Source organism: Exiguobacterium sp. NPDC077395 (genome assembly GCF_050269125.1).
GTDB lineage: Bacteria > Bacillota > Bacilli > Exiguobacteriales > Exiguobacteriaceae > Exiguobacterium > Exiguobacterium aestuarii_A.
The window spans coordinates 1,085,292-1,142,962 of the sequence record NZ_JBNNHU010000001.1 but is presented as its reverse complement, the minus strand read 5'-3'; the positions used below and the strand labels follow the sequence as shown (position 1 = coordinate 1,142,962).

At 47.3% G+C, this 57,671-nt stretch carries 58 protein-coding genes (1 of these 58 only partly in view); 11 read left to right on the top strand and 47 right to left on the bottom strand.

What is annotated here, in order from left to right; translation table 11 throughout:
- From ACQKD4_RS05855 to ACQKD4_RS05830, 6 genes are all read right to left on the bottom strand, one after another.
- A protein-coding gene (locus ACQKD4_RS05855) for an AAA family ATPase (RefSeq protein WP_427372724.1) crosses the window boundary here: on the bottom strand, positions 1-1,201 show its 5' portion. 1,058 nt of this gene lie to the left of the window's left edge; 1,201 of the gene's 2,259 nt are visible here — the first part of the coding sequence; it begins with the start codon at positions 1,199-1,201; its stop codon lies off the left edge, out of view.
- Positions 1,202-1,257: 56 nt separating this feature from the next.
- A complete protein-coding gene (locus ACQKD4_RS05850) occupies positions 1,258-1,935 on the bottom strand; it encodes a hypothetical protein (protein WP_427372723.1) in 678 nt (225 codons plus the stop codon).
- Positions 1,936-2,037: 102 nt separating this feature from the next.
- Positions 2,038-3,603 (bottom strand): BCCT family transporter, encoded by a 1,566-nt coding sequence (locus ACQKD4_RS05845; RefSeq protein WP_427372722.1) that lies wholly within the window; start codon positions 3,601-3,603, stop codon positions 2,038-2,040.
- 124 nt (positions 3,604-3,727) lie between these two features.
- The gene (locus tag ACQKD4_RS05840; RefSeq protein WP_427372721.1) at positions 3,728-4,222 is read right to left on the bottom strand and encodes a DUF3939 domain-containing protein; all 495 of its coding nucleotides are present in this window, start codon (positions 4,220-4,222) and stop codon (positions 3,728-3,730) included.
- Positions 4,223-4,337: 115 nt separating this feature from the next.
- Positions 4,338-7,052 (bottom strand): aconitate hydratase AcnA, encoded by a 2,715-nt coding sequence (gene acnA / locus ACQKD4_RS05835; protein ID WP_427372720.1) that lies wholly within the window; start codon positions 7,050-7,052, stop codon positions 4,338-4,340.
- A gap of 194 nt (positions 7,053-7,246) precedes the next feature.
- Positions 7,247-8,845, bottom strand: coding sequence for a peptide chain release factor 3 (locus ACQKD4_RS05830; protein ID WP_427372719.1), 1,599 nt, complete (start codon positions 8,843-8,845; stop codon positions 7,247-7,249).
- Between the two features lie 178 nt (positions 8,846-9,023).
- On the opposite strand from ACQKD4_RS05830, the gene ACQKD4_RS05825 reads away from it, so the two are divergent.
- The 3 genes from ACQKD4_RS05825 (at position 9,024) to ACQKD4_RS05815 (ending at position 11,597) form a co-directional block, all read left to right on the top strand.
- On the top strand, positions 9,024-9,455 hold the full coding sequence (locus tag ACQKD4_RS05825) for a DUF2621 domain-containing protein (protein ID WP_074033193.1): 432 nt from the start codon (positions 9,024-9,026) through the stop codon (positions 9,453-9,455).
- 256 nt (positions 9,456-9,711) lie between these two features.
- Positions 9,712-10,041, top strand: a complete 330-nt coding sequence (locus ACQKD4_RS05820; protein ID WP_339962699.1) for a DUF485 domain-containing protein — start codon at positions 9,712-9,714, stop codon at positions 10,039-10,041.
- Entirely contained in the window at positions 10,038-11,597 is a 1,560-nt protein-coding gene (locus ACQKD4_RS05815) for a solute symporter family protein (RefSeq protein ID WP_271304696.1), read from the top strand. The genes ACQKD4_RS05820 and ACQKD4_RS05815 overlap by 4 nt, the downstream gene beginning before the upstream one ends.
- Positions 11,598-11,631: 34 nt before the next feature.
- Here the strand turns inward: ACQKD4_RS05815 and ACQKD4_RS05810 are convergent, their stop codons facing one another.
- Positions 11,632-12,084, bottom strand: a complete 453-nt coding sequence (locus ACQKD4_RS05810) for a CcdC family protein (protein WP_074033875.1) — start codon at positions 12,082-12,084, stop codon at positions 11,632-11,634.
- A gap of 19 nt (positions 12,085-12,103) precedes the next feature.
- A complete protein-coding gene (locus ACQKD4_RS05805) occupies positions 12,104-12,802 on the bottom strand; it encodes a cytochrome c biogenesis CcdA family protein (RefSeq protein WP_012726450.1) in 699 nt (232 codons plus the stop codon).
- A 188-nt stretch (positions 12,803-12,990) separates the two neighbouring features.
- Between ACQKD4_RS05805 and ACQKD4_RS05800 the strand changes: the two genes are divergently transcribed.
- Complete coding sequence (locus ACQKD4_RS05800; protein WP_074033196.1) at positions 12,991-13,173, top strand: aspartyl-phosphate phosphatase Spo0E family protein; 183 nt, start codon at positions 12,991-12,993, stop codon at positions 13,171-13,173.
- 77 nt (positions 13,174-13,250) lie between these two features.
- Here ACQKD4_RS05800 and ACQKD4_RS05795 read toward each other — a convergent pair whose 3' ends face one another.
- From ACQKD4_RS05795 to ACQKD4_RS05765, 7 genes are all read right to left on the bottom strand, one after another.
- Positions 13,251-15,014 (bottom strand): ABC transporter ATP-binding protein, encoded by a 1,764-nt coding sequence (locus ACQKD4_RS05795; RefSeq protein ID WP_427372718.1) that lies wholly within the window; start codon positions 15,012-15,014, stop codon positions 13,251-13,253.
- Complete coding sequence (locus tag ACQKD4_RS05790) at positions 15,004-16,758, bottom strand: ABC transporter transmembrane domain-containing protein (protein WP_427373278.1); 1,755 nt, start codon at positions 16,756-16,758, stop codon at positions 15,004-15,006. The genes ACQKD4_RS05795 and ACQKD4_RS05790 overlap by 11 nt, the downstream gene beginning before the upstream one ends.
- A gap of 124 nt (positions 16,759-16,882) precedes the next feature.
- A complete protein-coding gene (locus ACQKD4_RS05785) occupies positions 16,883-17,116 on the bottom strand; it encodes a YneF family protein (RefSeq protein WP_012726454.1) in 234 nt (77 codons plus the stop codon).
- A gap of 125 nt (positions 17,117-17,241) precedes the next feature.
- On the bottom strand, positions 17,242-19,233 hold the full coding sequence (gene tkt / locus ACQKD4_RS05780) for a transketolase (protein ID WP_214692706.1): 1,992 nt from the start codon (positions 19,231-19,233) through the stop codon (positions 17,242-17,244).
- A gap of 199 nt (positions 19,234-19,432) precedes the next feature.
- On the bottom strand, positions 19,433-19,666 hold the full coding sequence (locus ACQKD4_RS05775; protein ID WP_074033199.1) for a DUF896 domain-containing protein: 234 nt from the start codon (positions 19,664-19,666) through the stop codon (positions 19,433-19,435).
- Positions 19,667-19,726: 60 nt separating this feature from the next.
- Positions 19,727-20,371, bottom strand: a complete 645-nt coding sequence (locus ACQKD4_RS05770) for a YneB family resolvase-like protein (protein WP_427373276.1) — start codon at positions 20,369-20,371, stop codon at positions 19,727-19,729.
- A gap of 71 nt (positions 20,372-20,442) precedes the next feature.
- Entirely contained in the window at positions 20,443-20,682 is a 240-nt protein-coding gene (locus ACQKD4_RS05765; RefSeq protein WP_074033200.1) for a hypothetical protein, read from the bottom strand.
- Between the two features lie 203 nt (positions 20,683-20,885).
- Here ACQKD4_RS05765 and lexA point away from each other — a divergent pair, with 203 nt between their 5' ends.
- The gene (lexA, locus tag ACQKD4_RS05760; protein WP_074033201.1) at positions 20,886-21,506 is read left to right on the top strand and encodes a transcriptional repressor LexA; all 621 of its coding nucleotides are present in this window, start codon (positions 20,886-20,888) and stop codon (positions 21,504-21,506) included.
- A complete protein-coding gene (locus tag ACQKD4_RS05755) occupies positions 21,506-21,946 on the top strand; it encodes a metal-binding protein (protein ID WP_214820090.1) in 441 nt (146 codons plus the stop codon). Before lexA ends, ACQKD4_RS05755 begins: the two co-directional genes overlap by 1 nt.
- A gap of 131 nt (positions 21,947-22,077) precedes the next feature.
- On the opposite strand, the gene glnA is transcribed toward ACQKD4_RS05755, so the two are convergent.
- The 4 genes from glnA to hflX form a co-directional block, all read right to left on the bottom strand.
- Complete coding sequence (gene glnA / locus ACQKD4_RS05750; RefSeq protein WP_214692727.1) at positions 22,078-23,418, bottom strand: type I glutamate--ammonia ligase; 1,341 nt, start codon at positions 23,416-23,418, stop codon at positions 22,078-22,080.
- A 47-nt stretch (positions 23,419-23,465) separates the two neighbouring features.
- Positions 23,466-23,870, bottom strand: a complete 405-nt coding sequence (locus ACQKD4_RS05745) for a MerR family transcriptional regulator (RefSeq protein WP_427372717.1) — start codon at positions 23,868-23,870, stop codon at positions 23,466-23,468.
- 92 nt (positions 23,871-23,962) lie between these two features.
- Positions 23,963-25,261 carry an aminotransferase class I/II-fold pyridoxal phosphate-dependent enzyme gene (locus ACQKD4_RS05740; protein ID WP_214692731.1) on the bottom strand — a complete coding sequence of 433 codons (1,299 nt, stop codon included), beginning with the start codon at positions 25,259-25,261 and terminating at the stop codon, positions 23,963-23,965.
- A 2-nt stretch (positions 25,262-25,263) separates the two neighbouring features.
- The gene (gene hflX, locus ACQKD4_RS05735) at positions 25,264-26,511 is read right to left on the bottom strand and encodes a GTPase HflX (protein ID WP_214692745.1); all 1,248 of its coding nucleotides are present in this window, start codon (positions 26,509-26,511) and stop codon (positions 25,264-25,266) included.
- A gap of 101 nt (positions 26,512-26,612) precedes the next feature.
- Between hflX and ACQKD4_RS05730 the strand changes: the two genes are divergently transcribed.
- Positions 26,613-27,617: a tyrosine-type recombinase/integrase gene (locus ACQKD4_RS05730; RefSeq protein WP_214820091.1), complete on the top strand. Its 1,005-nt coding sequence runs from the start codon at positions 26,613-26,615 to the stop codon at positions 27,615-27,617.
- A gap of 39 nt (positions 27,618-27,656) precedes the next feature.
- Here the strand turns inward: ACQKD4_RS05730 and ACQKD4_RS05725 are convergent, their stop codons facing one another.
- The gene (locus ACQKD4_RS05725; RefSeq protein WP_427372716.1) at positions 27,657-28,715 is read right to left on the bottom strand and encodes an enoyl-CoA hydratase/isomerase family protein; all 1,059 of its coding nucleotides are present in this window, start codon (positions 28,713-28,715) and stop codon (positions 27,657-27,659) included.
- Between the two features lie 88 nt (positions 28,716-28,803).
- Entirely contained in the window at positions 28,804-29,601 is a 798-nt protein-coding gene (locus ACQKD4_RS05720; RefSeq protein WP_427372715.1) for an enoyl-CoA hydratase, read from the bottom strand.
- Positions 29,602-29,760: 159 nt separating this feature from the next.
- Here ACQKD4_RS05720 and ACQKD4_RS05715 point away from each other — a divergent pair, with 159 nt between their 5' ends.
- On the top strand, positions 29,761-30,180 hold the full coding sequence (locus tag ACQKD4_RS05715) for a MarR family winged helix-turn-helix transcriptional regulator (protein WP_427372714.1): 420 nt from the start codon (positions 29,761-29,763) through the stop codon (positions 30,178-30,180).
- 48 nt (positions 30,181-30,228) lie between these two features.
- On the opposite strand, the gene ACQKD4_RS05710 is transcribed toward ACQKD4_RS05715, so the two are convergent.
- Positions 30,229-30,777, bottom strand: a complete 549-nt coding sequence (locus tag ACQKD4_RS05710; RefSeq protein ID WP_427372713.1) for a GNAT family N-acetyltransferase — start codon at positions 30,775-30,777, stop codon at positions 30,229-30,231.
- Complete coding sequence (locus ACQKD4_RS05705) at positions 30,759-31,160, bottom strand: hypothetical protein (protein ID WP_427372712.1); 402 nt, start codon at positions 31,158-31,160, stop codon at positions 30,759-30,761. Before ACQKD4_RS05705 ends, ACQKD4_RS05710 begins: the two co-directional genes overlap by 19 nt.
- Before the next feature lie 158 nt (positions 31,161-31,318).
- On the opposite strand from ACQKD4_RS05705, the gene ACQKD4_RS05700 reads away from it, so the two are divergent.
- Positions 31,319-32,476, top strand: a complete 1,158-nt coding sequence (locus ACQKD4_RS05700; protein WP_427372711.1) for an MFS transporter — start codon at positions 31,319-31,321, stop codon at positions 32,474-32,476.
- Positions 32,477-32,580: 104 nt separating this feature from the next.
- Here the strand turns inward: ACQKD4_RS05700 and ACQKD4_RS05695 are convergent, their stop codons facing one another.
- Positions 32,581-33,339 carry a hypothetical protein gene (locus ACQKD4_RS05695; RefSeq protein WP_427372710.1) on the bottom strand — a complete coding sequence of 253 codons (759 nt, stop codon included), beginning with the start codon at positions 33,337-33,339 and terminating at the stop codon, positions 32,581-32,583.
- 124 nt (positions 33,340-33,463) lie between these two features.
- Between ACQKD4_RS05695 and ACQKD4_RS05690 the strand changes: the two genes are divergently transcribed.
- Positions 33,464-34,012: a DUF4256 domain-containing protein gene (locus ACQKD4_RS05690; protein WP_427372709.1), complete on the top strand. Its 549-nt coding sequence runs from the start codon at positions 33,464-33,466 to the stop codon at positions 34,010-34,012.
- Positions 34,013-34,700: 688 nt separating this feature from the next.
- Here the strand turns inward: ACQKD4_RS05690 and ACQKD4_RS05685 are convergent.
- The 22 genes from ACQKD4_RS05685 to ACQKD4_RS05580 form a co-directional block, all read right to left on the bottom strand.
- Positions 34,701-35,882, bottom strand: a complete 1,182-nt coding sequence (locus ACQKD4_RS05685; RefSeq protein ID WP_074033211.1) for a glycine C-acetyltransferase — start codon at positions 35,880-35,882, stop codon at positions 34,701-34,703.
- Between the two features lie 13 nt (positions 35,883-35,895).
- Positions 35,896-36,972 carry an L-threonine 3-dehydrogenase gene (gene tdh, locus ACQKD4_RS05680; protein WP_427372707.1) on the bottom strand — a complete coding sequence of 359 codons (1,077 nt, stop codon included), beginning with the start codon at positions 36,970-36,972 and terminating at the stop codon, positions 35,896-35,898.
- Between the two features lie 167 nt (positions 36,973-37,139).
- Positions 37,140-37,400, bottom strand: coding sequence for a stage V sporulation protein S (locus ACQKD4_RS05675; protein WP_012726477.1), 261 nt, complete (start codon positions 37,398-37,400; stop codon positions 37,140-37,142).
- A 26-nt stretch (positions 37,401-37,426) separates the two neighbouring features.
- Positions 37,427-38,221: a TIGR00282 family metallophosphoesterase gene (locus ACQKD4_RS05670; protein ID WP_214692776.1), complete on the bottom strand. Its 795-nt coding sequence runs from the start codon at positions 38,219-38,221 to the stop codon at positions 37,427-37,429.
- A 48-nt stretch (positions 38,222-38,269) separates the two neighbouring features.
- Entirely contained in the window at positions 38,270-39,832 is a 1,563-nt protein-coding gene (gene rny / locus ACQKD4_RS05665) for a ribonuclease Y (protein WP_427372706.1), read from the bottom strand.
- Between the two features lie 187 nt (positions 39,833-40,019).
- Entirely contained in the window at positions 40,020-41,069 is a 1,050-nt protein-coding gene (gene recA / locus ACQKD4_RS05660; protein ID WP_074033216.1) for a recombinase RecA, read from the bottom strand.
- A 76-nt stretch (positions 41,070-41,145) separates the two neighbouring features.
- Positions 41,146-42,372 carry a competence/damage-inducible protein A gene (locus ACQKD4_RS05655; protein ID WP_427372705.1) on the bottom strand — a complete coding sequence of 409 codons (1,227 nt, stop codon included), beginning with the start codon at positions 42,370-42,372 and terminating at the stop codon, positions 41,146-41,148.
- A gap of 62 nt (positions 42,373-42,434) precedes the next feature.
- A complete protein-coding gene (gene pgsA, locus ACQKD4_RS05650; protein WP_214692781.1) occupies positions 42,435-43,013 on the bottom strand; it encodes a CDP-diacylglycerol--glycerol-3-phosphate 3-phosphatidyltransferase in 579 nt (192 codons plus the stop codon).
- A gap of 32 nt (positions 43,014-43,045) precedes the next feature.
- Positions 43,046-43,918: a helix-turn-helix domain-containing protein gene (locus tag ACQKD4_RS05645; RefSeq protein WP_074033219.1), complete on the bottom strand. Its 873-nt coding sequence runs from the start codon at positions 43,916-43,918 to the stop codon at positions 43,046-43,048.
- Between the two features lie 27 nt (positions 43,919-43,945).
- Entirely contained in the window at positions 43,946-44,722 is a 777-nt protein-coding gene (locus ACQKD4_RS05640) for a YmfK family protein (RefSeq protein WP_012726484.1), read from the bottom strand.
- Between the two features lie 93 nt (positions 44,723-44,815).
- Positions 44,816-45,529, bottom strand: coding sequence for an elongation factor P 5-aminopentanone reductase (gene ymfI / locus ACQKD4_RS05635; RefSeq protein ID WP_353047680.1), 714 nt, complete (start codon positions 45,527-45,529; stop codon positions 44,816-44,818).
- On the bottom strand, positions 45,508-46,767 hold the full coding sequence (gene yfmH / locus ACQKD4_RS05630; protein WP_427372704.1) for an EF-P 5-aminopentanol modification-associated protein YfmH: 1,260 nt from the start codon (positions 46,765-46,767) through the stop codon (positions 45,508-45,510). The genes ymfI and yfmH overlap by 22 nt, the downstream gene beginning before the upstream one ends.
- Complete coding sequence (gene yfmF, locus ACQKD4_RS05625) at positions 46,764-48,002, bottom strand: EF-P 5-aminopentanol modification-associated protein YfmF (protein WP_427372703.1); 1,239 nt, start codon at positions 48,000-48,002, stop codon at positions 46,764-46,766. Before yfmF ends, yfmH begins: the two co-directional genes overlap by 4 nt.
- A 7-nt stretch (positions 48,003-48,009) precedes the next feature.
- The gene (locus ACQKD4_RS05620; RefSeq protein ID WP_427372702.1) at positions 48,010-48,561 is read right to left on the bottom strand and encodes a cob(I)yrinic acid a,c-diamide adenosyltransferase; all 552 of its coding nucleotides are present in this window, start codon (positions 48,559-48,561) and stop codon (positions 48,010-48,012) included.
- A 49-nt stretch (positions 48,562-48,610) separates the two neighbouring features.
- Entirely contained in the window at positions 48,611-50,320 is a 1,710-nt protein-coding gene (locus ACQKD4_RS05615; protein ID WP_427372701.1) for an ATP-binding protein, read from the bottom strand.
- On the bottom strand, positions 50,317-51,033 hold the full coding sequence (locus ACQKD4_RS05610; RefSeq protein ID WP_026825821.1) for a response regulator transcription factor: 717 nt from the start codon (positions 51,031-51,033) through the stop codon (positions 50,317-50,319). The genes ACQKD4_RS05615 and ACQKD4_RS05610 overlap by 4 nt, the downstream gene beginning before the upstream one ends.
- Before the next feature lie 160 nt (positions 51,034-51,193).
- Complete coding sequence (ccsB, locus tag ACQKD4_RS05605; RefSeq protein WP_214692798.1) at positions 51,194-52,378, bottom strand: c-type cytochrome biogenesis protein CcsB; 1,185 nt, start codon at positions 52,376-52,378, stop codon at positions 51,194-51,196.
- Positions 52,378-53,922 (bottom strand): cytochrome c biogenesis protein ResB, encoded by a 1,545-nt coding sequence (gene resB / locus ACQKD4_RS05600; protein WP_427372700.1) that lies wholly within the window; start codon positions 53,920-53,922, stop codon positions 52,378-52,380. The genes ccsB and resB overlap by 1 nt, the downstream gene beginning before the upstream one ends.
- A 19-nt stretch (positions 53,923-53,941) precedes the next feature.
- Positions 53,942-54,523, bottom strand: coding sequence for a redoxin domain-containing protein (locus ACQKD4_RS05595; protein ID WP_074033227.1), 582 nt, complete (start codon positions 54,521-54,523; stop codon positions 53,942-53,944).
- A 136-nt stretch (positions 54,524-54,659) separates the two neighbouring features.
- Entirely contained in the window at positions 54,660-55,418 is a 759-nt protein-coding gene (locus ACQKD4_RS05590) for a pseudouridine synthase (RefSeq protein ID WP_074033228.1), read from the bottom strand.
- A 4-nt stretch (positions 55,419-55,422) separates the two neighbouring features.
- Complete coding sequence (scpB, locus tag ACQKD4_RS05585) at positions 55,423-56,016, bottom strand: SMC-Scp complex subunit ScpB (protein ID WP_074033229.1); 594 nt, start codon at positions 56,014-56,016, stop codon at positions 55,423-55,425.
- The gene (locus ACQKD4_RS05580) at positions 55,994-56,761 is read right to left on the bottom strand and encodes a segregation/condensation protein A (RefSeq protein ID WP_427372699.1); all 768 of its coding nucleotides are present in this window, start codon (positions 56,759-56,761) and stop codon (positions 55,994-55,996) included. The genes scpB and ACQKD4_RS05580 overlap by 23 nt, the downstream gene beginning before the upstream one ends.
- Positions 56,762-56,844: 83 nt before the next feature.
- Here ACQKD4_RS05580 and ACQKD4_RS05575 point away from each other — a divergent pair, with 83 nt between their 5' ends.
- Positions 56,845-57,312 (top strand): DUF309 domain-containing protein, encoded by a 468-nt coding sequence (locus ACQKD4_RS05575; RefSeq protein ID WP_427372698.1) that lies wholly within the window; start codon positions 56,845-56,847, stop codon positions 57,310-57,312.
- 31 nt (positions 57,313-57,343) lie between these two features.
- Here ACQKD4_RS05575 and ACQKD4_RS05570 read toward each other — a convergent pair whose 3' ends face one another.
- A complete protein-coding gene (locus ACQKD4_RS05570) occupies positions 57,344-57,622 on the bottom strand; it encodes a hypothetical protein (RefSeq protein WP_427372697.1) in 279 nt (92 codons plus the stop codon).
- Between the last annotated feature and the right edge of the window lie 49 nt (positions 57,623-57,671).

Below are 57,671 nucleotides of genomic sequence, written 5' to 3'. Positions count from 1 at the left end.
ATTCTGGGAATCGTGAGCGTAAACCAGGGTTCGCAAGTAGGAAATGACGCATCTCTTCTGGATAACCAGCCAGGATGACGACAAACTTCCCGGCATATTCGCCGCTCGTCATCGCTGCGACGAGCGTGTCGATTGCAGCTTGCCCATAGTCACTTCCGCTTGCATCTTGACGTTTTAGTGCATATGCCTCATCGATGAACAGGACGCCACCTTCTGCTTCTTTGACTTTATTCATCACTTGTTCTTCCGTTTGTCCGACATATGCGCCGACTAGGCTTGAGCGATCCGCTTCGACGAGGTCCGGTCGACTGAGCAGGCCGAGTTCAAAATAAATCTCTGCCATGAGTCGAGCAAGCGTCGTTTTCCCGGTACCTGGATTACCCGTAAACACAAGATGAAGAGAGGGTTGATGCTTCGATGAAAACCCTGCTTTCTCTCGTTCTTTCTGGAAGAGCAGGAAGCGATACCATGCTTTCACACGGTCTTTGATGTCATCTAGACCAATCATTTCCTCAAGTGATTCGATGGCGCTTGAGCGTGTCTCCGTTTTACGTTCCGGTAACAGCTGACAGATTGCATCGAGTCGCTCTTTGACGAGCACAACGCGTTCACCGAAGCGACGAAACGCTTCTCGACTGAAGTAGTTCCCTTGCATCGATGCGAGTAAAGATGCCGTATCATCCTCTAACGATGCGACTTCCTGCATCGCCTCGATGATTGCCTCGAAAATCTTCTCGAGTTGCCCCCGCCATTCTGAGTCCCGCAAATCAGATTTGGCCGCCTCCACTTCATCGTGAAGTCGGTCGAGTTGGTCAAGTAGTGCAGATGTTTTTGACTCATATTCAGTCAAAATTTGTACCTTCATCGATGCGTAATCCGCTTCGCGAAGTGTCGGCCAATCAATTTGAAGCGCTTGCTTTGAACGACGCAACTGCTCGTTCAATTGAAACAGACGTAATTCAGGCGGTAACGCATTCATCGACTCTAATTCTTTCACCCAACGGTTCAATAAAGGGTCCATCGACTCCTTCTGCTCGAGTCGATGTGTAGCGAGCAATGTCAATGAACGAATCAATTCTTCTTCATGCCCAGTCGCACGTGACCAGTGCGCATAAGATAAAAGCGCCGCCTCATTAATCTTTTCTCCAGCTTCCCAGTTCGTCAAATCCGTTTGAACTTGTTCAACTTGAATTTGTTTCATTCTGTTCTCCCTTTCAGACGACAAGGGAGCCGACATGTTGTCTGCTCCCCATCGGATTATCTTGATTCAAAAGATGTCATTCGAATCGAATGGAACAACTTTCCGTTATTCCGCGATTCTGCCGCAAGCAAAATCCGTTCATTCGCATCGACATAATATGTGACTGTCTCTTTATTATCTTCTTCACTAAAAATAGATGGATAGTTTTGAACCCATTCTTCAGGAACCGTTTCAGCCGCTTCAGACTTCACATAAGCTTGCGCTGTTCGACCGACTAAATCTGTCTCGCCCTCACTTGACCCGAGTGTGCCATCGTCTAGCCATTTACGAATCTGTTCATTCGTGGCGCGGGATAGGAATGGATGCGGTGCGACTGCTCCGGAATTGGTCTCTTGTCGAAGAACCTCTTCTCCGTCCGGATTAAACTCCAAATACGTTTCTCCGTCCCACTCTGCTTTTGCACCCACGTTTGGTCCCATGACGACTTCTGAGACAAAATGTCCGTCTTCATCATACGTGACAAGGTACTCTCGTTCTTCGAGTGTTTCCCCTTCTTTCGGAAGTTTACGCTCTTGATACCCAATCACGACATTTGAGTAGAACGGTTCAACCTGTTCTCCCTCTTCACCATTTAGATTCATGAGTAAGTAAAAATTATAAGCGAGTAATGCCCCGACAATGAGGATGCCGGCCAAAATGACCCAGCTCAACCGTTTTTTTATCTGTTGTTTCATAGCCTATCCTCCTCGTTTCTTCACTTACTATCCTACACTAGCTAAGAGGACAAGCAAAATATTTTTAACTGAAAAAAGGGCCTCGAACGAGACCCTTTCAGATTATCCTAGTTTATCGTCATCTTTCATCTGTGATTCAAGCCATTTATCTCGTTCATCCGGCTCATCAGCCAAGTCTCTGAACAAGGCGATGATCATAAAGACAAGAACGAAGATGAATGGGAAAGCTGCGAGAATCGCAACAGCTTGCAGGGCATCCAAACCACCAGCATATAGAAGCACGGCAGCGATAGATGATTGGATCACACCCCATGTCATTTTAATACCCATCGGCGGGACAAGCTTACCGTTCGAAGTGAGCATACCGAGTACATATGTCGCTGAGTCGGCAGACGTGATAAAGAATGTCGAGATGAGGAAGATTGCGACAATACTGAGTACTGTCCCAAAACCACCAAACGTCTCGAATAACGCGAACAGCCCGACTTCTGTACCGATTTCGTTCACTTGTCCAATCAAGTCGTATCCACCGAACAAGTCAGCCCAGATAGCTGAGCCACCGAAGACGGAGAACCATAAGAGTCCGAACGATGTAGGGACAAGTAAAATCCCGATAATAAATTCACGAATCGTGCGGCCTTTAGATACGCGTGCGATGAACGTTCCGACGAATGGTGACCACGAGATCCACCATGCCCAATAGAAAATCGTCCAGCCGTTGATCCACTCACGTTCAACCGGCTCGAATGCGGCCGTACGGAAACTCATACCAGGAAGTTGTTGCAAGTACGTCCCTACCGTTTGTGTGAACAAGTCGAAGATGAATGCAGTCGGTCCGGCGAACATGGTCGCAACGAGTAAGACGATTGCTAAGAAGATATTCGTGTTACTCAAAATACGAATCCCTTTTTCAAGACCCGTTGAAGCACTGATCATGTAAAGTACCGTTACGACGGCGATGATGATCAACTGTGTCACGAAGGCGTTCGGTACCCCAGGGATGAGATAATGAAGGCCACCGGCAATCTGTTGAGCACCAAAACCGAGTGAAGTCGCTACCCCGAACGCCGTCGCAATGACCGCGAGAATATCGACCGTTTGTTTCACAGGTTGTTCGTAGCGGTTGTGGACGAGCGAACCGATTGTCTCCCCAATCGTCGCAGGGCGCCCTTTTCTAAACGTTGAGTATGCGATTGCGAGTGCGATCATGGCATAAATCGCCCATGGGTGGAAGCCCCAGTGGAAGAACGCATAACGCATCGCAGTACGCGCGTCCCCTTCAGGTGTCAAAGAAGAGAATGGCGGTGAATGGAAATGAAGCAGCGGCTCTGCCGCTCCCCAGAAGATGAGTCCAATCCCCATTCCGGCACTGAACAACATGGCGAACCATGACAAGTAACTGAATTCAGGTCGGTCCGTATCTTTCCCGAGACGAATCGATCCATAGCGAGAAAAGATTAAAAAGATAGCGACAAGTAAGAAGCCGGTCGCACTTAACAGGTAAAACCAGCCCATCCCGTTTGAGAGCCAGCCTTGTAACGTGCTGGTTACATTTAATAGACTAGCATTTCCTAAAATGCTTTCGGGAAATAATCCCCAAATTGTGAATAAGCCAGTTATGATTACAGAAATGACGAACACAGGCGTCACACGGCTTTTCCGTTCCATAAAATCACTCCTATTTAATTTTCTATTTTCATATACGTTTTCCACCCTAACATACTTTTTAAACAAGTCTCAACCCCAACTGTCCAGAAATGTGTCATTTACTGAAAAATAGATAGGTGTCTTGTCAAGAAGACGTTTCCTTCGGTTCAAGCGAGACAATCAACGTCTCATCCACCACGTAGTAAGGTCTTTTGGGCAGTGTCTTTAAGTAACCTCCCTCTCGAAGACGTGTCAAATCTAGTTGTAGTGCATTCTCAAATTTTCGCAGTGGCAATTTTTTCTCTTGATCCATATACAAGTCTAGGGCACGCTGTACTTGGTCCATCTCATAGATAACATCACGCTCTTCTTCCGAAACGATATGAAACGTCTCTTTCGACATATAGAAACGCTGTTTTGGGATTCCGGACAAATGATGCTTCAATCGTTTTGTGTCAATCTCTTGTGTGTCATCTAGTAGGACGGTACGATTTACGCCTTTTGGCAACGTCTGTTCATACTCGTGAATCGCATGTCGCAATTCAGGTAACGTGATATCGATTTCTCGATCAGGCTCCACCTCTTTTTGCTGTGTCAGCCGCTTCCACCAACTCTTACTCTTCTTCGCTTCTTGCTCCATAAGCACACCCCTCCCTGTCTTCCTGTTCCCGATTCTTTTAAAACTTTCACCATAAAATCGCATATTCATGAAAAAAACCTTCCTTTTTTCAAAGGAAGGTTCAATAAGCCGTGGATTATTTAAGTTTGTTACGGAGAACCATTTGTAAGATTCCACCGTGACGGTAGTAATCAATTTCAACTTCAGAGTCGAAACGTGCGATGACTTTGAATTCTGTCACCGTTCCGTTTTCATGTGTCGCTTTTGCGTTCAAGATATCGCGTGGACGTACAGACTCATCGACTTGGATATCGATTGCCTCCTCACCAGTCAATCCGAGTGACTCTGCTGATTCACCCTCTAAGAATTGAAGTGGAAGTACACCCATCATAACAAGGTTTGAACGGTGAATCCGCTCGAAACTTTGTGCGATGACCGCACGAATGCCAAGGAGGTTTGTCCCTTTCGCAGCCCAGTCACGAGACGACCCCATTCCGTAGTCGTTTCCAGCAAGGACGACAAGTCCAGTACCTTGTTCTTTATACTTCATTGCAGCATCATACATCGGCATGATCTCACCTGTTGGCCAGTAAGTCGTGAATCCACCTTCTGTACCTGGTGCGACTTGGTTGCGGATACGAATGTTGGCGAACGTACCACGCATCATGACTTCATGGTTACCACGGCGGGAACCGTAAGAGTTGAAGTCAATTGGCTCCACCCCTTTAGAAAGGAGGTATTGACCAGCTGGTGTCGTCTTCGAGAATGATCCCGCTGGCGAGATGTGGTCAGTCGTGACCGAATCCGCGAACTTCCCGATGACGCGTAAGCCATTCAATGCATGAACTTCGCCCGCCTCTGGTTCGAGTTGTTCGAAGAACGGTGGGTTTTGGATGTATGTCGACTCATCTGAGAAGTCATACAAGTTACCTTCTGGAACGTCTAGCGCGTTCCAACGCTCGTTACCAGTGAAGACCGTTTCGTATTCTTTACGGAACGCTTCTGGTGACACGACTTCTTGTACGACCATCTTGATTTCATCGTTTGATGGCCAAATGTCTTTGAAGTACACTTCATTTCCATCTTTGTCCGTACCGAACGAATCGTTCATGATGTCGAAGTTGACTGATCCTGCGAGTGCGTAAGCGACGACGAGTGGTGGTGACGCCAAGAAGTTCGCCTTCACGAGCGGGTGAACGCGTCCTTCAAAGTTACGGTTCCCAGAAAGGACAGAAGATACGAGCAAGTCGTTCTCCGTGATTGTTTCTTCGACTTCACGGTCAAGTGGACCCGAGTTTCCGATACATGTCGTACAGCCGTAACCTACTGTGTTGAAGCCGAGTTCATCCAAGTAAGAAGTCAAGCCAGCTTTGTCAAGATAGTCCGTTACGACTTTCGAACCTGGCGCGAGTGATGTCTTCACGTATTTTGGAACAGTCAAGCCGCGTTCTACCGCTTTCTTCGCAACGAGTCCAGCACCGACCATAACGTAAGGGTTTGATGTGTTCGTACAGCTTGTGATGGCAGCAATCGCGACATCTCCTGTGCTCATGTCGACGGCACCGTCTTCATAGTTGACAGTCGCCTTCTTCTCAAGTTCAGAACGGTCAAGTCCAAAGCCGCTGTTCCCTGCTGGAGCGCTCAAGCTATCGATGAACGATGTTTGAACGTCTGAGAGGTTGATTCGGTCTTGTGGACGTTTTGGACCTGCAAGTGAAGGTTCAACTTTTGACAGGTCGAGCGTCAATACTTTCGTGAACGTTGGATCAGCTTGGTCTGGCGTGTAGAAGAGATCGTTCGCTTTTGAGTATTCTTCAACGAGTGAGATCAACTCTTCAGAGCGACCAGTGGTACGCATGTAGTTCAATGTTTCCGTATCGACTGGGAAGAATCCACATGTCGCGCCATATTCTGGCGCCATGTTTGCGATTGTTGCACGGTCTGAAAGTGGCATCGTGTGAAGCGACGGTCCGAAGAATTCAACGAATTTCCCGACTACTTTTTCATGACGGAGCATCTCTGTTACGACGAGTGCCACGTCTGTCGCTGTTACACCTGGGTTCACTTCACCGATGATTTTTACACCGACGACTTCTGGCACTGGGAAGTACGATGGTTGACCGAGCATACTTGCTTCCGCTTCGATTCCTCCAACGCCCCATCCAAGAACACCGAGTCCGTTGATCATCGTTGTGTGCGAATCCGTTCCGACGAGTGAATCTGGATAAGCCACAGTACCTGATGCATCGTTTTTCTCGAGGACGACAGAAGCCAAGTACTCTAAGTTTACTTGGTGAACAATCCCCGTTGCAGGTGGTACGGCACGATAGTTGTCAAACGCCGTCTGAGCCCAACGTAAGAACTTATAACGCTCTTCGTTACGTTCGAATTCAATGTCCATGTTTTTCATCAATGCGCCAGCGAAACCGTACGCATCTACTTGAACAGAGTGGTCAACGACGAGGTCCACAGGGATTTCTGGGTTGATTTTGTTCGGGTCTCCACCGAGGTCCGCCATCGCTTTACGAAGTGAAGCAAGGTCTACGACCGTCGGTACACCCGTGAAGTCTTGAAGTACAACGCGTGCCGGCTTGAACGGTACGTCAATGTCTTTCGAGACGTCGGCAGTACCCCATTTTGCCAAGTTCTCGACATGTTCTTTTGTAATCGCGCGACCGTCTTGTTGACGGAGTACCGATTCGAGAAGTACGCGAATCGAATAAGGTAAACGGCTGATGTTCGTTAACCCTTCTTCTTCTAACTTTTTCAATCGATAAAAATCATACGATTGCCCGTTCGCCTCGAACGATGTCCGAGATGCGAACGCGTCTAAAACATTCGTCTGTTCCATTGCAATTTCCCCCTTTTTGAAAGCGCCGACCACACGACAATGCGTAATCGCTTACTTTTCACATATTTATCATAATACAAGTATAGCGTGACGTAAAATACATTCCGTCACAAATTAGTCATAAGTAAAACTTATCAATTCACTGAAAAAGGGATAAACGACAAAAAACACCTCAAAACTGAGGTGTTTGCACATTATTCTTCTGTTCCAATCTCTTCGTTGACATCTAAAGCCTCAACGAGAGTCAAATCGTCCGCATGACGTTCAGCGAACCGCTCATACGTGAACTCGTTCGCGAACAGGAAGACCGGACGTTCCCAGCGGTCAGTGACAAGCATGTTCCGTGAGTCTTGGAAAGGTTTCAACGCTTTCAATTCTTTATCTTTTACCCAACGTGCAACGCTGTATGATACAGGTTCCATCCGGATGTCTACGCCATACTCATTGTTCAAACGATATTCAAACACTTCAAACTGGAGTTGACCGACCGCACCGAGATAAATCTCATTGTATTCGTTGCGATAAACTTGAATCGCCCCTTCTTGCGCGAGTTGCTCTACACCTTTGTGGAAGTGTTTTGACTTGAGCGAGTTGACTGGTGATACTCGCATAAACAACTCAGGTGGGAAAGTCGGCAATGCTTCAAAGGCAATCTTTTGCTTCGATGTCGTAATTGTATCCCCGATTTGATACGTACCTGAATCATAAATCCCGATGACATCTCCTGCGAACGCTTGGTCAACCGTCTCACGATCGTTGGCCATGAGCTGCGTAGACTGGCTCAATTTGATTTTCTTGCCGGTCCGGGTGAGTGTGACGTCCATTCCACGCTCGAACACACCTGAACAGATTCGAACGAATGCGATGCGGTCACGGTGCGCCGGGTTCATGTTCGCTTGAATCTTAAAGACGAACCCACTGAAATCTTCTGATGTCGGATTGATTGGACCGACGTTCGATTTACGCGCCTCTGGAGCTGGCGACATCTCCAAATAATGATTCAAGAACGCAGTCACACCAAAGTCAACGAGCGCCGTTCCGAAGAATACGGGCGTCAATTTACCGCTTTGGATTGCTTCCACATCAATCTCATTTCCTGCTCCGTCGAGTAAATCGATCTCATCGCGAAGATTCGTCAAGTTCTCTTCAGAAAGATGGTCAGCGAGTATCGGGTCGTTTACCCCGTCCTCACTTAGTTGAAGGGTCGACTTGTCTCCGCGGAACAAATGAACTTCATTTTTCATCCGGTCATAAACACCTTCGAACTGCATCCCACTGCCGATCGGCCATGTGATGGCAACTGAAGGCATGCCGAGCACTTCCTCAAGTTCTTCCATCAATTCAAGCGGATCTTTGGCCTGACGGTCCAATTTGTTCATGAACGTAAAGATTGGAATACCGCGCATACGACAAACTTGGAATAGTTTCTTCGTCTGCGTCTCGATCCCTTTCGCGGCATCGATGACCATGACCGCACTGTCGACAGATGTCAATACGCGATACGTATCCTCACCGAAATCGTTGTGCCCAGGTGTATCCATGATCGACACGACTTTGTCTTGATAGATGAATTGCATGACAGACGATGTAACCGAGATTCCACGTTGTTTCTCAATTTCCATCCAGTCTGATTTTGCGTGTTTTGAATTTTTACGCGCTTTGACGGTACCCGCTTCACGAATTGCACCACCGTGCAAAAGTAACTTCTCTGTTAATGTCGTCTTACCCGCATCCGGGTGAGAGATGATCCCGAATATTCGGCGTCTCTCGACTTCTTGTTTCAATTGGTTCATATACGATAGACCTTTCCTTTCTCGACTCACTTCATGCTTATTCTCGTAGCAACGCTATCTATTCTAACGAAATCGATTGAGTTCGTCTATCCTAACGAGACGTACGCCTTTTGCAAATGGATTCTTTTTTGTATACTAACGATGACAGTAAGTGAATGTATAGAACGGGGGAAAAACGATGCCAGAAAACTTGATGATGTATTTCATTGTATTCTGGGGATTCGTCATGATCGGACTCATGACGATTGGCGGGTACTTCATGTTTCGTAAGTTTTTAAAACGAATGCCGAAAGAAGACGGGCGTTCCCTTTTAGACATTGAGGATGATTATATAGAGAGAACGCGTCACTTATGGACGCCGGAAACGCGAACCCTGTTAGACCGACTCGTTTCACCGGTTCCAGAACTATTTCGGGACGTCGCCATCCGAAAAATTGCAGGCAAGATCGGTCAGTTTGCCCTCGAATCTCGTGCTAAGAAGATGACGACCGAACTCGTTGTAAAAGGATATATTGCCGCAACGCCGAAGCGAGACCACAAATTCCTTAAAAAAGCGCTAGCCGAAGAACAAATCGACTGGACACCTTACGAACACTATTTTCAGCAGTAAACTCTTTCCATCCAGGTTAGAGTTTTTTTATTTTGTCGAATTGTGCATTTTGCCTATTGGGTCGAAAGTACCTTTTCTTCCGTTTTTAATTATATAGACATAATGTTCAATATTTAGTCAATATTGAAAACGCTTACAATAAATTGGTATGACCAATATTACAATAATGTTAGTGAATTCGACATGAAAAAAAGGCATGACTCCTCTCATTTTCCCATCGCATAATGGATTTATCTTACAGCTTAGGAGGGGTTTTATGCATGACGTGACACAAGTTACCCAAACGACCAGTAGTCATTCCGCTCAGTCAATCACAGAACACGAGACGTTCCATCAACTGATGCGTGAAAAAAATCGTTTTATCGTTCCCGCTATCATCTTCTCACTTATTTTCTATTTCACGCTTCCTGTTTTGACAAGTTACACAACGATCTTGAATACACAAATTGTTGGTGACATCACTTGGGCTTGGGCGTTCGCCTTCTCCCAGTTTATTATGACGTGGACACTGTGCGTGCTCTATAGTCGTCGTGCCCGGCGCTTTGATGCACTCGTGAGACAACTGAAGGAAGAGGTGAAATCATGAACTGGACAGCAATTGCCCTCTTTACCGCCATTGTCGGTCTCACCCTTGTCATTACATATTTCGCCGCTAGAAAAACGAAAACCGCCAGTGATTTCTACACGGCGGATGGTGGATTGACTGGTTTCCAAAACGGTCTCGCAATTGCAGGGGACTATATGTCTGCCGCTTCTTTCTTAGGGATTGCAGGCATGATCGCACTCGCTGGATTTGATGGCTTTTTCTATTCCATCGGCTTCCTCGTTGCCTATCTCGTTGTCCTCTATCTCGTCGCGGAGCCACTCCGCAATCTTGGGAAGTATACGATGGCCGACATGATTGCCGCTCGCTTCAATAAGCCACGCGTGCGTGGTGTCGCTGCGATGAATGCCATCGTCATCTCTATTTTTTATATGATTGCCCAGCTTGTTGGGGCCGGTGCATTGATTGAACTATTGCTCGGCATCCCGTATACGACAAGTGTCGTTGTCGTCGGGATATTGATGACGGTTTACGTCGTATTCGGTGGGATGACGGCGACTTCATGGGTACAGATCACAAAAGCCGTCTTATTGATGATTGGGACAGCCATCATCTCATTTCTCGTCTTTGCACGATTCGACTTCTCAATCATGACGATGTTCAATGAAGTGAGCAAAGCCACACCGCTCGGTAGTGACTTCTTGAACCCAGGCAACAAGTTCAAGCTCCCGCTCGATACGATTTCGTTAAATATGGCACTCGTACTCGGTACAGCTGGTCTTCCACACATCTTGATTCGATTCTTTACCGTCAAAGATGCACCGACGGCAAGACAGTCGGTCGTATATGCGACGTGGATCATTGGAGCGTTCTACATTTTGACAATCTTCTTAGGTTTCGGGGCAGCAGCTTTTGTCGGACGAGACGCCATTCTCGCCGCGAACCCTGCAGGTAACATGGCGGCTCCTCTCCTTGCGCAAGTACTCGGTGGCGACCTTTTGTTCGCCTTCGTGGCAGCCATCGCATTCGCGACCATTCTAGCGGTCGTCGCCGGTCTCGTCTTGTCAGCCGCTTCTGCTTTCGCTCACGACTTCTATGGTCACATTATCCGGAAAGGGGAAGCGACAGAGAAAGAACAAGTAAAAGCCGCCCGGATCGCTTCTGTGGCAGTCGCCCTCGTCTCGATGGGACTTGCCTTCTTTGCTCAATCGATGAACGTGGCGTTTCTCGTGTCACTCGCCTTTGCTGTTGCGGCAAGTGCGAACTTACCAGTCATTCTCTTCACGATTTTCTGGAGACGTTTTAACACAGGTGGTGCAATCTGGGGGATGGTCGTCGGTTTGTTCTCTTCTTTAATCCTGGTCGCACTCAGTCCAAACCTATGGGCACCGGACGGCTCAGCCATTTTCATTGGAGAAGCGCTCTTCCCACTCTCGAACCCAGGCATCGTCTCGATTCCACTCGGTTTCCTTGCAGCTATCATTGGTACGCTCGTCACGAAGTCCGACGAAGCCGCCGGAAACTACGAACGGATTCTCGTCAAAGCAAACACGGGAATCGATTCGGAGACGGAAGTGGCTGTCACAAAAGAATCGTAAACAAAAATGGAGCGGCCATGAGCCACTCCATTTTTTACGTGATCGCAATTCGTTTATACTTTTGATACATTGCGATTCGCCATGGGACGATCATCCCCCAGGCAATCAAGTAGAACAATCCACCTGTCGAGAAGATATCGACTTCATGCCCGACCCAAACTTTCATCGCCGTACGAATCGCAAGTAGCGCGAACACGACGATAAAAAATGCTTTTGAGCGTGACAAGTACACTTCTCCGTCCCGTTTTTCGAAGTTTGACGTTTTGATGAGGAACAGACTAAAAATTAGCCCGACCGCTAACGCCTCAAGTACTTCGACCCACGATAAACGAAATGCGGGAATCAAGAACTGAATCATCCCAGTCGTCATCGCAAGTGGTGGAATTAAGATTTTTTTTGCATTCGTCGGTTTCGCTGATGCTTTCACACGCACGAAACTCGCCACGATACCCATCAATAACGCAACGAGAGTCGACCCCCATAACATTGACATCTCGGTCAACCCCTTAAAATCCGGTGAATCCGACAAGTTCGCTCATCCAAGCAGCGAAGCGGTTCATCCCGTCAAAATATAATAATACACCGAATGCCATCATCAGATAGCCGCCGACTTTTGCAACTTTTGCACTGTTACGTGCTAAGTACTTGATCTTGCCTACAAACGCGACCATCACTAAGAATGGAATCGCGAAACCGATGACATACGCCAACATGTAACCGAGACCTTGGCTCGGATTGGTTGCCGCAAGTGCAATCACACCTGCTAAAATCGGACCCGTACACGGCGTCCATCCCGCAGCAAAACCAATTCCGATTAATACGGTTCCAAAATAGCCGCTCTTTCGCTCGCCAATGTCCATCTTCTTTTCGCGCATCATAAATTGCGGTTGCCATAGACCGGCCAAAAAGACGCCGAACACGAAAATTAAAATGGCGCCGAACATCCGCAAACTATCTTTATACTGGATGAAGACGTCTGCAATTAACGAAGTCGATAATCCAAGCACAAGAAAGACAATCGAAAAGCCGAACAAGAACGAAAACGTGTGGAACCAAGCTGTACGCTGTTTCAGTCCTTCATTTTTTAATTCAGATACGGAAACCCCTGTAATATACGAGAGAAACACTGGATATAACGGGAGCGTACATGGTGACAAAAACGATAAGACGCCCGCCCCAAATGCGAGCCATAATGTGACTTCCATGACGATTTCCACCTTTCACGACCATTATAGCGAAAACCTATTTAAATTGCTCGAATCTTTTCTTTCAGAACGAAACATCATTTTGTAATTTTTGAAATGGAAATGAAACTTGTCATCTGTAAACGTAGGTGCTAAGATTTGGATATTCTAGTTCGCAAAATTCTAATTTACATGATGGGGGAACGAACGTGGCAGTCACCGCAGCAGATACACTACACCAGGCCATTGAACAGAAACGTGATGAACTGTATAAAATCGCGTCAAAGCACACTTGGACCTCACCAGAAGTCATTCTGGTCAGTCAAGAACTTGACTCTCTCATTACTCGTCATGTCCTCTCAAAGCATAAAAAAGATCAGCATTCGAATTGACCTTGATGGCTCGTCACTCTCCGTGGCGAGCTTTTTTTCCATGGAAAAAGGACACCCCAAGAGGTATCCCTTCCAATTCAAGACATCAGACGTTGTCCAGACTGTAATTCATACATTTTTTTGTACAGACCGTTTTGCTTCAATAACTGCTGATGATTCCCACGCTCGACGATTTCTCCTCGATGCAGGACTAAAATCAAGTCAGCATCTTGAATCGTTGAAAGACGGTGAGCGATGGCAATCGTTGTACGACCACGGCGCATACGGTCGAGCGCCGTCTGTACGCGTTCCTCTGTCTCCGTATCAATCGAACTCGTCGCCTCGTCGAGGATGAGTACTTTCGGATTACGGGCGACCGTTCGCGCAAATGCGAGCAATTGTCGCTCACCGCTCGAAAATGTCGCGCCACGCTCTCCGACAACATGTCCGTACCCGGCATCTAACTTCTCGATGAACGTGTGCGCCTGAACAAACTCAGCGGCTTCACGGGCACGTTCCGAATCGATATCTGGATTGAATAGCTTTAAATTATCTTCAATCGTCCCAGTGAATAGAAACGGATCTTGTAGCACCAATCCGACTTGTTGACGAAGCTCTTGCTCTTCAAATTGTTCGAGAGGCTGCCCGTCAATGGTGATGCGACCCGAACCATATGGATAGAAGCGGGTCAATAAGTTGATAATCGAACTCTTCCCGCTACCTGTATGACCCACGAGCGCGACCGTCTCACCAGGTTTTGCAACGAATGAGATTTGCTTCAATACATCGACTTCCCCGTCGTAGCTGAACGTCACGTTCTCAAACCGCACTTCACCTTCTGTAATCTGTGCCTCGCCTGGAATTTGCTTTCCTGGTGCCGGCTCATCTGTATCCAAGATTTTAAAGACACGGTCTGCTGATACGACAGCTTGTTGGAATTCACTCAATCGCTGCATAATATCGAGAACTGGTCGGAAGATCCGTTCGATATAGCTGATGAATGCGTAGACGACCCCGACCTGTACTTGTTCACTCATCGAGAGCACCCCGTAATATCCGAGGAGACCGATAATTGAGAAAGCAAGAAGGAGTTCGATGATTGGGCGTAGCAACATACTGTCTAGCTTTAAGTTCCGATATCGTGCCTCTTGGTGCGCCTCATTCGTCTCTTCGAATTGACGGATGAGTCGCTCCTCTTGACGAAACTGTTGGATGATCCCCATGCCGTTGATCGACTCGTTCAGTTGGGCGTTGAGTTGTGACAAGAGGTCCCTCACTTGTGCGAAATATTTCGTTGAGAAACGACGATATGCCCAAATGATGAGCCAGAAGAGCGGCAACAAGACGAGTCCCATCGTCGCAAGCGGAGGTTCTAATATGTATAGGAAAATATACGTCCCAATCAATTGAACAGCAGACTGGACGAACGTGCTCATCACACCGACGTACAATTCTTTGACCGCTTCCGTATCATTCGTAATCCGTGAAACGAGGACGCCCGCTGGTGTTCTGTCGAAATAGGCGAGCCGCATCCCCATGACGTGGCGGAAAATATCCATACGTATGTTCTGAACAATCTTCAACGCAATCTTTTGAAACGAAATCGACTGCAGATAATCAAACACGATTGCGGATACATGAAGAACCATATAGACCGCGAAGAGTGCGATGACCCAGTTCGTCGGGTAGACACCAGGCGTGACGAATTCATCGATGAACACTTTGATTAAAAACGGACCGGCCAATTTGGCACCTGTCGCAATCAGTAGGAAGACGAAAGCGATACTGAGCGACTTCCCGTATCGTGTTGCATAACTGAGTAGCCGTTTGATGACTTGCCATTCTTGAACATCATGCTTCATCATGTCCACCCCCTTCTACAATCGCCTCAAGTTGTTGACGATCATACGTCTCTCGGTACCAGCCGGCTTCCTGAAGCAATGCATCATGACGCCCACGTTGGACGATTTTGCCGTCTTCAATCACGAGAATCTCGTCTGCATGTTCAACAGCAGAGAGTCGATGCGCCACGATCACCCGTGCCTGTTCAGGGTTTCCGACACGGAAGTGTTCGATGATCGACTCTTCCGTCTTCGCATCGACTGCAGATAGTGCGTCATCCAAAATCAAGACGTCCGCTTCAGTCATGAGCGCACGCGCGATGGATATACGTTGTTTCTGTCCACCTGACAAGGTCACACCGCGTTCCCCGACAAGCGTCGCGTATCCTTCCGGTAGCCGGATGATATCCTCATGCACCTCCGCGACTTTAGCCGCCTCGATAATTTCTTCCATGCTCGCATCGGGTCTTCCGAAAGCGATATTGTTCGCAATCGAATCAGAGAACAAGAAATGATCTTGTGGCACTACCGCAATTTTGTCCATCAATAATGATTTTTTCACTTGGCGAATATTGATGCCTCCGATTTTAATCTTTCCGTCTTTCACATCATATTCACGGGTCAACAGACGGACAATCGTCGTCTTACCCGCACCTGTCCTGCCGACAATGCCAATCGTCATTCCGCGCTCAATCCGAAAGTGGACATCACGGAGTACGACGGTCTCGTCATAAGCGAAGTGTCGCACATCGACTTCCACTTCTGAATGTGCAAGTGTTGTCGCGGCCATTCGGTCATCTTGAATCTCCGGTTTGACGGCGAGCATTCGCTCGATTCGGTCATACGATGCCCGTCCACGTTCGACAATGTTGAATAACCAACCGAACGCCAGCATCGGCCACGTCAACAGTGCCAAATAGGCAGTGAAGCTAACGATTTGTCCAATCGTCAATTCACCTTGTTCAATCAAGACGGCGCCATACCCGACCGAGAGGATGTAGGACAAGCCAACAATCCCAAAGATGGTCGGATCATATAACGCATCAATTTTGGCGACTCGTACGTTTTTTGCCATGACCTCACTCGATAAGTTCTCAAACGAATCCACGTCTCGGTCGACTTCCCCGGTCGACTTCAAGACACGAACCCCACTGACACTCTCCTGCACTTTGTCATTCAATTCTGAAAATGCTGCTTGGGCGACGCCAAAGCGGCTATGTAACATCTTCCCATACCGTGTCGTCAGAGCGACCATGATTGGCAGAGGGAGTAAAGCAACGAGTGTGAGCTTCCAACTGATCGTCGTGATCATCGTAATGATGACGAACGTCCCAAGCGTCACGCTATCGACGAGTGTCAATATTCCCGCACCTGCCGTCATCGATACGGCCTGCACATCATTCGTCGCGTGGGCCATCAGGTCGCCGACACGTGACTTTTTGTAAAATCGTTGATCGAGATCGGTAAAGTGCCGATACAGTTGGCTACGTAACATTCTCCCAAGTCGAATCGAAGCGCCGAATATGAAATAGCGCCAAAAGAAGCGGGCAACATAATTCCCAATCCCGACTGCTGCGAGACCCCCGAGTAACATCCAGAGCGTATTCGACGAGAGTGAACCTCGGTTGATTTCGTCGACGATTCGGCCAATGATACGCGGTGGAATCAATTCTAGCCCTGCCACGAATATGAGTAAGACGATGCCGAGTGCATACGTCTTCCACTCGAGACGCAAAAACCAAGACAATTGTTTAAATACACGAATATGAAACGCCCCCTTTGTCTTTATATGAAGATTATTCATTAATCGTAGCGAAAGTTTGTTCGATTGTCTAACAAAAAGAGGAAACAAAAAAGCACTTCGGTATCCGAAGTGCTCTCGTGATTGATTATGATTTCTTTTCGTTTTTCATCTGCACGTTCATGGCGCGCATCACTTGGTTGACTTTCTTCTGTGATGGCTTTTGACCCATTTGCATCATCAACGTACGAATCATATCTTCATTGATTGGCGGGTTCTGTTCAAGGTAGTTCATCATGTATTTACGCGCGATGAAGAATCCGATCGCGATACCCCCGATGAGTGCTGCCACGACAAGAAGAATCCAGAATAATGTACTCAAGGCTTTACCTCCTCTACCATATGAAACATCGTTTTTTACTATACACTAAATTGAACAACTTCGCTAGTCGTCCAGAAAAAAAGTGACGACCAAACGAATGGCCGTCACGAGAATTTCGAATTCGATTAAAGCGATTTTACTGCGTTGACGACGTTGTCGACTGACATGCCGTATTCTTTCATGAGGAGGTCCCCAGGTGCAGATGCTCCGAACTTGTCGATTCCGAGTACTTTTCCACCGAATCCTACATATTTATACCATCCAAGTGTCGCACCCGCTTCAAGTGATACACGTTTCGTGATTGAAGATGGAAGGACAGACTCTTTATATTCAGCAGATTGTGCTTCAAAGAGTTCCCATGATGGCATCGATACGACTGCCGCATTCACGCCTTCAGCCGCAAGCTGCTCACGCGCTTCAACGAGGACGTGTACTTCAGAACCCGTACCGAGCAAGAGGACGTCTGCATCTTTCGATTCACCTGCAACGACGTATGCTCCTTTTGCTGCCGTTTCAACTGATGTGCCTTCGAGCTCTGGCAACGCTTGACGTGTCAAGACGAGGAGTGAAGGTGTCGTTTTCGATGTTACCGCTTGTTTCCAAGCAGCGATTGTTTCCTTCCCGTCTGCCGGGCGAAGAACAGAGAGGTTCGGCATCGCGCGGAAACTCATCAAATGTTCAACTGGCTCGTGTGTTGGGCCATCTTCACCAACTGCAATTGAGTCGTGCGTCAAGATGAACGTTGACGGAAGTCCCATGAGTGCAGCAAGACGAACTGCCGGGCGAAGGTAATCCGAGAAGACGAAGAATGTCGCACCGTATGGAAGGACGCCACCGTGAAGAGCCATTCCGTTTACAGCTGCTGCCATTGCGAACTCACGTACACCAAACCAGATGTTACGTCCAGCTGGATCTTCATCGAAGTCCACTGCACCTTTAATCATCGAGTTGTTTGACCCTGCAAGGTCAGCAGATCCACCGAAGAGAGTCGGTACAGCTTTTGCGATTGCGTTTAGGACTTCACCGCTCGTTTGACGTGTTGCTTTTTTCGAACCAATTTCGAATGTTGGCAACTCGCTGTCCCAACCTTCAGGAAGTTCGTTATTCATTGCACGCTCGAATTGTGCACCGAGTTCTGGATGTGCCGCTTTGTACGCTTCTACGAGTTCGTTCCAGTCTGACTCATATTTCGCGCCAGGCTCGACAACTTTCTCGTTGAATAAGTCATATACTTCGTTTGGTACGTAGAATGACTCGCCTTCCCATTTATAGAACTGTTTCGTCAATTCGATTTCAGCATCTCCAAGTGGAGCACCGTGTGACGCAGATTTACCTGATTTGTTCGGTGAACCGAATCCGATGACCGTTTTCACTTCGATCAATGTCGGTTTTGACGTTTCAGCTTTCGCCGCATCGATTGCTTTTGCGATTGAATCGATGTCTGTTCCGTCTTCGACACGAATGACTTGCCATCCGTACGCGTTGAAACGATCTTCTACGCTTTCAGAGAACGACTTGTGAAGATCGCCATCGAGTGAGATATCGTTTGAATCGTAAAGAACGACAAGTTTACCGAGCTTCAAGTGACCAGCGAGTGATGCCGCTTCTGCCGAGACACCTTCCATTAAGTCACCGTCTCCGCAAATCCCGAACGTATAGTGGTCAACGACGTTGAACTCGTCGCGGTTGTAAGTCGCTTCTAAGTGCTTCTCTGCCATGGCCATCCCGACAGCCATTGCAATCCCTTGTCCAAGTGGTCCCGTCGTCGCATCGACACCAGCCGTATGACGGTATTCTGGGTGACCAGGAGTCTTCGAGTCCATTTGACGGAATGATTTAAGGTCGTCCATCGACAAATCATATCCAGACAAGTGAAGGAGCGAATACAAGAGCATCGATCCATGACCTGCCGAAAGAACGAAACGGTCACGGTTGAACCAGTTTGGGTTTTTCGGGTTGTGACGCATTTTGTCTGTCCAAAGTGTAAACGCCATAGGTGCAGCACCCATCGGCATCCCTGGGTGACCAGAGTTCGCTTTTTGGACCGCATCAATTGAGAGCGTCCGGATCGAGTTAATCGCTAATAATTCTTTAGTAGTTGTTTCCACTAATTTCATCCTCTCTGTGTTAAGAAGGTTTTCTACCCGTCATATTTTATCACACTCATTCGTGTGTCACAACTAATTAATTAGTATAACACATTGAGTGAAATCGTTTCCTTCAATTGCCTTAAAAAAACAGCAATCCGTTCGTCTGATGACCATTCGTGTATAACAAAAATGCACATCCTATACGAAATAGGATGTGCATTCAGCATCACTCGCCACGATAGCGTTTTTGATCTTCTTTCAACTTCTCTGGTGTGACGTCGTTTCCTTCTGGATCGACGACCTTCATCCCCATCATTTGCGATTTGAACGATTGACGGAACGCCTTCAAATATTCTTGGCGTAAATCTTGTTGTTCGTTCATCTCATCTTGAGACAGTCCTTCTGTCTTCGCTTTGTTGGCGAGGAAATTGATTCGCTCCAATTGTCCTGGTGCTAACATCTGACTCGCCCCCTCTCTAGTGAATTTGTTCTTATACTTTACAAAATCAGAGAGGAAGAATCAAGTTTCAGCTACTGACTGGTGCTCGAGATACCGTCGATTGACGGTCGCTTTCGACACTTCATAACCGAATCCACGGAGGGTTGCCGCAATCTCAGCAAACGTCAACCCGCGCTCGCGTAGTTGGATAATCTCCTCGATCGGCACTTCGATTCGATGTCGCCCACCTTGATCGTTGTTTTGAATATTATGCTGTGGGTTAAATCCGTTGGCGACGGCACGGCGCATCCCGCGAGAAATTTTAGCGTTGTGAATTTTACGTTGATACTCTTCCACAACACTTACAATCTCTAAAACCATTTTTTCGGCATCGGAAACGACATAGTCCGACGTCGATTGCATCGTCAGCAACCGAACGTCATGCTTCATCAATGTATGCAAGATGGCAATCTTGGCATTTCCTCGTCCCAGGCGACTGTCGTCCGTGACAAGAACGGCATCCAAATCAGACATCGACACATGGTCAAGCAAATCAAGAAGCCCTTGTCGATTCACTTCATATCCACTCTCTTGCTCCGTGATGATCTCTATGACTTCTGCCCCTAGTTGCGAAGCCAGATGCTGTAATTCATCGACTTGTCGACTGAGTGATGTCTCTTGGGTGGACTTGTTCGTCGATACCCGACAATAGATGACGACTCGCATCGCATCACTCCCTTTCATCGCATTCATTCCTTACGATACACAGTTCGAGAACGGTTCGCAATGATCAACAATCACTCAGCGGCATACCATTTTGTTTTTCGTTCATTATGCTCTTCTCGCTCTGCCATAATTTGTGCTTCGAGTGATTCCGCTTGGACATAAGCGACTTCTTCTTCAATCGTACGTTCCTCCGTAGTGACGACTGGTTCGACTACTGCCGGTTCCCCTCGCATCTCCCCTGCCAAATAAAAAGCGAACATCCCGACCAAGAGCATCCCGACTAAAATGATTCCGTTAAGTGTGTCTTTCATGATTACATTGCCTCCTGTATAAGAATATATGTTCGTTAGAACGTTTGTTCGTTTATCTGTTCTCATCATAAAACAAGAACCCGTGTTCGGTCAACACAAAAAAACGAACGAATGTTTGTACGCTCATGTGTTCTTGTGTTACACTAGACACATAAAGAATAGGATGCGTTTGCAGGTTATTCGATTACATCGAGGTGAACATAATGAAAAAAATGTCAGCGCGACAACAACAGATTCTTGATTTCATCAAAGACGAAGTTCGGGCAAAGGGATATCCGCCTTCTGTTCGTGAAATTGGAGAAGCCGTCGGCCTTGCTTCTAGTTCGACCGTACACGGTCACTTAGATCGTTTGGAAAAACGCGGGTTGATCCGTCGAGACAAGACGAAACCTCGCGCGATTGAAATTTTGACTGAAGATATGCCGGCAATGGAAGAGCAAGAGTCCGTCATGTACGTACCGGTCATCGGGAAAGTTACCGCCGGGACACCGATTACCGCCATCGAGAACGTGGAAGAACACTTCCCGCTCCCGGCACATATCGTCGGTTCAGATAATGTATATATGTTGTCCGTTTCCGGAGATTCGATGATCAACGCCGGAATTTTGGACGGGGACCGCGTGCTCGTTCGTCAGCAAAGCACCGCCGACAATGGAGAGATTGTCGTCGCCATGACCGATGAGGGCGAGGCGACTGTGAAACGGATTTATAAAGAAGCTTCAAAAGTCCGTCTTCAACCGGAAAACGATGAGTTGGAAGCGATGTATTTTGACAACGTCTCGATTTTAGGGAAGGTCATCGGTGTATACCGGACGATTCATTAATGGCTAGTGGCAAGACCCATACCCGAACGAATCTCGTGGCAACCGGCGCACTTGCGGTTGCCACGCCTTTTATTGAAATCGATATTCCGTTCGCATTGATCATCGGTGCGATTATCGGTACACTCTGGCTCTCCCCAGATCTTGACTTAAAATCAGATGCCTATTACCGATGGGGTCCACTTAAATTCATATGGCTCCCATATGTGAAGCTCATGCCACACCGTTCGCTCTTTTCGCATTTACCTGTTTTGAGTGACCTAATTCGGATTGCGTACATCGGCTTTCCACTCATTCTACTTTTGCCTTTCACGGCATATGAAACAGAAATTCGGTCGTGGGTGGACGTTCACGGCATGTCGTTCTTTTTAGGTCTCGTATTTGCAACGACGCTACACACGATGCTCGACTATACATCAACATTTTTTAAGAAAGCATTCTGAACAATTAAAAGGACCACCTGCCGATTTTTTCGCGGAGGTGGTCTTTTTACTTAAATGGCATAGTAAATGAAAGAGCACGGAACAATCTTCAGATGAAGGTCATTCCGTGCTCTTTTTGCATATTTCTTCTATTAGTAGAGCGTCATGTACTGATCGCGTTCCCACTCCGTGACTTGCATACGGAACATATCCCACTCGATTTCTTTCAATTCGAGGAAGTGTTCGCCGATGTGCTCACCGAGTGATTCCATCACGACTTTGTCCGCACGAAGGACTTCGAGTGCGTCGAAGAGCGTTGCTGGGAGATCGTCGATTCCGTTCGCAACACGCTCTGGCTTGTCCATCACGTAGATGTTGCTGTCGATTGGTTTTGGTGCATTCAAATCTTTTTCGATTCCGTCAAGACCTGAAGCCAAGAGAGCAGCAAGTGCGAGGTACGGGTTCGCTGCTGGGTCAACCGAACGTACTTCGATACGAGTCGAGAGACCACGTGCTGCTGGTACACGTACGAGTGGCGAACGGTTGCGTGCGCTCCATGCAACGTAGCAAGGTGCTTCGTAACCAGGTACAAGACGCTTGTAAGAGTTCACAGTCGGGTTACATACTGCTGTGAACGCACGAGCGTGCTCCAAGATACCAGCTGTGAACGCGCGAGCTGTGTCTGAAAGTTCCATGTCGCCATTCGGATCGTAGAAGACGTTTGTGTCACCTTTGAAGAGTGACATGTTCGCGTGCATTCCAGAACCGTTTACTCCAAAGAGTGGTTTTGGCATGAATGTCGCGTGAAGACCATACTTCGCAGCGATCGTCTTAACAACGAGCTTGAACGTTTGGATGTTATCTGCCGTTGTGACAGCATCTGCATACTTGAAGTCGATTTCGTGTTGTCCTGGTGCAACTTCGTGGTGTGATGCTTCGATTTCAAAGCCCATGTTTTCAAGTTCGATGACGATTTCTTTACGGCAGTTTTCACCGAGGTCAACTGGCGCCAAGTCGAAATATCCACCTTGGTCGTTAAGTTCAAGTGTCGGACGACCTGATGCGTCTTTCTTGAACAAGAAGAATTCTGGCTCTGGTCCAACGTTGAACGCTGAGAAGCCAAGTTTTTGCATTTTCTCAAGGTTACGCTTGAGTGTACCGCGCGGGTCACCACTGAATGGTGTACCGTCTGGGTTATAAATATCACAAATTAAGCGAGCGACTTTTCCGCTGCCATCTGTCCACGGGAAGACAACCCATGTGTTGAGGTCTGGATATAAGTACATGTCTGATTCCTCGATGCGGACGAATCCTTCGATTGACGATCCGTCAAACATCATCTTGTTATCAAGTGCTTTGTCCAATTGGCTGATCGGCACCTCGACGTTTTTGATTGTTCCGAGGATATCCGTGAATTGAAGACGAATAAAGCGTACGTCTTCCTCTTGTGCGATGCGTTTAATGTCTTCTTTTGTGAACGTTTTTCTGGCCATGGTAAAATGTCCCCTCTCACATTGTGTAATGGTTGATGTGTGCGGCGTTATCGATAAAAACGTGAAAGCTCGCCTTGAATGAGCGACGTCTTATTGAAACGACCGGCTTCTTGAAGCTGTGTTTTCAACAAATGATGTAACTCTTTTTCCGAAACCTTTGGTGCTTCATTGACCGGTGCGGCCGGAGCAGACGTTTCCGCTTCTTTTTCACTTTCTTGCTCTAACATGTGGCGAATTGCCGCCAAATTAAAGCCTTGGTCAATGTAATCCTTGATTGCGAGTAGACGTTCGACATCATTAAAGGAATAAAGCCGTCGTTTCGATTCCGTCCGACTAGGCGAAATCAGACCCTGTTCTTCATAATACCGAATCTGTCTACCAGTCAGTTGCGTCAGATCTTGGACGATTCCAATCGGAAACAACGGGTTGGAGCGACGAAATTGATCAGCCATCCTTACCCCTCCTTTTCTGTCTCACAATGTGAGAATAATACATGATAACAATCCTGTCAATAGATGTTAAGAAAGTTAACATGACAGAACGGTTACAAATGTGCTTGTTGATTTTGGTCGTTGAATTCGACCAGTCCTTTATCGTGTAATTGGCTCAACGCCAACATAAGCGCGACTTTCACATGAGCATACGTCAGACCACCTTGAACATACGCTGTGTATGGTGCACGAAGTGGTCCATCCGCTGACAGCTCGATCGATGAACCTTGAATGAACGTCCCTGCTGCCATGATGACATCATCTTCATATCCAGGCATATAGGCCGGAACGGGTAACGCATGAGCGTTTACCGGCGATGCCATTTGGATGCTTTGACAAAATGCAATCATCTTCTCACGGTCGCGGAACGTCACCGATTGAATCAAGTCCGTTCTTGGAGTCGAATAGTGTGGGTCAGTCTCAAATCCAATCAACGATAAAAGGCTTGCCGTCAAGTGTGCCCCTTTCAATGCCTGTGCGACAGTATGGGGAGCCATATAAAAGCCCTGATACATTTCTTGAAGCGAATAGAGCGATGGTCCGGCTTCACTCCCGATACCTGGAGTCGTCATCCGGAACGAACAACGTTCAATCAGTTCTTTCGTCCCTGCGATATACCCTCCCGTCTTCGCCAATCCGCCCCCTGGGTTCTTGATAAGAGAACCCGCCATCAAGTCGGCACCGACGTGCGTCGGTTCGATTGTCTCGACAAATTCACCGTAGCAATTGTCCACGAACACATACACATGAGGATGCGCCGCTTTGATGCGTTCGATGGCGATCTTGATTTCTTCGACTGGAATACTGCGACGATTCGCATATCCTTTCGAGCGTTGAATCCCGACGAGTTTCGTTTCTGGACGAATTCGTTCGATGACGCGGTCGATGTCGATTTCACGTTCCTCTTTTAATTCGACAGTGTCGTAATGGACACCAAGCTCTTTTAATGAGCCGCGACCGTCTCCACGGATGCCGACGATTTCCTCGAGCGTGTCATATGGCTTCCCTGTGATATACAGCAATTCGTCACCTGGTAGGAGGACACCGAACAAGGCAATCCCGATCGCATGCGTACCCGAGATGATTTGCGGACGGCATAATGCGAGCTCTGCTCCGAACACGTCTGCATAAATCGACTCGAGCGTGTCACGACCGAGATCATCATATCCATACCCTGTCGTCGGATTAAAATGGAAATCCGATACTTTGTGCTTTTTAAACGATTCGAGAACACGATACTGGTTGAACTCAGCCGTCTCTTCAATCTTCTCAAAAAATGGTTTCACTCGTGCCTCGGCCTTTTTCACATACGGCGCGAGTGCATCATAATGTTCAATCTTTTCTTGCCACATACTTACACCTCAAATTGTTTTAGCGTCGCATATAGACGCGTGTCTTCTCTCATATAGCCTACCAACTCGACAGAACCGTCATCCAAGAAGTTTTCTTCAAGCCGATACATCGCCTCTTTGGCTGGGTGGTAATGTTCAAAAGCCGTCACCGGTAAGACGACGTGGACTTTTGTTAAAATGTCCGAGATTTTATCTTCGAGTGCACCAATCAACTGTTCGATGTCTTCTGATGCGATCGCCGAGATCAACAGCGGCCCACCGACGAAGTCTTCCGTGAGCCGGTCTTTCTTATTATATACCTCGAGTTGTGGGACCTCACTCGCACCGAGTTCTTCCAATACCGCATTCGTCGTATCGATTTGGTTCAAATAATGTGGGTTCGATGCATCGATGACGTGGAGGATCAAATCGGCACCGACCACTTCTTCCAAAGTCGAACGGAAGGCTGCAACAAGTTTCGTTGGCAAGTCACGAATAAATCCGACCGTATCGGTAATCAAGACTTTCCCGCCGCGTGGAAGTTCGAGTTCACGCGTCAACGGATCAAGTGTTGCGAACAACTCATCCTGTTCATACGTATCTGCATCCGTCAATCGGTTAAAGATTGTCGACTTCCCGGCATTCGTATACCCGACGAGCGCGACCTGGAAGACGCGATTTTCTTTCCGACGTTCCCGGTAGCGATCCCGGTGTGCGACCGTTCCTTCGAGTTGCTTTGTAATCTCATCGATGCGACGCTTGATGTGGCGACGGTCCGACTCAAGTTTTGTCTCACCCGGTCCACGAGTCCCGATTCCACCACCGAGTCGCGAGAGCTGTGTCCCTTGCCCGATGAGACGTGGTAGTAAATAGTTCATCTGCGCGAGTTCGACCTGCAATTTCCCTTCGCGCGATTGCGCACGGCTCGCAAAGATGTCTAAGATGAGCTGCGTACGGTCAATCAGCTTCATCTCATCCGGGTCGTTCAAGGCGATGCGAATGTTCTTCGACTGCGCCGGTGTCAACTCGGCGTTAAAGATTAACAAATCCGGCTCGAACTGTTCGACGAGCATCGCGAGCTCTTCAATTTTCCCTTTCCCGATAAAGGTACGACGGTCGACTTGCTGACGTTTTTGGTCGAGTCGTGCGACGACTTCACCTTGCGCCGTATCCACGAGTTCGACGAGCTCGCCCATCGACTGTTCATATGTCCAATCATCGACATTCGGTAACTGACAGCCGACGATGACAACTTTTTCACGTTCTATCATGTAATCCCTCATTCCATAAAGTCTCACCTTTCATCTTACCACGAATCAACGTATAGAGAACGTCCGTTTGTGGTAGGATAAAAGAAGAAGGAGGCTCGACCATGACGAAACGTAGAAAAGACTATCCGCTCCCGGAATTTATCGAAACGTACTTGTATCATCTCGGAGCAAGCGGCCGTCAACCCTCGACGCTAAAACGATATCGCTACGACTTGATTGACGTGCATAAATACTTTCACGACCACAATGTCGAACTGAACGAACCGACGGACTGGTTAGACGTCCCCATCGAATCGTGGAAGACGTTTGTGAATGACTTTTTAATCGAAGAGAAGCACTATCAACAGGCGACCGTCGCTCGAATCGTCACGGTCATCAATAGCCTGACCCACTTTTTAAATCCGCTTCGGAAGAAGATGCTCGCCTACTCGCAGCCGGCACATACGTTGTCCATCGACCAAATCGCACTCGAGTCTGAATTCGATCGTCTTGTTCATACGATTCGTTCGACGAGGGGCTTGAGCGAGAATCAGTTGCAAGCCCACCCGTATCTCGTCAATCGGAACGAACTGATTGTGACGCTCTTCTATAAATACGGCTTGCGTGTCCATCACATCATTCGTTTGCGTATGAGCGACCTGCATCTGGCTGATCATACTTTTGACGTGTATGACCGTCTCGGGAACCAGTTCACGTTGAAGCTCTCGCAAGAAGACCAATCGTTACTTATGAATTATTTGGCCGACATCCCGACACCGGTGCGACCACGCTGGTACTCCGAAGATCCGGTTTTCGTCTCATTCGATTTTGCACGGATGACATTCCGCTGGGTATATGCGAAAAATCAACCGAAGCAACTAACGATTGTCATGATCACGAAGATGATGCGGCAGCTAAACGAACGGAGCGGGCTCGCGCGTTCTGTCACCCCGTCAATGCTTCGAAACGCCCATGTGTTAAAGACATATGCGAGCGATATGACACCATCCGAGCGGATGAACCTTACCTGTATGCATAAAGAATCTTCCTTGCGTCGCTATGAACAGGCGTACGAAGAGTTCGGAACTGAATTATTCGAGTCAGACGAAAGACCCGCCCTCTCGTGAAGGGCGGGTCTAGTTCTGTTAATGAACTTAAATATTCTATTAACATACTTGTTCAAAAAAAGATTTAACATGGAGTTCTGACACTTCGTCAAGTTTGGAAGGATTCCATTTCGGAGTACGATCTTTTTCAACAAGTACCGAACGGACTCCTTCATAAAAATCATGGGATTTCATAAAATTCATTGCGAGGCTTCGTTCCATGTCAAAACACGCTTGAAGAGATTGCCCCTTCCCTTTCTGTATTTGACGAAGGGTCACCTTTAGTGAAGTCGGTGATTTGGATAAGAGTGTCTTCATCGTTCTATCAGCCCATTCACCCCCAGTTCTCGCAGCTTCATTAAGAGATGAAATGATTTCTTCAATCGTTTCAAACTGAAAGTGATGATCAATTTTGTCTTGTACCGATGATATTGACGAAGGAAGAGAAATTGACTTTCGGAACGCCCCCAATAGCTGTTCAAGTTCCATATCAACCGAATCCGGCATCCAACGTTTTTCCATCATCTCTTCTTTTAACTTCGGCCAATCTTTGCTCTCAATAAAATAGTCAGCCGCTCCAATATAGAGTACATCGGATGCCTGAAAAACATTAGCGGTTAGAGCGAGGTATTTACCAACAAAACCAGGCATTTGATTTAAAAAATAACTTGCCCCGACATCAGGAAAAAAACCGATGTTCATTTCAGGCATTGCCCACTTTGATGATTCTGTGACAATCCGGTGCGAGGCACCAATGGATAGTCCAACACCACCTCCCATGACTATACCATCCATAAATACGACGACTGGTTTTGGATAATGATGAATCTCATAGTCTAACTCGTACTCAATCGAAAAGAACTGATTGGCGTAAGCTTCAATACCTTTTTCTTTTAAATCGTATAAGGTTCGCATATCTCCACCTGCACACAAACCTTTTTCGCCTTCTCCATAAATACATACTAATGAAACTGTGTCATCTAGCTTCCATTTTTTTAGCTGTTCATTCATCGTATCTACCATGTCAACGTTTAAAGAGTTTAACGCACGGGGGCGATTCAGCTTGATCCACCCAATTCCATTTTGAAGTTCTGCGACGACACTTTCTCGATCATCCACTATCAATCACCGCCTTGAAGATTATATTGGTTAATATAAATTAAACACGACATATACTTACTGAAAACAAGTTGAAATGTTCAAATCATTATTTATCTTGAAATTCTGCTTCACGTTTTTCGATAAAAGCATTGACCCCTTCTTTCATATCTTCCGTTGTAAACAACCCTGTCCAAAGGTTTGCTTCAATCGCCAGACCTTCTTCTAATGTTGTTTCCAAACCTTTATTTACCGCCTCCATCGTTGCCGCAATCGATGATCGACTCTTTTTAAGAGCAATGGTTTCGGCAAGTCGTTTCGCTTCATCCATTAATTCGATAAGGGGCACTGATCTGTTCACTAAGCCAATTGATTCCGCTTCTTTCCCACCAATGATTTTACTAGTCAAAATCATTTCAAGAGCCTTCGACTTATTCGTAAGCCGTGCCAAACGTTGCGTACCTCCAAAGCCCGGTATTAATCCTAAGTTCAGTTCAGGTTGCCCAAGCTTGGCTTCATCTGCAGCGATCCTCATATGACAACTCATTGCAAGCTCCAAACCCCCACCTAAGCAAGCTCCATTAATCGCAGCAATGACAGGTTTGTTTAATTGTTCGATTTTATTTAAGACAGATTGTGCTTCTACAGATAGAGATTTTCCTTTTTCTTCACTATCGAACGCAGATACAAATTCTTTGATATCAGCACCTGCAACGAAGAATTTCCCTTCCCCTGTAATCACGACTGCCTTTATCTCTGAATCATTCGCGACATAATCAACACAGGCTGACAATCCGCGAACCGTCTCTGAACTGATTACATTTGCTGGTGGATTATTGATGAAGAGATAGGCTACGTGATTTTCGACTTTTACATAGCAATTTGAAAATTGAATTTCATTACTCATTTTTTTGTTTTCCTCCTCATTTTGCCTCACTTTTAATCATGAAGTTGATTTCTAGCTGGTAAATCTTGATTCGTATATAAAATTGTTCGGTACCAAAACTGTTTCACCACAGAATTTAACATGATATGATGAATAGTGTCAAGATAAGGGGGGAACGATATGGAATTGAAAGATTGTATTAACTTTTTACTAAGCGCTAGCCAGAATAAGGTTTTTAAAATTTTCAGCAAACTACTAGAAGAATATGAAGTGACTCCAGCTCAATATGGGGTATTGAATTGTTTGTGGAGGGAAGGACAGCTTTCACCGAAACAGATTGGGGAAAAGTTGTATCTAGAAGCTCCGACAATTTCAGGAATACTCGATAAAATGCAAAAATCAGGACTCATCGAGCGTTCGATCGATCCTGATAATCGTAGAAACGTATTGGTTGTATCTACTCAAAAAGCTGAAGAATTGAGAAGTGGAATCGAAGCTGCGACAGTAGAACTGAATGAAAAAGTTTTCGAAAATTTATCGCATCGAGATGTGGAAATTCTAAAAAATTCACTAGAAATAATCATCCAAACTGATTATTGACCTGCACAAAGGACATTCTCCCATCATGAGAGAATGTCCTTTCTATTTTTATCTTACCCACTCACTCCGTAGCAATCCGTAAACGACATGGTCGACATAATGATCATATAACCATTCCGCATCACGAATGGTCCCTTCATCTTTGAAGCCGAGACGTTCCGGAAGTGCCCGACTCTTCAAATTCTTTGTCGCGACTCGAATCTCAATTTTATTTAGTTTAAGGTCTCGGAATCCATATTCGATAATCGTTTCGAGTGCTTGACTCATGATGCCCTTCCCTTGAAAATTTTGTCCGAGCCAATACCCAATCGTGCCACATTGGACTCCACGATCGATTTCGTTAAATCCGATTGTCCCGGCAAGCACGCCTTTATACATCACAGCGAATGATTTTGGGAATCCACCCGTCTCAATCAGTCCTTTAATTCGTCCTTCTATGTTTTGCTTCGAATCTTCTACTGTTTCAATGTAGTCAAGCCAACCGAGCCACTCTCGGAGATAAGGTTTCGATGCCATCGTCAGGTCAAACAGCGCGTCTGCATCGTTTACATTAAACATTCTCAGTGTGATATCGTTATTTAATTTATATTCAAGCATATGGATCCATCCTTTTCAGTTAGCAAATGATGTATTTTTTTATATGTCACTGCAATCTTAATTGGGTTGATGACATGTGCACTTAGTCTTTCAAACGTAGCAATTAAGCTATATTGATCAATGTCCAACTCAAAAATCTCTTGTATGTATGAGGTTTGCCAACTCGCTTCAAAATACCACTTGAAATGTTCTCTATAGTCCCAACCGTCACTTGATCCGACGATATGTAACTCTTTTTCATAGAATTGCGGAAGCTCTGCCCCAACACTAATGGCTGTAGCGATGGTTTCAATCAAAGCTTGATCTGCTTCAAGAGCTGGTACTCGTGTTGTAACCCAATCCAACTTCTTTTTACCGACTAGTTTCAAAGCTTGTTGAATCATTTCACCCTCCTAATATTAACAATTGCGACCATATGACAAGTTTACAGAATTCATCAAATTTTGTATAATTATTTTTATATTATTTTATGAAGAGGTGAAAATGTGTAAAAACGATTCGTCCAACCCACCCAATTGAATAGATTCGGAGGAGATTTGTGATGAAATCGTTTTATACACTGCTCGTTAGCCAATGGCTCGCCAATATTGGCGATGTCCTCTACATCGTCGCACTCATTGCCTCGTTGTATGAACAAACCGGTTCCGCTCTCATGGCGGCCAGCTTCCCGATTGCCGTGACTACCGGTATGACACTCAGCGGACTCTTTTTTGCCCGTATCCTCAGCCGCTACTCGCTAGGGAAAACGCTCGTCCTGTCACAACTGATGAAGACGGTTACCCTTGTTCTCGTTCTCTTCACGGATTCGATTCTAGTTCTCGGTCTTGTCGTGTTGATCGCTTTCCTCGATGGATTCGCACGTCCCATCCAAGCATCATTCATCCCAAGATTGACGACGAATCGTCAACAAGCGAACAGCCTCGTGCAAGGTTCCAATCAGTTCATCCAGCTCGCCATGTGGCCGCTCGGGACGATGCTCGTCTCTTTCACCTCGAGCGCTCTCGCGTTAGTCGTTTCCCTCGTTCTCTTCGTCCTTTCCACGATTGTGACGATTTACTTCAATCAATCGCTTACGGAAGACAGCGTCGATGATGGAACGGATGAATCGATTACCTTACGCGCTAGTCTTACTTATGTAAGAACGTCACCATTCGCCCGTCGCGTGACATGGTTTGTGACGTATGAATCATTTGTCAGCACGCTCTGGATTTCGGCATTGCTTCTCGTCTATCTCGAACGACATCTACAAGTCGATACGGGCTGGTGGGGGATGCTCAACGCAGCATTTTTGATCAGTATGATTGCGGCGAGTGCCCATCTTTATCGGTCTCGACAAGCGCCATCGTTACCGTCGACCGCTATCTTATCCATTGTCGCCGCCATTTTGTTCGGCATGACTGTACATCTCGCGTTTGCAATTTTGGCGTTAGTCATTCAAGGCGTAGCTACACAAATCCGCATCATCCAGACGAACACCGTCATTCAAGAACAGATTCCGGCTACACAGCTTCCTTATGTATATAGTGTGCAACAGACAGGATACGCCCTTGCATTCAGTGTGGGGAGCTTGCTGTTCGGACTTCTCGCGGACGGACTACCGATTGATTCGGTTTACCTTCTTGGAGCACTTTTGACCCTTCCGTTGATTTGGATCGGACGATTAACTGAACAGTCCATGTTAACCGTATCATCTGTATAAGCAACAGGCGCCTTCTCTAAAAGAGGGCGCCTGTTGTATAGAATTTTCCACCGAAATAAATAGTTGGACGTTCTATTCAATTACAATCCAGTGTTTAATTTTCCCTATTCGTCACTCCCGTATTGAAATACTCCTACGCCATAGCCTCGCTTCATATCTCCTAAAATAAAAAGTGACAGAATGCTTGCCTCGGTCTCAATCAAAAATCGAAAACCTTCCAACTCATCACTCTCCTCAATCATCGTAATCAATTGAAGAAGTTCACCTTCAGATACGTTTGGAAGATGACAGGTCATCATATACTCATTCGACCACATCCATTTTCCGTAATGTTCGACACTGTATTCACACTTTGTCACATCTGCCCATCCCTTGAGATCAGTTAGAAATCGACTCTTCTTTAAAACTGTCTGAAATGAAGAGACGTTCAGTGATTTGACTAGTCGCAAGAGGAATGTGGCAGATGACTTTACTTTCGGCAACCCAAATTCCCTCCAATGACTATCCGATGGTAGTTTATACAGGTCTTCACTCTTTAGTGAATACGAATCACGGTCGTGAAAGTCGCGACTATTAGCACATAAGAAATCAACAGTCGAGATATTTTGTTTATTTGGATAATCGACTTGTTCATGTGTTGAATAGATCTCACGACGATACGGATCATACAAAAAGAGAAGTCGACCCTCTATATACACGCCCAACGGCAAGGTCAAATCAACGTACCGAAGTCGTCCTAATTGTGACTTAGTGACAATCACGTCAAGTTCACAGTAATCTGTGACTCGATACGAACCGACAGGCAATCGACTCAAATAGTCTGTTTTCAATGTGAACAGATCCATTGTCTGAAATGAGTTCACCTTTAGATGCTCAACGTTTATTTCATCAAAATTCAATTTGGATTCCCCTTTCTCACAATGGATAAGACAAACTGTAGCGATTCATATCGTATACTAGAAGAAACAAATGATCGGAGTGATTCCCATGTCGAAGCTTTCACACGAAGAAACTCTCGAGTTATTAAATACGTTAGAGTCTCGCTTTACCGAAAACGTGGAACGTCATCCTGACCTCATCTGGTCAGACGTATTGGAACGAATTCAAGTTAATCAGGACAAGTTGGCTACACTCTCCTTAATGGAACAGACAGGAGGCGAACCCGACGTGATTCGTCTAGCTAACGGAGATCTCGCTTTTTGCGACTGTTCAGTCGAGAGTCCGAGCGGTCGACGAAGTCTCTGTTATGACGAACCCGCTCTTGAGGCACGTAAAAAGAATAAGCCCGTCGGAAGCGCGGTCGCCCTATCTGAACAGATAGGCATAACCCTTCTCGACGAAGAAACATACCGACATTTACAAACGCTCGGTCAATTCGATTTGAAGACCTCGAGTTGGATTCTGACACCGAATGAGATTCGTCAAAAAGGCGGCGCCCTGTTCTGCGACCGCCGTTATGATCACACTTTTGTCTATCACAATGGTGCAGATTCTTATTATGCGTCTCGAGGATTTAGAGGGATACTCATGATTTAAGCAAGGCAATGCGCCTTGCTTCTTTTTTATCGGAATAACCAACTAAGGAATTGCGGAATATACATGATGAAAAACAAACTGACAGGAATCATTGCAAGTAATCTTAACACCCACATAATTCTACTTTTCAACTTCCGAGAGTAGAACAACAATGCACCAAACGTAATCGCATTCGCTGTCAAATTCGGTTCTTCTATCCCGTTCTCAATCCATTGCTTGAAAAAAACCTTCCATCCAGGAAAGGATTCGAGGGCGAACGACTCACTGAAACTCGGTGTAAGGTTGTATTTCAGCCTCACAAACCAGGCTCCTATATAGACAGAGATGAATAAGAGCGCGTAGCACATTAGTACAACGTTCCACAATTTCTCTTTCCAACCCTCACTCCGAAAGTACAAGACATATATCACAATCAAGACACTAAAAATCACATTTATGATGAATGGTGGTGAAATGGTTAGAATCGAAAACGTCTCTCGATCTAACACCATTCCCACTTGAAATATTCCTTGCTGAAACATAGCCTTTCCTCATTTCTGATATAGACTGATTAAATCATATTACGGTAATTGAAATATTTAAAAATACGTTATATTTCTGCTTACTCTATCTGCGCTCTATCTGAATATACTCGATTTCATGTGCAAATCCATCAAAAAACTGCAGACAGATTGTCTGCAGTCCTCATTCATGCGTGTAGTGTCACATTCAACTCTTCCGCTACCGTTTTGAACGCCTCGAGTGCACGTTCGAGGTCATCTCGCGTATGCTCCGCTGTGACGATGGTCCGGATGCGTGCTTTTCCGCGCTCGACCGTCGGGAAAGCGATACTCTGTGCGAATACACCATGCTCTTTCAGTTTGTCCGAGAACGTATGCGCAAGTGTTTCTTCACCAAGCATGACCGGAGTGATCGGTGTTGTCGCATGTCCGATATCGAAGCCGAGGTCGCGTAGTCCGTTCTTGAAGAACTCCGTGTTCGCCCATAGCTTGTCGAACAACTCTTCTTCCTCTTTCATGACACGGATCGCTTCACGGTTCGCCGCTACGACTGCCGGTGGATGTGATGTCGAGAAGAGGAACGGACGACCTTTGTGGATCAAGTAATCGCGTACGTCTTGTGAACAGGCAACATACCCGCCTAAGACACCGATTGCTTTTGAGAGCGTCCCGACCTGTAGCGCGACACGACCGTCCAATCCGAAATGGTTGACCGTTCCACGTCCGTTCTTCCCGAGGACGCCGGATGCGTGGGCATCATCGACCATGACCGCAGCGTCATATTTCTCGGCGAGTTCGACGATGGCAGGAAGCGGTGCGATGTTCCCGTCCATCGAGAACACACCGTCCGTTACGACGAGACGTGTCCGATAATCTTGTGTTTCTTTTAATGCCTTCTCCAAGTCTTCAAGGTCGACGTGCTTATAAATGCGTCGCGCTGCTTTCGTAAGACGAATCCCGTCGATAATCGACGCATGGTTGAGTGCGTCACTGATGACGACATCTTCCGGTCCGAGAAGTGCAGACAAGACCCCGAGGTTCGTCGCGAATCCCGATTGGAAGACGAGCGATGCTTCCGTGTGCTTGAACTCTGCGAGTTCGCGCTCAAATGCTTCGTGCATCTCGAATGTACCGGCAATCGTCCGGACCGATCCTGTTCCCGCACCGTACTGTTCGACCGCTTCAATCGCTGCCTGTTTCAAACGTGGATGGTTCGCTAGTCCGAGATAGTTGTTTGATGACAGCTGGACGAGTGACTTCCCGTCGATTGTCACTTCGTTCCCTTGTGCCGATTCGAGTGGGACGAGCTTACGGAACGTCCCCTGTTCTTTCATCTCATTGATTGCTTCTGTAATATGTTCAAATGCCATGTTGTTTCCCCCTTTAAGGTATTAAGACGACCTTCCCACATTTCCCTGCCCGCATGAGTTCGAACCCTTTTTCGAACTCTTCGAGCTTGAAGACGTGCGTGATGATTGGTTCTACGTTCAACTGACCCGTCGCGAGCATCGTCGAGACTTGGCCCCACGTCTCGTACATCTTCCGTCCTGTGATCCCTTGGACACGGACACCTTTAAAGACGACATCACGCGTGAGGTCGATGGCGACCGGACGAGCTGGGAGTGACAAGACGTTGACATCCCCGCCTGCCGTGACCATTTTGAACGCCTGGTCGATCGCAATCGGGTGACCGCTCATCTCGCAGACGACATCGATTCCGTCTCCGTCGGTCTCACGCTCGATCAATTCGAGCGGATTCTCTTCTAAACTGTTGATGACGACATCTGCCCCCATCTCTTCTGCGAGCTTTAAGCGATACGGATTGACGTCAATCGCATAGACGCGACTCGCACCAGCTGCTTTGGCAACGCCTACGGCCATGAGTCCGATTGGTCCACATCCGACGATGGCGACCGATTTGGCAGACACGTCACTTGCTAGCACCGTATGAACCGCATTTCCAAGTGGTTCTTGAATGGATGCAAGTTTTGCCGGCATCGTTTCTGGGTTCACCCATAGGTTCTCTTCAGGCATAACGACGTACTCTGCAAAACAACCTTGCGTGTCCACACCGATGATTTTTGTATTTTTACAGATGTGATATTGTCCACGCAAACATTGTTTACACTGATGACAGACGATATGCGTCTCAGCGGATACGGTCTGTCCGATTTTGATGCGTTTCGTCCTTTCCCCGAGTGCCACGACTTCTCCCGAAAATTCATGACCGAATACATACGGTGGTTTGACACGGCTTTGTGACCACTCATCCCACTCATAGATATGAACATCGGTCCCGCAAATCGATGTCGCTTTGACTTGAATGAGTACTTCTCCAGGTCCTGGCGTCGGAACTGGTACGTCGACCAGTTTTGCCCCAAAACCGGCCGTGTGTTTTTGAATCGCTTTCATTACTGGTGTCGTTGTTTCCTTCTCTGTGGTTGACACGAGTTGTTCCATTGAAAACGTCCCCCTCTTGTCTCTTATGATCGAACGATACGTTCTTTATCATCTTGTCATAAAATGACGAAACTGAGAAGACGGAACGTCCATTTTCCACAAAAAAAAGAGGAGCCATCCGCGCCGATGGCTCCTCTTCACAAGAATAGGACCTATGTCCCGACCGCTCATCGTGGCTCAATGATGAGCTTGATGGCAGTACGTTCCTCTCCGTCAATCATAATATCGGTAAAGGCTGGAATGCAAATCAAATCGAGACCGCTTGGCGCGACGAAGCCTCTGGCGATCGCGACGGCTTTGATGGACTGATTCAGCGCACCTGCCCCAATCGCCTGTATCTCACACGTTCCTTTTTCACGTAGCACACCCGCTAAAGCACCCGCAACGGAGTTAGGGTTCGATTTTGCCGAAACTTTGAGTACGTCCATTCTTGTTTCCCCCTCGGGTAGGTTGTTCAATCAAACCAGACGGTCTGATCATCTAGGTGTATTCGTTCGATTTTTGTCGCTCGTTTCGTCTGATCATCGATTGTAATGAAAACTCCATTAAGTTGTTCCCGTCCCTCGGCAACTTCAAACCGAACTGGGAGTTGTGTCATAAATTTTTTTAAAACAACGGATGCATCCATCCCGAGTACCCCGTCAAGTGGACCTGTCATCCCGACGTCGGTAATATACGCTGTCCCGTTCGGCAAGACACGTTCATCTGCCGTCTGTACGTGCGTATGCGTCCCGACTACGGCTTGGGCACGCCCGTCAAGGTGATACCCCATCGCAATCTTTTCACTTGTCGCTTCGGCATGGACATCGACGAAGATGGCGTCTACCTCGTCACGCACTTCTTCAACGAGACGATCGACGGTACGGAACGGACAGTCAAGGGATGGCAAGAAGACATTGCCCATGACGTTGATGACGGCCAATTTCTTTCCATTTTGTTTTAACTTCATCATCCCGACTCCAGGTGTCCCGTCCGGATAGTTTGCTGGACGGACGATCCGATCGGCATCGTCGATCCAATCAAAGATGTCACGGTTATCCCACGTATGGTTCCCCATCGTCACCCCATGGAAGCCGAGTTCTAAAAACTGTTGATAAATCTTTTTCGTGAGACCACGACCGTTTGCCGCATTCTCACCGTTGACGAGCATGAACGTCGGGTTGTATTTGTCTTTCAAACGACCAATCTGATTGCTCAAAATATCTCGACCGGGTTTCCCGACGACATCACCGATAAATAAAATTTTCATATAAAATCCTCCCTCAAACAGAAAAAGCGGAGAAATTCTCCGCTTCGTTTACTTCGCATAATCGACGGAACGTGTTTCACGAATAACCGTCACTTTAATTTGTCCAGGATAATCGAGTTCATCCTCGATTCGTTTACAAATATCGCGTGCCATCTTACCGGCGACGACATCGTCGACGACGTCAGGGCGAACGATAATTCGAACTTCACGTCCCGCTTGAATCGCATACGATTTCTCGACACCTTCAAACGACTCACAGATTGACTCGAGTCGTTCGAGACGGCGAATGTAGCTTTCTAGCGTCTCTTGACGAGCTCCAGGGCGAGCTGCCGACAAGGCGTCAGCTGCTGCGACTAGTACTGCAATCGTCGATGTCGCCTCGACGTCCCCGTGGTGGGAAGCAATCGAGTTGATGACGACCGGATGTTCCTTGTACTTCGTTGCAAGCTCTACTCCGATTTCGACGTGACTGCCCTCGACTTCGTGGTCGATTGCTTTTCCGATATCGTGCAAGAGTCCAGCTCGCTTCGCGAGTGTGACGTCTTCCCCGAGTTCGGCTGCCATCATCCCGGCAAGATGTGCCACCTCGACCGAGTGAGACAAGACGTTCTGTCCATAACTCGTACGATAGCGCATGCGACCGAGTGTCTTGACGAGGTCTGGATGGAGTCCGTGAATACCGGCTTCGAAAGTAGCTTCTTCTCCGTACTCACGAATGCGCTCATCGACTTCACGACGAGACTTCTCTACCATCTCTTCAATGCGAGCCGGGTGGATGCGCCCGTCTTGAACGAGTTTTTCGAGCGTCATTTTGGCGATTTCACGGCGAACCGGATCGAAACCTGACAAAATGACCGCTTCTGGCGTGTCATCGATGATGAGATCAATTCCAGTCAACGTCTCGAGCGTACGGATGTTACGTCCTTCACGCCCGATGATGCGACCTTTCATCTCATCACTCGGTAAGTTGACGACAGATACCGTCGTCTCCGAGACATGTTCAGCAGCGTATCGTTGCATCGTGAGAGATAAGAGGTGTTTCGCTTTTTTATCCGCTTCTTGTTTTGCTTTTTGCTCGATTTCTTTTTGAAGGAGAGCAGCATCGTGAAGCGCTTCCTGCTTCGCTTCGTCCATGATGATGGTACGTGCTTCATCTTTCGAGAGGGCTGCCACGCGTACAAGTTCTTGGCGTGCCTCTTCGTATAAGTCCTCCACTTTGCTTTCGAGCATTTCTGCTTCACGTTTGCGTTTTTCGAGCCCGCGCTCCTGTTCATCTAGCGAATCTTCTTTCCGCTCGAGCATATCTGCTTTGCGGTCGAGAAGCTCTTCTTTTTGAACGAGGCGATTCTCTTTCACTTTCTGGTCTTCGCGACGTTCACGCAATTCTTGTTCCGTCTCATTGCGAAGTTGAATCATCTCTTCTTTTACTTCAAGCCGTGCTTCTTTTTGCATCGCTTCCGATTGTTGTTTTGCTTGTTCTACAATCTTAGTCGCTTCCGTCTCGGCACCTTGAATCTTCGCTTCGGCGATCGATTTACGCACAAAAAAACCTGCAACAAAAGCTATCGGCAAAAGGAGGATCAGAATAAGCCAGTATAGCCATTCCATCATGTTCACCTCCCTTTCGCAAGGTTATTTTATTTTTTTAATAAGTGAGTAACGCAGGCAAGCCCGCGCATAACTTTATTGTACTTATTTAAGAGAGAGAATGCAATGCACGGACAGGATAGAACTACCAATTGCCTAAAAATTATACTAAAAAAATCTCACTCGGATGATTCCGAGTGAGACCATGTGCTTATTCGTCATCAAGAAGTGAGAGAACTTCGTCGTCTTCACCTTCAACTGTGACTGTTTTTTCTCCGTTCAAGCCGTAGTGATCACGAATTTGACGCTCCACTTCGGCCGCGATGGCTGGATTTTCTTTCATGTATTGTTTCGCATTTTCACGACCTTGACCGAGACGCTCCTCGTTGAACGAGTACCACGCACCGCTCTTTTGAACGATATCGAGGTCTGCACCGATGTCGATGAGTTCCCCTTCACGTGAAATCCCTTCACCGTACATGATGTCGACTTCCGCCGTCTTGAATGGTGGTGCGATCTTATTTTTTACAATCTTGATCTTCGTACGGTTCCCGACCATATCTTGACCTTGTTTGAGCGTTTCTGCACGACGTACTTCGAGGCGTACTGAAGAGTAGAACTTCAAGGCACGACCACCAGGTGTCGTTTCCGGGTTACCAAACATGATTCCAATTTTCTCACGAATTTGGTTAATGAAGATGACGATTGTTTTCGATTTGTTCGTTGCACCAGACAATTTACGAAGTGCCTGAGACATCAAACGAGCTTGAAGACCGACGTGCGAGTCTCCCATCTCCCCTTCGATTTCGGCTTTCGGTACGAGTGCCGCAACCGAGTCGACGACGAGGATATCAACTGCTCCCGAGCGAACGAGCGCTTCAGCGATCTCGAGCGCCTGTTCCCCTGTATCTGGCTGAGAGAGCAACAACTCATCGATGTTGACGCCAAGATTTTTAGCATACTTTGGATCGAGCGCATGCTCGGCATCGACGAACGCAGCTTGACCGCCACGTTTTTGAACTTCTGCAATCGCATGAAGGGCAACAGTCGTCTTACCTGAAGATTCTGGTCCGTACACTTCAATGACACGACCGCGTGGATATCCACCCGCACCAAGTGCGACGTCGAGGGCAATCGACCCAGAAGGGATGACCGATACTTGCTGGTCTGTATTTTCACCAAGGCGCATAATCGAGCCTTTACCGAATTGTTTCTCAATTTGGCGTAATGCCATTTCTAACGCTTGTTTACGATCACTCATAGATAAATGAGCCTCCTTTAATTGATACTTTCATTATACGTGAACATATAGCGATACACAAGTTTTTTACGAACATTTATTCGCCTTTTTTAATTCGTTGTATGAGGGCCCATAGTCCATCTTTTGCAGCCCGCAGCCGAATGACGTTACGTTCTTGATGCGGATAAACACGTTCGATGACCTCGATTCCATCCGGTGTTTTCACCCCGATGTAGACCGTACCGACGGGACGCCCTGAATTTGAGGTTGGTCCAGCTTCTCCGGTGAACGAGAGCGCGTAGTCCGCATTCGTTTGTTTAACTAATCCATCTACCATCTCATAAGCAACTTCTTTTGAGACGACTGAGTGCTGTTCAATTGTATCAAGAGCGACCCCTAAATACCTATTTTTTAGCTCATCTGAATAGGTAACGACTCCCCCTAAAAAGACAGCCGATGCTCCTGGAGTCGATGTGATCATCGATTGGACTTCTCCTCCTGTCAATGACTCAGCAATTGCCAGTGTTTGGTGATGACCTGTCAATGATTGCACGAGGTATGAGGCAATCGTTTCATCATCTGACCCGAAATAATACGAACCGACACGTCGTAAGATTTCATCTTTCATTTCTTCAATCATCAGTCGTGCAGCCGTATCATCTACCGCCCGAGCACTGATTCGAAGTCTCGCTTCTCCTGTCTCAGCATAAGGTGCGACAGTCGGGTTAGACCCGTTCAACAAGTCTTTGACGGCATCATCAAGTGCCGATTCTCCAATTTCATAAAATCGTAACGATTCCGAGACGAGCGTCGCGCCTGAAAACTTTTTCGGAAACGTCGCATCGATGAGCGCCCGCATCTCGCGTGGCACACCAGGAAGTAGCATCCACGTCGTCTCCCCTTCAATCCACATACCTGGAGCCAGACCGACCGGATTTTGTAAAACGTCCGCACCTGACAAGACGTCCGCCTGACGAGCGTCCCCTTCATTCATCTCACGGTTACGTGACTGAAGAAATTGTTGAATCGTGTGAAACGCCTCTTCGTCTCGAACAATCGGGCGTTCGAGCAGATCAGACAAGACCGTCTTCGTGACATCATCTGCCGTCGGTCCAAGTCCACCCGTAACGATGACAAGGTCTGAACGACGACGCGCAATCTCGAACGTCTCCCGCATTCGTTCCGCGTTATCCCCGACAACTTGATGATACAAGACCGAGACACCGTATTTCGACAGTTGTTCCGATATGTAACTCGCATTCGTATTGACGATTTCTCCTAAGAGCAACTCGCTTCCTACCGCAATGATTTCGGCTCGTTTCATCTTATTTCCTCCTCGACTTCAAAAAAAAGACGAGCTAGATCAACCAACTCGTCTTTGTCGACTTACATCGACTTCACAATAATCTTGTAGTTTTGTGCGAAATACTCGGCACCTGAGTAAATCGTGAGTGCGAGTGCCAACCACATCGCCCATTCTCCAAACGGGATGCCGACATAACTGAAGATCGGGTTACCGAATAGGAGGAAAATGATGGCGAACAGTTGCACCCATGTTTTGGCTTTTCCTGACTTACCTGCCGCGACGACAATCCCCTCATCAGCAGCGACAAGTCGTAGACCTGTAACTGCAAACTCACGAGAAAGAATCACGACAACGACCCATGCAGCCACGAGGTCCATCTCGACGAGCAACACGAGCGCCGCTGTCACGAGTAGTTTGTCTGCGAGCGGGTCCATGAATTTACCGAAGTTTGTGACCAAGTTGTGTTTTCGCGCCAAATGACCGTCTAACCAGTCTGTAATGGCCGCAATGGTAAAGATGACACCAGCGATAAATTGGTGTAGCGGGATCTCAGCACCTAAAAAGGCAATGTTTCCCCAATCAAAATCAACAGCGAGTAAGACGACGAATACGGGAATCAACACCACGCGTAACATCGTCAATCGGTTAGGTAGGTTCATGTAGAACGCCTCCTCTTAGAAGGAGAGTCGACTTATTCTGCGTCAACTCTCTTTACAAATATATTTTGTGTGACCGGAGACTCTTGAAGCTCGAGCTCGCGACCGTTGACGACGATTTTCTCAACACCTGCGATGAGTCCGATCCGGATTCGTAACGTGTCCGTTTCAGCATCTTCAATGACAATCGGATTCTGTTTCGATTGGTTCGGATATTCAGGCGCAAGGAACGGACCTTCAAGTGATGTATCACGAACACCGACATATGAGGCTGGCGATTCTTTCACATAAATCTCGGTCGATAGTTTATCGCTCGTAGCGAGCTCATATGTGATGTCCGCCCCGTTCGATTCCGTTACCGCAATCGGACCAGATTCTGCTGGCGGTTCTTCCTCAGCAGGCTCCTCTGATACCGGTTCTTCCTCTGCAGGTTCATCCGCTGGGACATCCTCGTTCTGGTCGAGTGTGACATTTGAACTCGGTGGTTCAGCCGGACTTGCGTCTTGTCCACCAAAGTCGATGCTTCTCACGGCAAAATAGATTGCTGTAATGAGCAAAAAGACGGTAAGGGCGAGAAGTACTTTAGGAACCCATCTCGACACTCGACTCGTCGACTCGGACGCTTTGGAATACGTCTTTTTACGAGAAAGTTGAACGGATGGCTGTGCTTCGATTTTTGGTAGATCTTTTGCGTAAGTCTCATACAATTCGTCCACATCGAGACCGAGTGACTCCGCATACGTTTTAATGAACGCCCGTGCATAGAAAGAGCCAGGGAGATTTTTGTAATCACCTTCCTCAATCGCGATGATATAGCGCTTTTGAATCTTCGTCGTCTGCTGGATTTGGTCGAGCGTCAATCCGCTCTCCTCACGCTTTTGTTTCAAAAAAGTCCCTAGTTCTGTCACAGGGGTCCACACCTTCCATTCACATAATTATTCAAACCATTCTGACTCACGATGCGTTTCTTGTGGGATGATAATCGTCTCATCCGGATTGTTTCTCAATTCAATAATATAATCAAAGTCTTCGTACACGCAATCGGTGTTTCGGACATAAAGGTCAGGGTGTTCAATGACCTTCACGGCAGGCAACCGCATGACCTCACGGATCAGTTGACGATGTCGCTCGTCCATCGTACGCGTAGAGACCGCTCCATCGATTATGTATACATGATCGCCTTCCCGCTCTTCTTCAAACAAAGAGGTTCGGACCGTCTGTTTCATGAGGGTCGATGACAAGAACAACCAACGTTTATTCGCACACACACTGGCTGCGACGATGGATTCTGTTTTCCCAACGCGCGGGTTCCCCCGTACGCCAATCAATAGATGACGTTCTTCTTTCATCAGTTCTGCTACGAAATCAACAAGAATCCCTAAGTCTTCTCGGACGAAACGGAACGTTTTCTTATCATCGCTGTCGTGGTCGATGTAACGACCATGTCGAATCGCTATCCGGTCCCGTAATTTCGGGCGGCGCAATTTGATGACTGCGATGGCTTCCATACGTTTTAAAATATGCTCGAGTCGATGGACATGATCTGCGGCCGGAGCTTTGAGCAGCATGCCACGACGTTGCAGGTCGACTCCATTAATGGTGACGATGGAGATTTGAAGCATTCCCATGAGAGACGCGATGTCTCCGAGGATACCCGGTCGATTTTGACACAATTCATATTCGAGATACCACTCTTCGAATTTATGTTCCATCCCGAACCATCCTTTCGAGCAAATTCGCTACCTTGCCTATTTTAAATTATTTTAGAAGAATTGAAAAGAACTCGTTTATGCATCTTGACGAGATCATTGCCAACCGCCATCAATGCGTAGTACTGTGCCGGTCATATATGAAGCATCCGATGAGCATAAAAATCGGATCGTCTTCGCCACGTCTTCAGTGGTACCAAGACGCCCAAGCGGAATGTCATCCATCACGGTTTGTTTCGACTCTTCTACCGTATCATTCATCGGCGTATCAATCCACCCTGGTGTGACCGCATTGATTCGAACATTGAACGGTCCTGCTTCACGCGCAAACGCTTTGACGAAACCGAGTTGTGCCGCTTTGACCGTAGAATAGAACACTTCGGCTGCTGCCCCGACTTCACCCCAAACGCTTGAGACGACGACAATATCTAGTCGATGGTCATACGGTTTACGCGCAACAACTGACTGAATCAACCGAACCATGGCACGTACATGCACCTCGTAAAGTCGATCCAGCTCATCTATCGATTGGTCGACGACAAGCCCATGTAGCGCGTGACCGGCGACGTAGACGATGCGATCAACGGTATCGATTGACGACACCCACTTCTCTACTTCTGCTCGGTCCGATAAGTCACATATAATCAGTTCAGCCTGTAGCTTCTCAGTCTCCATCATTCGAGTAAGTGTCTCACGACCTCGATTCGCATGTAGCAAAAGCTCATCCTCACGAAAAGCGAGCGAGACGGCACGTCCAATCGCGCCGCTCGCTCCGACAATCAACGTCTTCATGGCTTTTTGACAACGCACACCGTTCGTTGCTCACTTCGGAACAATCGTACGTATGCTTCGTGAAGTTCATCTAATGTGATGGCATCGATTAAATTCGGAATCTCGAACAAGTTCCCGTCATTGAGTGCATACCGTGAGAACTGGTTGGCGATAAACTCTGGCGAATTCAGTGCTTTTAAAAATTGTCCCTGCATCATCCGCTTCTTACGATTGAGCGTCTCTTGATCAAGATGAAGTGGGCGCTCCAACGCACCCGTGACACGTTCGACAAAAGCATCGACATGGGACGTTTCCATCGATAGTGCGGCGAAGGCGAACGTCTCTTCTGACGTATAATCAAATGAGAATGCATCATCGATTAACCCTTCTGCGTACAATTCCGTGTAGAGGGGGGCTGTCGTATCAAAGAGCGCGTGCATAAGGAGCTCCACCGTCAACTCTTGTTTGAGACCGGCTTCTCCAGCTTGTGGGACATCTTTATAGCCAATCATCACTTTCGGAACCGAGACATCCATCTCAATGACCCGTTCTGACAGACGAACCGTGGTCGGTTCTTCCACCGTCTCACGTGCTCTTAAAGGTGGCGCGTCAAAAGATTTAGCTGCCTGATTGTCACGAATCAATTCAAGCATCTCATCTGGCTCGATGTTCCCGACGACGAACAACGCCATGTTGCTCGGATGGTAGAATGCCTGATGACACGTATACAAATCTTCTGCCGTGATTTTTGAGATCGATTCGATTGTTCCGGCGATATCGATTTTGACGGGATGTGTCTCATACATCGCTTCAATCAATCCGAAATAAAGACGCCATCCCGGATTGTCTTGATACATTTGAATCTCTTGACCGATGATACCCTTTTCTTTCTCGACTGACTCTTTCGTGAAATATGGTTCCTGAACGAAATTGAGTAGCGTTTTCACGTTTTCCGGCACGTTCGATGTTGCCCCGAACAAGTATGCCGTCCGCGTGAATGAGGTGAAGGCATTCGCTGATGCCCCTTGGCGACCGAACTGTTGGAAGACGTCGCCATCCTCTTTTTCGAACATCTTATGCTCTAAGAAATGTGCGATTCCGTCCGGCACCTCTATCCAATCCTCTAATTTGAAGCGACGGTCAATTGAACCATATTTCGTCGTGAACGTCGCGAACGTTTTCTCATATCCAGTCTTCTTCAGCAAATATACGGAGAGGCCATTGTCGAGAACGTGGTGATGTAAAGTCTCTCCGACGTTTGGGAAATCTAGTTTCATGCTTCTCCTCCTTTCAGACAGTAAACTGCTTCGAGCGAAATCTCATTCGCAAGCGCGATGACGTGGTTGCGTGTCGTACTCTCGATGATTGCCATCTCTTCGTCGAGTGAAAACGGGCGTATGTCTGCACCACTCATCCATCCAATCAACTGACGAGGGCTGTCTCCGAGTTGGCGACGTTGGTGGAACAACATTTCTTTCGTCTGTTGTAACGTCTCATCTTCGAACTCACCCGCCTGCAGTGCTTTTAACTGCTCTTCGATAATGTGTTCGGTCTTTTGTTGATTTGATGCATCGATTCCCGCATACACGAACAGTTTTCGACTGAGCGAACTGTATTGTGACGCGGCATAGTAGGCTAAACTTTCTTTTTCACGGACGTTCATGAACAGCTTCGAGTGCGGGAACCCACCGAATAATCCGTTCACGACTTGCATACGGATGGCATCTTCTGTCCGCGGATCGACGTCAATCGCGTAGGCGAGATGAAGTTTACTTTGCTTGATGTCTTGATGCTCTTCTAATCGTTTGAACTCACCACGGCTCGGTTCGGGCAGACGTCTCGGCTGACGCGACCCGAGCGATTCGAGCGGGTTAAATGCCTGTTCGACTTGTTGACGGTCGACATCGCCGACGACATAAATGTCGACACGATCGTTCTGAATCATCGATTGATAAGCATTGAAAAGTGATTTCGGCGTGACGTGATCGAGCTGTTCGAGCGTACCGAGAGACGGGATGGCGAGCTCGCCTCCGAGCATCTCTTGCAGGCGCTGTTGAGCGAAACGCATCTTGTCATCATAGACTGATTCGATTCGCTGACGCTGCAATCGGCGTTCTTGCTCCACGATGAGCGGTTGGAACGCGCCATCATAGACATTCGGACGAAGTAACACTTCCTCGAGTAATTGAATGGCCTGACTTAAGACGTCTTCGCCGACAAGATTGTCATTAACGACTTCGAGTTGAAATTGGATGACATGCTCTTTACCAATTTTTGATGCGCCCGCATACAAGTTTGTATCGTATAAATCTTCTAGCGGTGTGTGAAATAACTCAATTGATGGATAAGCTTCTGTCGATTTTTCCATAATGAATGGAAGCAGTGCCCGGTCTGCCACCGTGTCCTGAGACAGCGGGGCCGCAAACGAGACGAGGCAAGTCGTCGTTTTAAATTTTTTGGTCGGATAGACCGAATAGTGCAATTGATGTTGGAACTGTTCGATTCCTTTCATCAGCCGATCACTCCTTTTTTCGTTTTGGTTGAAACACGGCAGCGCCGCGTGCATATTCTTGGTCCGGTACGCCTGCGACAACATTTGCATACCGTGCGACCGTGAAAAGATAGTCACTCAATCGGTTAAAATATGGAAGTTGTCGGTCGGCGACACCGAGTGCGGTCAAATCTCGTTCGACACGACGGCAAACGGATCGTGCCACATGCAGGCTCGCCGCTGCGACACTTCCTCCCGGTAAGATGAAACGCACAAGTTCTGGACATGATTTTTCCCATTCGTCCATCCATTGTTCAAGTTCCGTCACAATCGACAAATCGACCGTTTTCGGGGGCGCGTCCGTATACATCAGCTCCGAACCGAGGTCAAACAAGTCGTGCTGAATCTTCGTCAGCTGTTCCCGGAGCGACGCGTCGGTCTGTTGCGCAATCGCTAATCCGATGTGACTGTTCAATTCATCAAGATGCCCCATCGCTTCGATTTGAGGATGATGTTTATCGACGCGGCTACCAATCAGTGATGTTTCACCCGTGTCGCCCGTGCGTGTATATCGCTTCATTCGGCTTCCCCCTTAAAATGCCACAAATGGTGACTCAGACGAGTCACCATTATGAGATATGTGGTTGTTCAAATGGTAAGTAAATGTCAAACGTCGTTCCGACACCGAATGTGCTCGATACGCTGACCGTTCCATGGTGGGCATCGATCACATTTTTCACGATGGCTAAACCAATCCCGGTACCGGTCTTCGACCCGCTCGTTCGTGCTTTGTCAGCTTTATAGAATCGCTCAAACACGAACGGCAAGTCCTCTTTCGGAATCCCGTGTCCTGTGTCGGTCAGTCGAATCTGCAACCCATCAGGCATCTCGGTCGCCTCAATTCGAATCTCTCCTGAATCGGTATGGGCAATCGCGTTGCCGATCAAGTTCGTGAATACTTGCTCGAGTCGGTCACCGTCTGCTTCAATCTGTCGATGCGGTACGTCCGTCTGTAATCGAATCTCTTTTTCAGATGCCATTTGATTGAACTTTCTCATGACACGTGGCAAGAAATCACCGATGTCGAACGAACTGAATTGCATCGTTTCTTTACCCGATTCGATGCGGGCCAAATCAAGTAAGTCGTTGACAAGTCGCGCAAGTCGAAGAGATTCGTCATAAATGATTGACGCAAATTCTTTCGTCGCCTCGTCACTTTCTGTCATCCCGTCGATGATTGCCTCTGAATAACCTTGTAGCGTCACGAGCGGTGTCCGCAGTTCATGGCTAATATTCGCCACGAAATCGGTCCGCATCTTATCGAGACGGTGGCTTTCAGATGTGTCGCGAATGACGACGACAGCTCCCTCGAAATCATCCTCCCCGATGAGCGGCGTGACCGTCAACGTATAGTAACGGTCATCTTGTTTCACTTCAATCGTCTTCTCAGCCGTCCCTTCCATTACTTCTTCATACAGTGACAGTACGACTTCATGCGGCTGACCGTCTTGAAGCAATGGACTAGCCTGTGGATTGGTGACGATCACGTTTGCGTGACGGTCGAGCGTGATGACACCGTCCGCCATCGAACGAAGAATGGAGGCAAGTTGCAGACGTTCTCGGTCTAACGCGTCTACATATTTTGCCAGTTGACTGCTCATCGCGTTGAACGAGGCGGCAAGTTCTCCAATTTCGTCTCGAGTCTTCGTTTCAAGACGCAAGTCAAATTGACCTTTCCCCGTCTTATTGACCGCATCTCGCATCGCTCGAAGTGGGGCCGTGATCCGCGTCGATAAGAAGAAGGCGAACACGGTCGTCACAATGATGGCCGAAGCAACAGTCCAAAGAATGATTGTTCGGGCACCGGCATTCGCACTCGAAATCGCATCGAGTGGTTCAAGTAAGTAGAGTGTATATTGTCCGGTCGATAACGAAAACGTCGTCCGGTAGGCAAGTGCAGCTTGATCGTCAAAAGAAGAGAAATTACCGATGGCTGTCTCCCCGACTGCCTGATAGGTTTCCCAATCTTGACGTTCAAGTTCAACCATCAGCCCGTCCACTTGATTCCCGAAATTTGAGCGCGTGGTCCCGTTTTCTAAAATATAGTTCGCACCATATACTTCGATGATTTGATCGATGGTCTGGGACGTGTCACCTTCATTCAACAACACCGACTGAACCTGTCCGCCAAGTTTGGCGAGGTGACCACGTTCTTGGTCGATGTGAAAAGAGTTGAAAAATTCAAGCATCAAGACCGAGACGATGAATAAGATGACACTGACCAAAACGAGAATCGTCAGCCACAGTTTCGTGACGATGCTGTTTCGCCGAATCATCATTCACTAGCAGCTTCGAACTTATACCCGACACCCCATACAGTCGTGATCATATGAGCCGCATCTGGTGAGACGCGATTCAATTTCTCACGAAGACGTTTCACATGCGTATCGACGGTCCGAAGGTCTCCGAAAAATTCATAGTTCCATACTTCTTTCAACAACTGCTCACGAGAAAAGACTTTATCGACCTGCTTCGCAAGGAAGAACAGCAATTCATATTCTTTCGGTGTAAGGGCAATCTCTTCTCCGTCGACCGTGACACGGTGCGCATCATTGTCAATCGTCAAGTGCGGGAACACAATCAAATCTTTTGATTTCTCACTCGTCTGCATAAACTTAGTCGAGCCAGAACGACGAAGGAGTGCCTTGACGCGAAGAACGACCTCACGCGGACTGAACGGTTTCACGATGTAATCGTCCGCCCCGACTTCAAATCCTTGGACACGATCAATCTCTTCACCTTTCGCTGTAAGCATGATGACCGGTGTCGCTTTCGTTTTCCGGAGTTCTGTACACACTTCGACTCCGTCCATTTTCGGCATCATCAAATCAAGTAAGATGACGTCGTATTCGTTTTCAAGAGCGAGAGCGAGTGCCTCTTCTCCATTGACCGCTTCTTCAATCACATACTGTTCACGTTCTAAGTACATTTTCAAAAGTCGGCGAATTCTCTCTTCGTCGTCGACTACTAAAATCTTCGTTTTCTCAGCCATACCAGAAACCCTCCTAAGACCCATTACGAGTTGTAGCGAATGTTGCACAATTGTGAACATTCCACTCCCTGCCATAACTATACCACTCTATTATTTCGCTTCACAACGATGATTTGATGGACCAAATGAAAAAGAAGTCACAATTGTGACTTCTTTCGCGTCATGCATATGAATGTAGACCGGCGATGACCAAGTTGACGAAGACGAGGTTGAACATGATGATGGCAAATCCACCGACACATAACCAAGCCGCTTTCGTTCCGGTCCAACCGCGCTGGATGCGCATATGCAAGTAATAAATATAAATGAGCATCGTAATGAGGGCCCATACTTCCTTTGGATCCCAACCCCAGAAGCGGTTCCATGCAATCTGTGCCCAAATCATCGCAAAGATGAGACCGCCGAGGATGAAGACCGGCAATCCGATTGCGACCGAGCGATAGCTGATCTCATCAGCAAGGTCGAGGTCGACCTTTTTCGCAAGCGGTTGAAGCGCTTCAGCGATGCGTTTTCGCAAAATGACGAAGCGGAGCAACGCATAAATCACGACACCACCGATAACCGACCAGATGAGCGTGTTCAACTTGAGTGTATTGATCCAATTCGGCAACTCAAGTGACAAACCGCTCGCTCCTGACAAGAGCTGTGCCCCTTCTGGTACAAATAGGATTGGCATGAAGTACTCATATGTCTCGACTTGACCACGGTCATTCGTGAATTCGACGACACCACCGGCACCGATTCCTTTGAAGAGCATCGATACGATGATGAACCCGAGTGTACACATGAGAACGAACATCGTCACTTCAAGCCACGTCCGTGACTTAGACTGTTCTTTCATCGATGTCTCATTCAATAAGAAAATGAGACCTGACGCAAAACTGATGGCCAAAATCCCTTGTCCGAGCGCTGCCGTCGTGACGTGGATTTTTAACCATACACTGTTGAGTGCCGGAATGAGCGGTGCGACCTCACTCGAGAACATCGAGGCGAAAGCAATGACGAGTAACGCCACTGGCATCGCGAACAATCCGAGTACGTCATTTTTATAAATCCCGTATACGACGAGGAACCCGAGCACCATCATCATGCCGAAGAACGTCGTATATTCATATAAGTTTGATACCGGCGCATAGCCGACACCTGCCCAACGCATAAAGAAATATGTCATTTGGGCGATAAATCCGATAATTGCCAAGATGAAGGCATACTTCCCATAGGCGACACGGTTGACGTTTCGATCCTTACGCATACCACTAACGGCAATCGTAAAGAGAACCGTCGAGATCGCGTAAAGGAAGAATGCGATAAACAGCATTCGGCTGCTCCATTCAATCCATTCCATCAAGATTCCCCTCTTTCATCTGTTGACTCGTTCTCCGGCTTCGAAGTAAATCTCGCCTGATCTTCCCACATCGGTAAACCGGCCTGTTCTAATAATGGCGAAACCTCTCGACGGAGCGAGGACGGGTTTTTGTTCGTAAAGCCTGCGACGAGTACCTCATCTTCATGACGACGAATCCAGACACGGCGGTGTGGCCAATACATGCCCATCACAATTCCAATCATGAAGATGGTCGCACCGACGATCAGAATCGGGTACGTCGAGTCACTCTTCACTCGAAGACCGCTCGTGCTCGCCATCTCTGTGCCCGCAAACTTTACTTCGTACCGGTTTTCTTCATCAGCGACGTTAAGTCGAATACCAATCAAGTTTGATTCCGTCTCGCCTTCAGGTGATTCGACATCGAAGAAGAAGGCAGGATTCAGTGCACGTGGTGATTTCGTGTTCGGTTGCCCATCCTTCACCTCAAAATCAGGATACAAGTCTTTCAACGTGACCGTGACCCCGTCTAAGTCATACGACTTTTCCGGATTCTCGAGGTCGACTTTGAACGGTCCATACTCGTCACCTGTCTGTTTATCGGCAAGCATGAACGACATCGACAAGAACTCCGGTCGACTTGAATATTGCTCTTGATACACTTCATATTTTTCGAACTTAAACGGGTGATTGACTTTCGTCGAACCGACATCGACTTGTTCGAGTTGCGGCGATCCGTCCTCGTTCGTTCCCGTCTTCTTAAATAATGTCAGTTCCGTCTCATAGTTTTTTGGAACAGCCCCGGCTTTTTCAATGGCAGCTGCGAATTTCGCATCTTCCTCATTGTTCTCCGGGTCATACATTTCAAGAATGAACTGGTCGTTCCGTAAATAGTATTCCCCATCTGTCGCCTCTAATGAGACCGTATCTCCTTCTCGCACCCATTCAAGCGTATCTGTATGGAATGCCGGGAACACGCGGAGCATCGCCCCGAGGAAGAAGATGACGAGACCGACGTGGTTCACGTATGGACCCCAACGACCGAAACGGTGTTTTTCAGCCAACAAGGCATCTCCGTCCCGTTTGACACTGTACCGCTTTTTCTTGAGCGACACTTCCATCTCGTCAATCTGAGCGTCTGTTCCTTCGCCTTGTCCGAAGAGGCGCTGTCCTTTCATAAAGCGCTCTGTCCGTCTTACGGGTTGATTCTTGAGCGCTTTATAGAGCGGGACACCACGGTCAATCGATACGACGATGAGCGAGAGCGTCAACATGACGATGAGACCGATGTACCACCATGACGTATATAAGTTATGGAATCCAAGTGCATAATAAATCGAACCTGGCGTCCCATATTCCTCCAAGTAATATTGCTCTGGAGGTAACTGTTGTGGGATGTACATTTCTTGAGGGAAAATCGTCCCGATTGCCGAGCCGACAATAATCAGCGCAATCAACCACAATCCCACTTTGACCGATGCGAAGAAGTTCCACACCCGGTCAATGACCGATTTAGGACGACGCTTCGACCGTAAATCAGCGCCTTCGTATTTCATATCTAGCATCTGTGCGTCCCCCGTTCGCTTACAATGACTTCTCGGCTAGCTCCATCAATTTCTCTTTCGTGAGTTCACCTTCATATTTTTCAATTACGTTTCCTTCACCATCGATGACGAATGTGACAGGTAAGTTATAAATGCCATAGGCTTTCTCGACTTCACTCTTCGTGTCCATCAAGATCGGATAATCGAGACCGACACCGAGGTCGTTCACAAAGTTATCGACGCGAAGCGGCGTCTCACCGACGTTCACCGCCCAAAAATCGACACCCATGTCTTGGAGTGTTGCGTAATTTTCTTGTACGACTGGCATTTCTTTCTTACAAGGTTCACAGAACGTACCCCAGAAGTTGAGAAGCATTCCTTTTCCTTCGTATGTGTCACGTTCATAAAGGGTCGAACCGTCGAGTGTGACGAGTTTGAAGTTCGGTGCCTCGTCCCCTGCCTCGATGCGTCCGTCATTCCCAGCTTGGTCGAACAATTGCATGACGGTGATGGCTCCCGCAAAGAGAACGACCGTCATAATCATCAAGCGCCAAAATGACCTCTTTTTCTTTTTCGCGACCGCTTGTTCCATGCGGTCGTCTTTGTTTTGATCTTTTGTCATCGTTTCCACACCATCCTTCAGTTGCTATTGTACTGAAAAAACATTAAAAACGCACATTAACAGACTTTTTTCATTTTTTTGTCACACAATTTACACAATCAAAAAAATCATCCTATTTCAGGACGATTTTTTGTTGTTATTTTTTCTTCTTTTTGCCTCGTGGTTTAGGTGGAACCGTCGGATTCGCGAGTTCACGAAGCTTGCTGATCTCTTTGTGTGAAAGTTCACGCCAGTCGCCGGTATTGAGCCCGTCGAGCGTCAAGAAACCGAACTGTTCACGCTTTAGTTTGATGACCTCAGAACCGATTGCTTCGACCATGCGACGGATTTGACGATTGTGTCCCTCCGAGATAACGATCTCAAGGATGGCCGTGTTCTTTTTCTGGTCGACAGACTTCATCTTCACTTTCGCACTACCCGTTTTGAATCCATCATCGAGCTGAACACCTGACTCTAGTTGCTTGATTGCCAAGTAAGAAGGGATGTTCTTCACTTTTGCCACATAGCGCTTTTGAATCTTATATTTCGGATGCGTCATCATGTTCGAGAACTCTCCATCATTCGTCAAAATGATGAGTCCTGTCGTGTTATAGTCAAGACGTCCGACCGGGAAAACACGTGCTCCTGGTGGCACGAGGTCCGTGATCACTTTACGTCCTTTATCGTCTTCTACCGTCGACACATAGCCGCTCGGTTTATAGAGCACGTAGTAGACATGCTCTTCTTGCTCGATTTTGACGCCATCGACCTCAATCTCTGACTTCGGTCCGACTTTCGTCCCGAGTTCACGTACCACTTTTCCGTTGACACGGACGCGACCATCCAAAATCATTTCTTCCGCTTTACGACGCGAGGCGACCCCCGCTTGTGCGATTACTTTTTGTAAACGTTCCATATGATTAATCCTTCTCCAATCTCTCTTCTTGCTTCGGTGATTCCTGACCGAAGAACAAATCGCCTTCGTCTGTCAGTTCATCCTCAAATGTTAATGGTGGTAATTCTTCGAGCGAGTTAAATCCAAAGTGGTCGAGGAAATGCTCTGTCGTTCGATATAACTTGGCACGACCAATTGTTTTAGCACGACCAGCTGATTCGATTAACCCTTTTGATAATAGCGTATGAATGACTCGCTCCACTTTGACACCGCGAACCTCCTCGATGTCCGCCCGCGTGACCGGCTGCTTATAAGCGATAATGACGAGCGTCTCCATCGCCGCGCGTGAAAGTGCCTGCTCCGCCATCGTTCCGACATATTTTTGAATGTAGGGAGACACGTCTGGAACGGTCACAAGTTTGTACACACCTGCCGATTCCATGAGTTGGAACGGTCGGTTCGATGTTTTAAACGAGGCTTCTAACTTACTGAGCTGTTCTCGTGCAGCAGCCTCTGAGATGTCGAGCGTCTCTGCGAGCGCTCGGACTTCCATCCCTTCGTCCCCGACGACGAATAGCAATCCTTCGATAATCGTTTCATAGGACAGCAACCGCTTCATCCCCTTTCTTTGATGATTCGATGAACGAGATTTGAATGTCTTGGTCAAGTTGTTTCGTTTCGACGACCCGTAGCTTGATCAGCTCAAGAAGCGCCATAAACGTCACGACGAGATCTGAGACGTTCGGTCGTTCTACAAAGAAGGCGAAAAACGATGTCTGTCGCGTAGAAGAAACGTGCTCATGAAGTCTCGTCATCTGTTCCTCGAGCGTCCGCTCTTCGCGTTTAATCGTCTTTTTGCGTCGTTCTTTCCAACGTTTCCGTTCAATCATTTTAGAATAGGCATGAAGAAGGTCTGAGAAGTTCAGCGGTCCGTCGTACTTCGACACTTCCTCTGACATGTAGTTCGTCAAATCTTCTCCCGGTCGTGTATAAAGTTCAAGACGATGTTCTTCCTGTTCACGCATGAAAACGACTGCTTCTTTATATGCTTTGTATTCGATTAATTGACGAATGAGTCCCTCACGAGTCGGTTCTTCGTTGAAGTCTGGAACATCCTCATCCTCGACCTGAACAGGCGGTAACAACTGCTTGCTCTTTAACTGGAGCAACGTCGCCGCCATGACCAAGTATTCACTGGCCACGTCGAGTTCAAATTTTTGCATCGTGCGAATATAGCCGACATACTGGTCAGTGACTTCTGCCACGGAAATGTCGACGATATCAATCTCCATTTTTCCGATCAAATGGAGCAACAGGTCGAGTGGACCTTCGAACGTATCGATTTTAACGTTATAGGCTTCCATAGAGACACCTGCCATTTTACATTTTTGCGCTTTAGTATAACATGTTTTATAACACCGTGGACACGAAAGGAGAAAAATGATTCATGACCCCTTTTATTCATTATACGTTGCTTTTTGAATGTCATGCCGATTATTTCGAATGTCATGAGGTATTAGAAGAAGCGTGGCAGGCAGACGGTCGTCGTCATCACGGCTATGCGGCACTCATCCAATACGCCGTCATTCACTATCATCTACGACGAGACAATCTCATCGGCGCGAAAAAGAGCTTGCGACTCTTACGTCGAAAGATGGACATCGCTTCCCCCTATTTACATGAGCTCGGTCTGGATGTCGACTCCTTCATCGCACAGCTTGATGAATGGCCGTTACACACGAAGCTCCCATTACAACAGGATGTTCGTGACACGGTCGAATCACTAAAACCGATGTTCCCATCGACAGACCTGTCGTTCGAGGAATTGGTCCACAAGCATCTTCACCGTGACCGGAGTGAGGTCATCACGGAACGGGAGTTGGCACTTTTAAAAAGGCAACGTGCAAGAAGTTGACGTCAAGATTCAAGACGTCTCCTTTTTATGATCAATGATGATTTTTTAAATTCTTAAACGCCGTCACCCAACTCTCGAGATCGTTCCGATCATGTAAATATTCAGAAGGGGTTTCAAGTAAATCCATGCCATAGATTGTTTGTAAGCAGGACCAAACCACCTTGTCAGAAGCTGTCCAATCAAATCCATCTATATTTTCATACTGTTCCAACCACTGATATGCCCAGTCAGAGATTTCTTCTCGCGTTCGTTCTTGCCTGAGCACTTGCTCCAATCGATTGATCAGTTCATCGATTGTTACTCGATTCATGAATCCACCTCATTTAAAGGGTTTGTGATTTACTCCATGTAATATGTAA

Bases quoted from the DNA above. Each gene is read 5' to 3' on its own strand.
- ACQKD4_RS05670 (WP_214692776.1), bottom strand. From the start codon at position 38,221: ATGAAAATTTTATTTATCGGTGATGTCGTCGGGAAACCCGGTCGAGAT.
- acnA (WP_427372720.1), bottom strand. From the start codon at position 7,052: ATGGAACAGACGAATGTTTTAGACGCGTTCGCATCTCGGACATCGTTC.
- ACQKD4_RS05755 (WP_214820090.1), top strand. From the start codon at position 21,506: ATGGCTAGTGGCAAGACCCATACCCGAACGAATCTCGTGGCAACCGGC.
- ACQKD4_RS05590 (WP_074033228.1), bottom strand. From the start codon at position 55,418: ATGGAACGTTTACAAAAAGTAATCGCACAAGCGGGGGTCGCCTCGCGT.
- ACQKD4_RS05640 (WP_012726484.1), bottom strand. From the start codon at position 44,722: ATGGAACATAAATTCGAAGAGTGGTATCTCGAATATGAATTGTGTCAA.
- ACQKD4_RS05740 (WP_214692731.1), bottom strand. From the start codon at position 25,261: ATGTGGCAAGAAAAGATTGAACATTATGATGCACTCGCGCCGTATGTG.
- ACQKD4_RS05825 (WP_074033193.1), top strand. From the start codon at position 9,024: ATGCCAGAAAACTTGATGATGTATTTCATTGTATTCTGGGGATTCGTC.
- rny (WP_427372706.1), bottom strand. From the start codon at position 39,832: ATGATGGAATGGCTATACTGGCTTATTCTGATCCTCCTTTTGCCGATA.
- ACQKD4_RS05820 (WP_339962699.1), top strand. From the start codon at position 9,712: ATGCATGACGTGACACAAGTTACCCAAACGACCAGTAGTCATTCCGCT.
- ACQKD4_RS05840 (WP_427372721.1), bottom strand. From the start codon at position 4,222: ATGGAGCAAGAAGCGAAGAAGAGTAAGAGTTGGTGGAAGCGGCTGACA.
- ACQKD4_RS05575 (WP_427372698.1), top strand. From the start codon at position 56,845: ATGACCCCTTTTATTCATTATACGTTGCTTTTTGAATGTCATGCCGAT.
- ACQKD4_RS05810 (WP_074033875.1), bottom strand. From the start codon at position 12,084: ATGTTATGGGGGTCGACTCTCGTTGCGTTATTGATGGGTATCGTGGCG.
- yfmF (WP_427372703.1), bottom strand. From the start codon at position 48,002: ATGAAAGGAATCGAACAGTTCCAACATCAATTGCACTATTCGGTCTAT.
- ACQKD4_RS05805 (WP_012726450.1), bottom strand. From the start codon at position 12,802: ATGGAAGTCACATTATGGCTCGCATTTGGGGCGGGCGTCTTATCGTTT.
- ACQKD4_RS05815 (WP_271304696.1), top strand. From the start codon at position 10,038: ATGAACTGGACAGCAATTGCCCTCTTTACCGCCATTGTCGGTCTCACC.
- ACQKD4_RS05610 (WP_026825821.1), bottom strand. From the start codon at position 51,033: ATGGCTGAGAAAACGAAGATTTTAGTAGTCGACGACGAAGAGAGAATT.
- ACQKD4_RS05850 (WP_427372723.1), bottom strand. From the start codon at position 1,935: ATGAAACAACAGATAAAAAAACGGTTGAGCTGGGTCATTTTGGCCGGC.
- yfmH (WP_427372704.1), bottom strand. From the start codon at position 46,767: ATGAAACTAGATTTCCCAAACGTCGGAGAGACTTTACATCACCACGTT.
- resB (WP_427372700.1), bottom strand. From the start codon at position 53,922: ATGCTAGATATGAAATACGAAGGCGCTGATTTACGGTCGAAGCGTCGT.
- ACQKD4_RS05720 (WP_427372715.1), bottom strand. From the start codon at position 29,601: ATGAGTAATGAAATTCAATTTTCAAATTGCTATGTAAAAGTCGAAAAT.
- ACQKD4_RS05700 (WP_427372711.1), top strand. From the start codon at position 31,319: ATGAAATCGTTTTATACACTGCTCGTTAGCCAATGGCTCGCCAATATT.
- ACQKD4_RS05745 (WP_427372717.1), bottom strand. From the start codon at position 23,870: ATGGCTGATCAATTTCGTCGCTCCAACCCGTTGTTTCCGATTGGAATC.
- ACQKD4_RS05730 (WP_214820091.1), top strand. From the start codon at position 26,613: ATGACGAAACGTAGAAAAGACTATCCGCTCCCGGAATTTATCGAAACG.
- ACQKD4_RS05615 (WP_427372701.1), bottom strand. From the start codon at position 50,320: ATGATGATTCGGCGAAACAGCATCGTCACGAAACTGTGGCTGACGATT.
- ACQKD4_RS05705 (WP_427372712.1), bottom strand. From the start codon at position 31,160: ATGATTCAACAAGCTTTGAAACTAGTCGGTAAAAAGAAGTTGGATTGG.
- ACQKD4_RS05685 (WP_074033211.1), bottom strand. From the start codon at position 35,882: ATGGCATTTGAACATATTACAGAAGCAATCAATGAGATGAAAGAACAG.
- ACQKD4_RS05675 (WP_012726477.1), bottom strand. From the start codon at position 37,400: ATGGACGTACTCAAAGTTTCGGCAAAATCGAACCCTAACTCCGTTGCG.
- ACQKD4_RS05655 (WP_427372705.1), bottom strand. From the start codon at position 42,372: ATGAAACGAGCCGAAATCATTGCGGTAGGAAGCGAGTTGCTCTTAGGA.
- ACQKD4_RS05580 (WP_427372699.1), bottom strand. From the start codon at position 56,761: ATGGAAGCCTATAACGTTAAAATCGATACGTTCGAAGGTCCACTCGAC.
- tkt (WP_214692706.1), bottom strand. From the start codon at position 19,233: ATGAAATTAGTGGAAACAACTACTAAAGAATTATTAGCGATTAACTCG.
- ACQKD4_RS05775 (WP_074033199.1), bottom strand. From the start codon at position 19,666: ATGTTAGCACCAGGACAATTGGAGCGAATCAATTTCCTCGCCAACAAA.
- ACQKD4_RS05570 (WP_427372697.1), bottom strand. From the start codon at position 57,622: ATGAATCGAGTAACAATCGATGAACTGATCAATCGATTGGAGCAAGTG.
- ccsB (WP_214692798.1), bottom strand. From the start codon at position 52,378: ATGGAATGGATTGAATGGAGCAGCCGAATGCTGTTTATCGCATTCTTC.
- ACQKD4_RS05795 (WP_427372718.1), bottom strand. From the start codon at position 15,014: ATGAAGCATGATGTTCAAGAATGGCAAGTCATCAAACGGCTACTCAGT.
- ACQKD4_RS05620 (WP_427372702.1), bottom strand. From the start codon at position 48,561: ATGAAGCGATATACACGCACGGGCGACACGGGTGAAACATCACTGATT.
- ACQKD4_RS05710 (WP_427372713.1), bottom strand. From the start codon at position 30,777: ATGCTTGAATATAAATTAAATAACGATATCACACTGAGAATGTTTAAT.
- hflX (WP_214692745.1), bottom strand. From the start codon at position 26,511: ATGATAGAACGTGAAAAAGTTGTCATCGTCGGCTGTCAGTTACCGAAT.
- ACQKD4_RS05845 (WP_427372722.1), bottom strand. From the start codon at position 3,603: ATGGAACGGAAAAGCCGTGTGACGCCTGTGTTCGTCATTTCTGTAATC.
- ACQKD4_RS05595 (WP_074033227.1), bottom strand. From the start codon at position 54,523: ATGACAAAAGATCAAAACAAAGACGACCGCATGGAACAAGCGGTCGCG.
- ACQKD4_RS05715 (WP_427372714.1), top strand. From the start codon at position 29,761: ATGGAATTGAAAGATTGTATTAACTTTTTACTAAGCGCTAGCCAGAAT.
- ACQKD4_RS05765 (WP_074033200.1), bottom strand. From the start codon at position 20,682: ATGAAAGACACACTTAACGGAATCATTTTAGTCGGGATGCTCTTGGTC.
- recA (WP_074033216.1), bottom strand. From the start codon at position 41,069: ATGAGTGATCGTAAACAAGCGTTAGAAATGGCATTACGCCAAATTGAG.
- ACQKD4_RS05770 (WP_427373276.1), bottom strand. From the start codon at position 20,371: ATGCGAGTCGTCATCTATTGTCGGGTATCGACGAACAAGTCCACCCAA.
- glnA (WP_214692727.1), bottom strand. From the start codon at position 23,418: ATGGCCAGAAAAACGTTCACAAAAGAAGACATTAAACGCATCGCACAA.
- scpB (WP_074033229.1), bottom strand. From the start codon at position 56,016: ATGAAGCGGTTGCTGTCCTATGAAACGATTATCGAAGGATTGCTATTC.
- ACQKD4_RS05830 (WP_427372719.1), bottom strand. From the start codon at position 8,845: ATGAACCAATTGAAACAAGAAGTCGAGAGACGCCGAATATTCGGGATC.
- tdh (WP_427372707.1), bottom strand. From the start codon at position 36,972: ATGGAACAACTCGTGTCAACCACAGAGAAGGAAACAACGACACCAGTA.
- pgsA (WP_214692781.1), bottom strand. From the start codon at position 43,013: ATGAACCTACCTAACCGATTGACGATGTTACGCGTGGTGTTGATTCCC.
- ACQKD4_RS05690 (WP_427372709.1), top strand. From the start codon at position 33,464: ATGTCGAAGCTTTCACACGAAGAAACTCTCGAGTTATTAAATACGTTA.
- lexA (WP_074033201.1), top strand. From the start codon at position 20,886: ATGAAAAAAATGTCAGCGCGACAACAACAGATTCTTGATTTCATCAAA.